General features: G+C 45.7%; 53 protein-coding genes, 1 pseudogene and 1 riboswitch. Of the genes and pseudogenes, 18 read left to right on the top strand and 36 right to left on the bottom strand.

The window, feature by feature from the left end; genetic code table 11:
• Positions 1-308 precede the first annotated feature (308 nt).
• Entirely contained in the window at positions 309-764 is a 456-nt protein-coding gene (locus BCT11_RS26130) for an RNA-binding protein (protein WP_038873069.1), read from the top strand.
• Here the strand turns inward: BCT11_RS26130 and murI are convergent.
• The 3 genes from murI to BCT11_RS26115 form a co-directional block, all read right to left on the bottom strand.
• Positions 727-1,533, bottom strand: coding sequence for a glutamate racemase (gene murI, locus BCT11_RS26125; RefSeq protein ID WP_038882251.1), 807 nt, complete (start codon positions 1,531-1,533; stop codon positions 727-729). The two genes, BCT11_RS26130 and murI, sit on opposite strands and share 38 nt — an antisense overlap.
• A 40-nt stretch (positions 1,534-1,573) precedes the next feature.
• Positions 1,574-2,257, bottom strand: coding sequence for an ATPase (locus BCT11_RS26120; protein ID WP_102389678.1), 684 nt, complete (start codon positions 2,255-2,257; stop codon positions 1,574-1,576).
• Between the two features lie 83 nt (positions 2,258-2,340).
• Complete coding sequence (locus tag BCT11_RS26115) at positions 2,341-4,215, bottom strand: TonB-dependent receptor (protein ID WP_102389676.1); 1,875 nt, start codon at positions 4,213-4,215, stop codon at positions 2,341-2,343.
• 57 nt (positions 4,216-4,272) lie between these two features.
• Positions 4,273-4,474: riboswitch (cobalamin riboswitch) on the bottom strand.
• Positions 4,475-4,658: 184 nt separating this feature from the next.
• Here BCT11_RS26115 and trmA point away from each other — a divergent pair.
• Positions 4,659-5,768: a tRNA (uridine(54)-C5)-methyltransferase TrmA gene (gene trmA / locus BCT11_RS26110; protein ID WP_038872585.1), complete on the top strand. Its 1,110-nt coding sequence runs from the start codon at positions 4,659-4,661 to the stop codon at positions 5,766-5,768.
• A 64-nt stretch (positions 5,769-5,832) separates the two neighbouring features.
• Here the strand turns inward: trmA and BCT11_RS26105 are convergent, their stop codons facing one another.
• Together BCT11_RS26105 and fabR are read right to left on the bottom strand one after the other, a co-directional pair.
• The gene (locus tag BCT11_RS26105) at positions 5,833-6,198 is read right to left on the bottom strand and encodes a YijD family membrane protein (protein ID WP_038872582.1); all 366 of its coding nucleotides are present in this window, start codon (positions 6,196-6,198) and stop codon (positions 5,833-5,835) included.
• Complete coding sequence (fabR, locus tag BCT11_RS26100; protein ID WP_010444457.1) at positions 6,198-6,839, bottom strand: HTH-type transcriptional repressor FabR; 642 nt, start codon at positions 6,837-6,839, stop codon at positions 6,198-6,200. The genes BCT11_RS26105 and fabR overlap by 1 nt, the downstream gene beginning before the upstream one ends.
• A gap of 261 nt (positions 6,840-7,100) precedes the next feature.
• Between fabR and sthA the strand changes: the two genes are divergently transcribed.
• A complete protein-coding gene (gene sthA / locus BCT11_RS26095) occupies positions 7,101-8,531 on the top strand; it encodes a Si-specific NAD(P)(+) transhydrogenase (RefSeq protein ID WP_080869724.1) in 1,431 nt (476 codons plus the stop codon).
• Between the two features lie 68 nt (positions 8,532-8,599).
• On the opposite strand, the gene dinF is transcribed toward sthA, so the two are convergent.
• The 3 genes from dinF to lexA form a co-directional block, all read right to left on the bottom strand.
• The gene (dinF, locus tag BCT11_RS26090) at positions 8,600-9,943 is read right to left on the bottom strand and encodes an MATE family efflux transporter DinF (protein ID WP_198594003.1); all 1,344 of its coding nucleotides are present in this window, start codon (positions 9,941-9,943) and stop codon (positions 8,600-8,602) included.
• Positions 9,944-9,998: 55 nt separating this feature from the next.
• Positions 9,999-10,793, bottom strand: a complete 795-nt coding sequence (locus BCT11_RS26085; protein WP_102389673.1) for a class I SAM-dependent methyltransferase — start codon at positions 10,791-10,793, stop codon at positions 9,999-10,001.
• 234 nt (positions 10,794-11,027) lie between these two features.
• Entirely contained in the window at positions 11,028-11,648 is a 621-nt protein-coding gene (gene lexA, locus BCT11_RS26080; RefSeq protein WP_102389671.1) for a transcriptional repressor LexA, read from the bottom strand.
• Between the two features lie 368 nt (positions 11,649-12,016).
• On the opposite strand from lexA, the gene plsB reads away from it, so the two are divergent.
• A complete protein-coding gene (plsB, locus tag BCT11_RS26070) occupies positions 12,017-14,443 on the top strand; it encodes a glycerol-3-phosphate 1-O-acyltransferase PlsB (RefSeq protein ID WP_102389670.1) in 2,427 nt (808 codons plus the stop codon).
• Positions 14,444-14,530: 87 nt separating this feature from the next.
• Here plsB and ubiA read toward each other — a convergent pair whose 3' ends face one another.
• On the bottom strand, positions 14,531-15,385 hold the full coding sequence (gene ubiA, locus BCT11_RS26065; protein WP_038872570.1) for a 4-hydroxybenzoate octaprenyltransferase: 855 nt from the start codon (positions 15,383-15,385) through the stop codon (positions 14,531-14,533).
• Positions 15,386-15,925, bottom strand: a complete 540-nt coding sequence (locus BCT11_RS26060; protein WP_171375192.1) for a chorismate lyase — start codon at positions 15,923-15,925, stop codon at positions 15,386-15,388.
• Between the two features lie 153 nt (positions 15,926-16,078).
• On the opposite strand from BCT11_RS26060, the gene BCT11_RS26055 reads away from it, so the two are divergent.
• Positions 16,079-16,489 carry a flagellar basal body-associated protein FliL gene (locus tag BCT11_RS26055; RefSeq protein ID WP_038872565.1) on the top strand — a complete coding sequence of 137 codons (411 nt, stop codon included), beginning with the start codon at positions 16,079-16,081 and terminating at the stop codon, positions 16,487-16,489.
• A gap of 97 nt (positions 16,490-16,586) precedes the next feature.
• On the opposite strand, the gene glpG is transcribed toward BCT11_RS26055, so the two are convergent.
• From glpG to ftsY, 6 genes are all read right to left on the bottom strand, one after another.
• A complete protein-coding gene (gene glpG, locus BCT11_RS26050) occupies positions 16,587-17,426 on the bottom strand; it encodes a rhomboid family intramembrane serine protease GlpG (protein ID WP_038872563.1) in 840 nt (279 codons plus the stop codon).
• Entirely contained in the window at positions 17,426-17,746 is a 321-nt protein-coding gene (glpE, locus tag BCT11_RS26045) for a thiosulfate sulfurtransferase GlpE (RefSeq protein ID WP_102389666.1), read from the bottom strand. The genes glpG and glpE overlap by 1 nt, the downstream gene beginning before the upstream one ends.
• Before the next feature lie 466 nt (positions 17,747-18,212).
• On the bottom strand, positions 18,213-19,070 hold the full coding sequence (gene rpoH / locus BCT11_RS26035; protein ID WP_038872559.1) for an RNA polymerase sigma factor RpoH: 858 nt from the start codon (positions 19,068-19,070) through the stop codon (positions 18,213-18,215).
• A gap of 175 nt (positions 19,071-19,245) precedes the next feature.
• Positions 19,246-20,214: a permease-like cell division protein FtsX gene (gene ftsX / locus BCT11_RS26030; RefSeq protein WP_038872556.1), complete on the bottom strand. Its 969-nt coding sequence runs from the start codon at positions 20,212-20,214 to the stop codon at positions 19,246-19,248.
• Positions 20,204-20,878 (bottom strand): cell division ATP-binding protein FtsE, encoded by a 675-nt coding sequence (ftsE, locus tag BCT11_RS26025; RefSeq protein ID WP_005535654.1) that lies wholly within the window; start codon positions 20,876-20,878, stop codon positions 20,204-20,206. Before ftsE ends, ftsX begins: the two co-directional genes overlap by 11 nt.
• A gap of 22 nt (positions 20,879-20,900) precedes the next feature.
• Positions 20,901-22,127, bottom strand: coding sequence for a signal recognition particle-docking protein FtsY (ftsY, locus tag BCT11_RS26020; protein ID WP_102389665.1), 1,227 nt, complete (start codon positions 22,125-22,127; stop codon positions 20,901-20,903).
• A gap of 223 nt (positions 22,128-22,350) precedes the next feature.
• Between ftsY and rsmD the strand changes: the two genes are divergently transcribed.
• Positions 22,351-22,950, top strand: a complete 600-nt coding sequence (rsmD, locus tag BCT11_RS26015) for a 16S rRNA (guanine(966)-N(2))-methyltransferase RsmD (protein ID WP_038872551.1) — start codon at positions 22,351-22,353, stop codon at positions 22,948-22,950.
• Between the two features lie 25 nt (positions 22,951-22,975).
• A complete protein-coding gene (locus BCT11_RS26010) occupies positions 22,976-23,242 on the top strand; it encodes a DUF1145 domain-containing protein (protein WP_038872549.1) in 267 nt (88 codons plus the stop codon).
• Between the two features lie 66 nt (positions 23,243-23,308).
• On the opposite strand, the gene BCT11_RS26005 is transcribed toward BCT11_RS26010, so the two are convergent.
• From BCT11_RS26005 to BCT11_RS25985, 4 genes are all read right to left on the bottom strand, one after another.
• Positions 23,309-23,893 (bottom strand): YhgN family NAAT transporter, encoded by a 585-nt coding sequence (locus tag BCT11_RS26005; protein ID WP_038872547.1) that lies wholly within the window; start codon positions 23,891-23,893, stop codon positions 23,309-23,311.
• A gap of 111 nt (positions 23,894-24,004) precedes the next feature.
• The gene (locus BCT11_RS26000) at positions 24,005-24,226 is read right to left on the bottom strand and encodes a YecH family metal-binding protein (protein ID WP_038872544.1); all 222 of its coding nucleotides are present in this window, start codon (positions 24,224-24,226) and stop codon (positions 24,005-24,007) included.
• Positions 24,227-24,295: 69 nt separating this feature from the next.
• A complete protein-coding gene (locus BCT11_RS25995; protein WP_038872542.1) occupies positions 24,296-24,916 on the bottom strand; it encodes a lysoplasmalogenase in 621 nt (206 codons plus the stop codon).
• Positions 24,917-25,936: 1,020 nt separating this feature from the next.
• Complete coding sequence (locus BCT11_RS25985) at positions 25,937-26,302, bottom strand: hypothetical protein (RefSeq protein WP_005430355.1); 366 nt, start codon at positions 26,300-26,302, stop codon at positions 25,937-25,939.
• 241 nt (positions 26,303-26,543) lie between these two features.
• On the opposite strand from BCT11_RS25985, the gene BCT11_RS25980 reads away from it, so the two are divergent.
• A complete protein-coding gene (locus tag BCT11_RS25980) occupies positions 26,544-26,873 on the top strand; it encodes a DUF2500 domain-containing protein (RefSeq protein WP_038872539.1) in 330 nt (109 codons plus the stop codon).
• A gap of 1 nt (position 26,874) precedes the next feature.
• Here BCT11_RS25980 and BCT11_RS25975 read toward each other — a convergent pair whose 3' ends face one another.
• Positions 26,875-27,888: an acyltransferase family protein gene (locus tag BCT11_RS25975; RefSeq protein ID WP_039977271.1), complete on the bottom strand. Its 1,014-nt coding sequence runs from the start codon at positions 27,886-27,888 to the stop codon at positions 26,875-26,877.
• Between the two features lie 250 nt (positions 27,889-28,138).
• On the opposite strand from BCT11_RS25975, the gene BCT11_RS25970 reads away from it, so the two are divergent.
• Positions 28,139-28,519, top strand: coding sequence for a cystatin domain-containing protein (locus BCT11_RS25970; protein WP_102389663.1), 381 nt, complete (start codon positions 28,139-28,141; stop codon positions 28,517-28,519).
• Positions 28,520-28,609: 90 nt separating this feature from the next.
• On the opposite strand, the gene arsJ is transcribed toward BCT11_RS25970, so the two are convergent.
• The 6 genes from arsJ to rhtB all read right to left on the bottom strand — a co-directional run bounded on the left by arsJ (position 28,610) and on the right by rhtB (position 33,925).
• Positions 28,610-29,827: an organoarsenical effux MFS transporter ArsJ gene (gene arsJ / locus BCT11_RS25965; protein WP_045420727.1), complete on the bottom strand. Its 1,218-nt coding sequence runs from the start codon at positions 29,825-29,827 to the stop codon at positions 28,610-28,612.
• A 258-nt stretch (positions 29,828-30,085) separates the two neighbouring features.
• The gene (locus BCT11_RS25960) at positions 30,086-30,580 is read right to left on the bottom strand and encodes a cyclin-dependent kinase inhibitor 3 family protein (RefSeq protein WP_102389661.1); all 495 of its coding nucleotides are present in this window, start codon (positions 30,578-30,580) and stop codon (positions 30,086-30,088) included.
• An 11-nt stretch (positions 30,581-30,591) separates the two neighbouring features.
• Entirely contained in the window at positions 30,592-31,593 is a 1,002-nt protein-coding gene (locus tag BCT11_RS25955; protein WP_039977274.1) for an ArsJ-associated glyceraldehyde-3-phosphate dehydrogenase, read from the bottom strand.
• Between the two features lie 27 nt (positions 31,594-31,620).
• Complete coding sequence (locus BCT11_RS25950) at positions 31,621-31,956, bottom strand: metalloregulator ArsR/SmtB family transcription factor (RefSeq protein WP_009705162.1); 336 nt, start codon at positions 31,954-31,956, stop codon at positions 31,621-31,623.
• Positions 31,957-32,058: 102 nt separating this feature from the next.
• Positions 32,059-33,282 (bottom strand): EAL and HDOD domain-containing protein, encoded by a 1,224-nt coding sequence (locus tag BCT11_RS25945; RefSeq protein ID WP_038872529.1) that lies wholly within the window; start codon positions 33,280-33,282, stop codon positions 32,059-32,061.
• A 28-nt stretch (positions 33,283-33,310) separates the two neighbouring features.
• Positions 33,311-33,925 (bottom strand): homoserine/homoserine lactone efflux protein, encoded by a 615-nt coding sequence (gene rhtB / locus BCT11_RS25940; protein ID WP_005452019.1) that lies wholly within the window; start codon positions 33,923-33,925, stop codon positions 33,311-33,313.
• 65 nt (positions 33,926-33,990) lie between these two features.
• Between rhtB and BCT11_RS25935 the strand changes: the two genes are divergently transcribed.
• Positions 33,991-34,980, top strand: coding sequence for an alpha/beta fold hydrolase (locus BCT11_RS25935; protein WP_042604090.1), 990 nt, complete (start codon positions 33,991-33,993; stop codon positions 34,978-34,980).
• A 171-nt stretch (positions 34,981-35,151) separates the two neighbouring features.
• Positions 35,152-35,976 (top strand): Cof-type HAD-IIB family hydrolase, encoded by an 825-nt coding sequence (locus BCT11_RS25930; RefSeq protein WP_005438534.1) that lies wholly within the window; start codon positions 35,152-35,154, stop codon positions 35,974-35,976.
• 70 nt (positions 35,977-36,046) lie between these two features.
• On the opposite strand, the gene BCT11_RS25925 is transcribed toward BCT11_RS25930, so the two are convergent.
• Entirely contained in the window at positions 36,047-36,517 is a 471-nt protein-coding gene (locus BCT11_RS25925; protein WP_039977277.1) for an EVE domain-containing protein, read from the bottom strand.
• A 41-nt stretch (positions 36,518-36,558) separates the two neighbouring features.
• Between BCT11_RS25925 and BCT11_RS25920 the strand changes: the two genes are divergently transcribed.
• Together BCT11_RS25920 and BCT11_RS25915 are read left to right on the top strand one after the other, a co-directional pair.
• A complete protein-coding gene (locus tag BCT11_RS25920) occupies positions 36,559-38,109 on the top strand; it encodes a hypothetical protein (protein ID WP_102389660.1) in 1,551 nt (516 codons plus the stop codon).
• Complete coding sequence (locus BCT11_RS25915) at positions 38,109-38,705, top strand: tRNA-uridine aminocarboxypropyltransferase (RefSeq protein WP_102389658.1); 597 nt, start codon at positions 38,109-38,111, stop codon at positions 38,703-38,705. The genes BCT11_RS25920 and BCT11_RS25915 overlap by 1 nt, the downstream gene beginning before the upstream one ends.
• Positions 38,706-38,815: 110 nt before the next feature.
• Here BCT11_RS25915 and BCT11_RS25910 read toward each other — a convergent pair whose 3' ends face one another.
• From BCT11_RS25910 to BCT11_RS25880, 7 genes and pseudogenes are all read right to left on the bottom strand, one after another.
• Positions 38,816-41,302, bottom strand: a complete 2,487-nt coding sequence (locus BCT11_RS25910; RefSeq protein ID WP_102389634.1) for an EAL domain-containing protein — start codon at positions 41,300-41,302, stop codon at positions 38,816-38,818.
• Between the two features lie 138 nt (positions 41,303-41,440).
• Positions 41,441-42,157, bottom strand: a complete 717-nt coding sequence (gene yigB, locus BCT11_RS25905) for a 5-amino-6-(5-phospho-D-ribitylamino)uracil phosphatase YigB (protein ID WP_102389632.1) — start codon at positions 42,155-42,157, stop codon at positions 41,441-41,443.
• A 12-nt stretch (positions 42,158-42,169) separates the two neighbouring features.
• Positions 42,170-43,111 carry a tyrosine recombinase XerC gene (gene xerC / locus BCT11_RS25900; protein WP_038881538.1) on the bottom strand — a complete coding sequence of 314 codons (942 nt, stop codon included), beginning with the start codon at positions 43,109-43,111 and terminating at the stop codon, positions 42,170-42,172.
• Entirely contained in the window at positions 43,077-43,808 is a 732-nt protein-coding gene (locus tag BCT11_RS25895; protein ID WP_039977283.1) for a DUF484 family protein, read from the bottom strand. Before BCT11_RS25895 ends, xerC begins: the two co-directional genes overlap by 35 nt.
• Positions 43,802-44,632, bottom strand: a complete 831-nt coding sequence (dapF, locus tag BCT11_RS25890; RefSeq protein WP_038872510.1) for a diaminopimelate epimerase — start codon at positions 44,630-44,632, stop codon at positions 43,802-43,804. The genes BCT11_RS25895 and dapF overlap by 7 nt, the downstream gene beginning before the upstream one ends.
• Before the next feature lie 10 nt (positions 44,633-44,642).
• Positions 44,643-45,896, bottom strand: coding sequence for a diaminopimelate decarboxylase (lysA, locus tag BCT11_RS25885; RefSeq protein WP_038881541.1), 1,254 nt, complete (start codon positions 45,894-45,896; stop codon positions 44,643-44,645).
• Between the two features lie 61 nt (positions 45,897-45,957).
• A pseudogene (locus BCT11_RS25880) lies at positions 45,958-46,169 on the bottom strand (lipoprotein).
• Between BCT11_RS25880 and cyaY the strand changes: the two are divergent.
• Positions 46,149-46,463, top strand: a complete 315-nt coding sequence (cyaY, locus tag BCT11_RS25875; protein WP_038872506.1) for an iron donor protein CyaY — start codon at positions 46,149-46,151, stop codon at positions 46,461-46,463. The pseudogene BCT11_RS25880 and the gene cyaY sit on opposite strands and share 21 nt — an antisense overlap.
• A gap of 75 nt (positions 46,464-46,538) precedes the next feature.
• On the opposite strand, the gene BCT11_RS25870 is transcribed toward cyaY, so the two are convergent.
• Positions 46,539-49,067, bottom strand: a complete 2,529-nt coding sequence (locus BCT11_RS25870) for a class I adenylate cyclase (protein WP_102389630.1) — start codon at positions 49,065-49,067, stop codon at positions 46,539-46,541.
• 347 nt (positions 49,068-49,414) lie between these two features.
• Between BCT11_RS25870 and hemC the strand changes: the two genes are divergently transcribed.
• Genes hemC through BCT11_RS25850 form a run of 4 tightly spaced genes read left to right on the top strand, consistent with a single transcriptional unit; the run spans position 49,415 to position 53,494 of the window.
• Positions 49,415-50,353 (top strand): hydroxymethylbilane synthase, encoded by a 939-nt coding sequence (gene hemC, locus BCT11_RS25865; protein WP_102389628.1) that lies wholly within the window; start codon positions 49,415-49,417, stop codon positions 50,351-50,353.
• Between the two features lie 2 nt (positions 50,354-50,355).
• Positions 50,356-51,084, top strand: coding sequence for a uroporphyrinogen-III synthase (locus BCT11_RS25860; protein ID WP_102389626.1), 729 nt, complete (start codon positions 50,356-50,358; stop codon positions 51,082-51,084).
• Positions 51,085-51,101: 17 nt separating this feature from the next.
• Positions 51,102-52,313 carry a uroporphyrinogen-III C-methyltransferase gene (locus BCT11_RS25855; RefSeq protein ID WP_038872495.1) on the top strand — a complete coding sequence of 404 codons (1,212 nt, stop codon included), beginning with the start codon at positions 51,102-51,104 and terminating at the stop codon, positions 52,311-52,313.
• Entirely contained in the window at positions 52,313-53,494 is a 1,182-nt protein-coding gene (locus BCT11_RS25850) for a heme biosynthesis HemY N-terminal domain-containing protein (protein WP_102389624.1), read from the top strand. Before BCT11_RS25855 ends, BCT11_RS25850 begins: the two co-directional genes overlap by 1 nt.
• The last annotated feature ends 59 nt before the right edge of the window (positions 53,495-53,553 follow it).

Genomic DNA, 53,553 nt, shown 5'->3' with positions numbered 1-53,553 from the left:
TGAGAGAGTCAAGCATTTTTTCAAATTCTTTTTTCTCTCTTCCCGACTCGCTGTGTGACTTTCGTCTCACTCCGTGTCGGTGGATGCGCAGTATAGGGAATTCAGAAATGAGCGCAACCCCTTTTTTTAAAAAAACGATTCAAGCGCTCACTTATCCATCAAATGCGTTATATCTGCATATTTCTTCGTCACATTTGAGACATATCACAGCAATTGGTTGGAAAAACACCAACCATATACGTAAGATCCATGTGTCTACTTTGTTAATAGACAGACAATTTCTTTATCATCTATATGTAGTAATCAAAATGACGTCTAAAAAAAATCTGACCTTGTGTGCTGGGTTAGCGGTTATCGGGGGAGTTATCTTCTCTCAATTACCGGTTCCACCAGCCTTGAGCTTTGTTATTGGTGTTGTCGCTACTGCTTTTCTGTTTTCACTTTCTAGCAAGACACCTGTTATTCAACCTTCTGATTCCGATCCTTCGACCAAAACGCTGTATGTCGGCAACTTGCCTTATAAAGCAAATGAGAGTCACGTTCGTGATTTGTTTGCGGAGTATGGGCAGGTTTATGCGGTGCGCTTAATGAAAGACAAACGCACCGGTAAAAGAAGAGGGTTTGGTTTTGTCGTGATGGCCGCGGCTGATGCCAAACCTGCTATCGCGAAACTCAATGAAAAGGAATATATGGAGCGAACTCTGAAAGTTCGAATTGCTAACGACCCTAAACATCCGGATGGCGGTAAACTTGAACAGGATTAAAACCTAGTTCTGCCAGACAGATATTCAGTGCATCTTCTTGCCAAGGAGGTGCACTGGCATAAATTTTCTTGCTCCCTTCCTCTTTACTCTCTTGCTTCATATCACTCATGAGTAACGCTTTTACTCGACGAGCAATCGCTTCGCCAGAATCAACTAGCGTGACTTCTCCACCTAACGCTTGATTGATTTCATCTTTAATCAAAGGAAAGTGAGTACAGCCAAGTACTGCAACATCCACTTTATTGCGTAGCGGTAGAAGAATGCTTTCGAGTTCTACTAAAGAGATACTTTCCCCGCGCAGCTTTTCTTCCGCCATATCCACTAAGCGAGTAGAACCTAACAATTCAACAGGTTTTCCTTGAGCAAAATCGCGAATCAGCTCATGAGTATACTGACGAGTGACGGTCGCTGGCGTAGCAATGAGCCCGACACCTAGAGAGGCAAGTAAAGAAGCAGGCTTTATTGCTGGGACCACTCCAACCACTGGAATGGATAGATTAGCGCGCAAGGAAGGCAGCACAATGGTACTTGCCGTATTGCACGCAATAACCACGATATCGGCTTGATGCTCTTCCACCAATGCCGCCACTAGCTGATTGACTCGAGTGATCAGTACATCTTGATCGAGCTCGCCATATGGATAAGCTTCGTTGTCGAATAGATACAAGTAATCCATGTGTGGAAGAAGTCGGTGGATTTCTTGAAAGACCGATAGCCCTCCAACACCGGAGTCAAACACTAGGACTTTTTTCTTACTTGATGCTCGCACGAGTCTTACCTGCAAATTAGAGACTCGGCGATCATACTGGTTAGATTTGTTTTGGCAATGCTTTGGCTTGGTATCTTTGATGGCTGAATCGCTCCCCTATTTCCACTTCAAGCTTAGTCAATTCTATATGTCCTTGAAATGATGGAGTTGATGTCACCAATGTATGGAATTCGCCATTTTCTCCGCAGGGATCAATATGACCGGGTAATGACTCAATCAGCGCTTTGTCATACCAACGTCCACACCACTCCGACGGCAATACTTCTCCATCGATGGTGATTAGCATGGTTTGAATACCGCGCTCGACAATTTCAAATGCCAATGCCTTGCTCTCTTCCCCCAGTAATGGGAATACACATTCCCAACCTGCAGGCTCAATATAGCTACGTCGATAATCAGCTATACCATTGCAGAACATATCACCAAACGCGACAGCTTCTACATTCAGCCCACTATTTTCCAATGCATGAACGATGGTCGATTGATAAATGTCGTTACTCGGGAAGACTTCGGGCAGCTCGATGGTAATGAGCGAAAGACCAAGTAAGTCCGCCTGCATTTGCACAACCTCAAGTGGCGTTGCTTGGAAAGGAACTTCTTTATCAACATAAGTTGTGTACAAGCCAACCACCTGATAATGCGGATTTTCGTTTAGACGCTCTAACGTTAACGTGGAGTCTTTACCACTCGACCAGCTAATCACAACACGTTTTGCCTTTGTCATTTACTTGCCTCGTTACCGATTTACACCAGCTTCTTTGTTCACAATAAGAAAGACCGCCGATGTGGCGGTCTTGTTGGATTCGATTAGAAGCGGTAGTCCGCCGAGACAAAGTACTGACGCCCCGGCGTCGCGTAACCTGAGTACATCTCGTAATCTTTATCGAAGGCATTACTTAGCTTCGCATTAACATCCCAGTTTTGGTTCACCGCGTAAGAAGCGGTGAAGTTCCATAGGCTGTAACTCGATAATCTTGTACTGCCATTAAAACGTTCACCTTGGTAGAGGTACTGTGAGCCCAATGTCCATTGGTCAAACGTCGCGTAAGCATTCCACTTGGCACCACGCTTGGCGCGGTATGCCAGTTGAGTATCTTCTGCACCAGATTTATCGACTGGATCTTTGTAATCTAAGTAAAACTCATGAGAAACGATATCTGTATCGAATTTCACCTCTAGTTCTACACCTTTGATTTCTGCTTCGCCGACATTTTGCATGCCCGCACCTTCCCAAATTAGCATGTTCTCAATTTGGTTGTAGTAACCCGTTACCGTCCAATCAAGGATCGATACAGCTCCCGATAGTGACAGCTCGGTATTTTCTGATTCTTCAGGTTTTAGATTTGGCATTTCGTAACCTGGATAATACAAATCAACAAAGCTCGGAGCTCGGAAAGCGGTACCGTGGCTTAGCGTTAATTCATAACCTTCGTAAAACGTCCAACCCGCAGCAGTTTGCCAAGTGGTGTTGCTGCCAAATTGGTTGTTTTCATCGTTACGTACGCTCGCTTCTAACGTCCATACGTCATACGCATATTGAGCAATTGCGCTAGCTCCAAAATTGGTTCTTGGGTTCTTTTCTGGGTCGTAATCTTTAGCAGGTCCCCAATCACTTGGGGCAATATAACCCTTGGTTAGCTTTTCTGTGCGGTAGTCCAAACCACCACCAACGCTCAGCTCTTCGTTTACGCTGTACGAGTTCAACCAAATCGCATTGAACTGCTCAATAGCAACGTGATCGCCGGTTGATTTGCTTTGACCTGATTTATGGTCATAGTTGTCTTGCTGGCCGTAAGCCAATTTCAACTCAGATGAGTACACGTCTTTGTTGTATTCCAACGACAGATCGGCGCCGACATACTCAACTTCACCGGTTTTCTTCTCGTGTTTATCAACGGTGCCCCATGCTGGGTTTCCATAACTACTGTTGTCGTAGTCATACTCATTATTGTAAGCACTCAGACCAACGTAGCCTGATAAGTTATCAGAGAAGTTTTGTTGGTAGCCTAGTTTTAGGTTGAGCGTTTCAAAGCCGTGCTCATCGCCATTATTCACACCTGGCAACGGCTTCACATTGAAACCATCGGTTTTCTCGTAGCCTAATACGCCCTTAAAGTGTTTACCTTCACCGACTGGCTTAGAGACAACAAACGTTCCTTTTTTATGATTGTCCGAACCATAACCAGCGGACACACGACTTGCATCACTATCAATGTTCGCACGAGTAATAATATTGATTACGCCAGAAATCGCTTCTGAGCCATAAATAGAAGCACGCGCACCACGAATGTAGTCGATACGTTCAATAGAATTGATTGGAAACTGATTAAAATCGACGCCGCCCATAATCGCACGAGGCATACGAACCCCATCGACTAAAACAAGAACTTGGGATGAGCTACCACCTCGTACATAAATAGAGGCGGATTGACCACGTCCACCGTACTGGGCAACTTCAACACTCGGTAATGTACGGAACACATCAAACAGACTGTTTGCTTGCAGGCGCTCAATATCTTCTTTAGTTACCGTAACGGTTTGTGCGAGAACCGCACCATCAATTTGCTGGAATCGGTTTGCGGTAACCACAACCGTTTCGTCTGCAGAGGCTTCTTGGGCCTGTAAATAAAAGGTAGGTGAAAGCAGCGATGCACACGTGATCGCAAGAAACGTTTTTCTCATTGTATTGTCCTAATTCGCGTAATTCCTACCGAGCCCTACTCGTCTTAAGTAGTCCAGTGCTGTGGCTCAGTTGCTGGCAGGTATTCGGACTCAAGAGCATGGCAGTACCACCTAATTGCTCGACTTCCCACATAAACTAATGCAGTGTCTTGATGAGCGTTCGTTCTCTTTTACCGCTGCGCGTCAGTTCTGGATTCTCACCAGATTCCCATTTCAGCCATCTAGATTGCTAGATAGCACCAGCTTGGGGCAAATACTATTAAGCTATTGATTATTTGTCCAGCCAATATTAGCCCTAACAATTGTAACGTTTTGGTTCATTTGCGTATCAACTGACACAGAACACACTATCTTTAAACCAAATAGAGTACAAAACTGGACATACTGTTGAGATTGAATAAAATCTGCGCTCTAAAATTGAATGCACCATAAAAGGTAAGATCATGGCTACTCTTGATGTAAATCCACAACGCTACCAAGAACAACTGGCTGAAAAAGTCGAACGTCTCACGGATATGTTCGCGCCATACAACGTGCCAGAGCTGGAAGTGTTTGAATCACCAGAGCAGCATTACCGTATGCGTGCTGAGTTTCGTGTTTGGCATGAAGGTGAAGACCTGTACTACATCATGTTCGATCAGGAAACTCGTGAGAAATATCGAGTAGACCAATTCCCAGCAGCTAGCCGTCTGATCAACGACCTAATGCCACTCTTAGTGGATGCGATGAAAGATAATGAATCCTTGCGTCGCAAGCTGTTCCAAGTGGATTTTCTATCGACCTTAAGTGGCGAGATTCTGGTTTCACTGCTTTACCATCGCCAACTTGATGAAGAGTGGATTGAAAACGCAAAAGCACTTAAGCAACGTTTAAATGATGAAGGCTTCAACCTAAACATCATTGGTCGTGCTCGTAAGATGAAGATTGTCTTAGACCGCGACTACGTGATCGAAAAGCTGGACGTAAACGGTCAAAGCTACATTTACCAGCAGGTTGAAAATAGCTTCACACAGCCAAACGGCAAAGTAGCAGAGAAGATGCTGGAATGGGCGGTCGACTGCACTCAAGAAAGCACTGGCGACTTACTAGAGCTTTACTGTGGTAACGGTAACTTCTCTCTGGCGCTGGCACAAAACTTCGACCGCGTTCTTGCAACTGAATTGGCGAAGCCATCTGTGGTTTCTGCGCAATACAACATCGCAGCAAATGAGATTGATAACGTACAAATCCTACGTCTATCAGCAGAAGAATTTACTCAAGCAATCGAAGGTAAACGTGAATTCCGCCGCCTACAAGATGCAGGAGTGGATCTAAAGAGCTACAACTGCAACACGATTTTTGTCGATCCACCACGCTCAGGTATGGATGTCGACACTTGTAAGATGGTGCAAGGTTACGAGCGCATCATGTACATCTCTTGTAATCCTGATACTTTGAAAGAGAACTTGGACATTCTATGTGAAACGCACAATGTGACTCGTTTTGCTCTGTTTGACCAGTTCCCTTACACACACCATATGGAAGCGGGCGTTTTACTAGAACGTAAAGCGTAATCCACCAGCGTCAAATACAAAAAAAGCGAGCTCATTGGCTCGCTTTTTATTGAATTTTTTTTGCTTATTCAGCAGAAGCTTTCTTCTCCATAAAGCCCAGCTTTTTACCAACCCAAGCCAACAGAATCATTGAAACCAGAATCGCGAAGAAGTTAGAGCCGGCTTCTGGGTATTGTGCTTTGATGAAAGCAGAGTGGCCAAATGCACCAACAAAGAAACACGCCAAACCAACTAGCGGGATATCTTCTGATACAGGGTTGTTAAGGTATTCTTGGTAAAGCGCCTGTACTGCTAGCACGAGTGCAATCAAAGGGAAGATTGAGAAAGATACTTCACTCATGGTCAACCATGACAATAAAGCATCACCACACATACCTGCAACCAGTGCCAAAATCAGCGTTTTCTTTTCAGATTTATTTCCATTCGACATTATTCTATCCCGCCTTTTAATCGGTTACGTTCACGTTCTTTGCGATACCAATAGGCCCCTTTGGCTATCATTCGCAATTGCATGATCAATCGCTCGGCGAGTTCATCGCGCTCGCGTCGATCTAAATCTAAAACTTCAGCACCAGAACTGAATACCAAAGTGACTGACGCTTCTGCTTGAGTAAACGCTTCTTCTTTGGTCATGCCAGTGCTTATTAAATACTCGGTTAATTCTGCCGCAAAATGCTGGATTTCTCGAGCGACGGCAGTACGAAATTCAGAAGAAGTGCCAGAGCGCTCACGCAACAATAAGCGGAATACGTTAGGACTACTTTCAATGAATTCCATGAAGGTTTCAACCGAAGTTCGAATCACACTGCCTTCTTTGACAATACGCTGACGCGCTTGGCGCATTAGTTGGCGTAACAACAAACCGCCTTCATCTACCATGGTTAAGCCAAGCTCATCCATGTCTTTGAAGTGACGATAAAAAGAAGTTGGCGCAATTCCAGCCTCTCGGGCGACTTCTCGCAAGCTGAGATTAGAAAAGCTGCGGTCCGCACTGAGTTGATTAAATGCCGCATCGATCAGTGATCGACGTGTTTTTTCTTTTTGCTGCGCGCGGATTCCCATCGATTTCATTCTTAAACTTGCTCTTTTTCTATCGGGTACAAGAACCTCAATATAACGCATATCGACCCCACGTATAAAGTAACGTTGTCTGCCAATAAGCGGCGAGCACGTTACTACTGGCATGCATCCAATTGCAATCCTCTCCATCCAAATAGTAGACATGCAACATACCAATTCGTTCTTTTGGTTGATTCTGCGTGATCACTTCCACTCTCTAGTCGGCATAACATGTTCCTCCTAGAGTAAATGAGTTAAAATCCCGCTACAGCAATGTTAAACAAATATAACAAGGAAGACATCATGGCGCATGCTAATCACTATGACGTGATCGTAATTGGTAGTGGCCCGGGCGGAGAAGGGGCGGCAATGGGGTTAACCAAAGCAGGCCTAAATGTTGCCATCGTAGAAAAGGAAAGCAGTGTTGGTGGCGGTTGTACGCACTGGGGAACCATACCATCTAAAGCATTGCGTCACGCTGTTAGCCGAATCATTGAATTCAATAGCAACCCGCTATTCTGTCGTAATAACACCAGCCTTCATGCAACATTTTCTGACATTTTAGGCCACGCAAAATCGGTCATCGACAAGCAAACGCGACTTCGTCAGGGCTTTTATGATCGCAACTCATGCTCGTTATTATTCGGCACTGCGCGTTTTATCGATAATTACTCCATTGCCGTGATGCAAAGTGACGGGACAGAAGAAATCTATTCGGCAGATAAGTTCGTCATCGCCACGGGCTCCCGCCCTTACCAACCGAACGACGTCGACTTCTTGCACGAACGCATCTACGACAGCGACTCCATCCTGAGTCTGAAACACGACCCTCGCCACATCATTATTTACGGTGCGGGCGTGATTGGCTGTGAATACGCATCTATTTTCCGCGGTTTAGGCGTGAAGACCGACTTGATTAACACTCGCGACCGTCTGCTCTCTTTCTTAGATAACGAAGTCTCAGATGCATTGTCTTACCACTTCTGGAACAGTGGTGTGGTAATTCGTAACGATGAAACATTCGAGAAAATTGAAGGCACCGAAGATGGCGTTATCGTACATCTTCAATCTGGTAAGAAGATGAAAGCCGATTGCCTACTGTATGCTAACGGTCGAACGGGTAACACAGACAAACTCAACTTACCTGCGGTTGGACTTGAAGGTGATTCACGCGGACAACTCAAAGTAGATGGTAACTACCGTACAGAAGTGGAACACATCTACGCAGTCGGTGATGTGATTGGCTACCCTAGCCTAGCGAGTGCAGCGTATGACCAAGGTCGTTTCGTGGCACAAGCCATCACTAAAGGACAAGCTGACGGCAATCTGATTGATGACATCCCAACGGGTATCTACACCATTCCAGAAATTAGCTCTGTGGGCAAAACCGAACAAGAGCTGACTGCGGCGAAAGTGCCTTACGAAGTGGGACGCTCTTCATTCAAACATCTCGCTCGTGCACAGATTGCAGGTAAAGACATCGGCAGTTTGAAAATCCTCTTCCATCGCGAAACCAAAGAGATTCTTGGTATTCACTGCTTTGGTGAGCGCGCTGCAGAAATCATCCACATCGGTCAGGCCATCATGGAACAAAAAGGTGAAGCCAATACGATTGAATACTTCGTCAATACCACCTTTAACTACCCGACGATGGCAGAAGCCTATCGCGTAGCAGCACTGAACGGTTTGAACCGATTATTCTAATTCAATTGGGTTGCCATGATCCAAAAGCTAAAACAGCAGGTCTCGACCTGCTGTTTTTTTATGTGTAACTAGACAAGAAAGCGTCCCTTGCGCCATTGATAGAAAAAGATAGCGCCGAGTCCAACCCCTCGCATTGCCATGAAACTGGTCATCGCAAACCATAGCGCATGGTTTTGCCAGCCAGAGAACAAAAAGAATATCGCGAAGAAACAGCAAGTCGCCACAAACATACTGTTTCGCATGTCTTTACCTTTGGTGGCACCAACAAAAATGCCATCAAACAGGAAGCACCACATCGATGCCAATGGCATGACCACCAGCCATGGTAAATATATCGACGCTTGCTGCTGCACCGCGTCAATCGAAGTGATCATGGCGATCAATTGCGATCCCGCCAAACCAAATACCGCTGTCAAACCTAAACAGATGATCAGACTCCAGAAGAACGTACCAATCAACGAAGCACTGAGTTGCGCTCGGTCTTTCGCGCCAATCGCTTTACCAACCATGGCTTCCATGGCATAAGCGAAACCGTCCATGCCATAGGAAATCATCATCAAGAAACTCATCAATACCGCATTAGCCGCAACCACATCATCACCAAAGCTCGCACCTTGGAAAGTCATAAAGCTAAACGTAGCTTGTAAACATAGCGAACGTAAGAAGATATCGCGATTGAGTTTTACGAAACGCCCTAGCCCATGTTGAGTATCGGTTAGCAGGCTCTTCGGAGATGGTAACTGACGTGCACGCCATGTTTTCCACACACACATCAAGCCAAACGCCATGCCTGAGTAATCAGCAATCACCGATGCCAGCGCTGCGCCTTCTACTTTCCAGCCCAAGCCAATCACAAACAGTAAATCGAGCGCGATGTTGGTCACGTTGGTGATGATCACCATCCACATTGGTGCTTTGGAATTTTGTGTTCCAAGCAGCCAACCCAACAAAACAAAGTTCATCAGTGCAGCAGGTGCACTCCATACGCGGATAGAGAAATATTGCATGCCATAGTGCTTCACTTCAGCACTGGCATCACTCCAACCAAAGATCAGGTCCGCGATTGGGTTATGAGCAATAAGAAAGACCAACGCAAACAGCAATGCCATTAGTGAGCCTTGCATAAGCACCAAAGCGAGTTGTTTTCGGTCTTCACCGCCATAAGACTGCGCCGCCAACCCTGTAGTCGACATACGTAAGAAACCAAGCAACCAAAACGTCACGCTGATCATGGTGCTACCAAGCGTAACACCGCCGAGATACCAAGCGTGTTCAAGGTGACCGATCACCGCAGCGTCAACCAAGCCCAATAGTGGAACAGTAATATTCGAAAGCACCATAGGGATAGCGAGCGCTAACACTTGGCGATGTACTTGAGGATTCGATAAAGGAGAGAAGATAGAGTTTGTCACAGGCACCTCGTTGTTTAGATCAGCGAGTGTACCTGAGTGTTCAATGCCTATTCAATTACCACTTGATGTGAACGAGGACTGGCGTGAGGCGATGCTTCAACATTGGGATTTTATTCAGCCAACGTTGCCATGCTTTCCAACGTGAACAGAATCGGTCGAATGGTGAGAAGGCTTTTACCCATTGTGCCCATGGTAACCAATGCAAGACTTGCTCTGCCGGAGCTTCAAAACCGTGAGCATACGTATCTGAGCCAAGTTTTTGGCCCCATTTACTTTCAGTTAGGTCGCCAGCAAGCACCATACACACTTCTGCCGAAACAAAATGACGACCCAATGTCTGAATAAAGGTCGCAACGCGTGATTCATCGCAATCGAGTAAAGCCATCTCACACAGGATCAGTACTGGTGCTTTTTCAGGAATGCGCACCTCGTCTAACCAGCTCATGTCTTCTACGCTGCCGCAACAATGCTCGTAACGTTCGTTTTTGTGGAACAATCGCTGACGCCAAACCAGATTCTCGGTGACATCCAGTTCAATCCAATGACAACGACCATTGTCCAAACGGTAGAAGCGCGTATCTAAGCCCGCACCTACGTTGATGATCCAAGCGTCTGAGTGTTGTTGAAGAAAGTGACTGACCTGCTGATCGCACAACTGAGTTAAAGTCACGTGCAGCAGCTGCTTCTGATCGACGTCGCCACTGATGCAATCTGGTGCCATCTTGCAGCTCAAGCACGCTTTTGCAGCGATCGGATCGTACACCAAGCCGTTATCGACCAAGCTTTCGCGGCTACGCAAAAACAACGGTTTCAACAGATGATTAGGTACGTGATGTTGAGGCTTGGACATGGGCATTTCCTTGCGCCGAAAAGAAAATGGTTAAATGGAATTAGATGATAATAAATCTCAATATCACTTGCAAGTTTTAACGCAACAGCCAAACGCTCTGAATCAGTGCGAGCGTAACTATGCTTTGAAGAAAAGAAATATGCTTTGAAGAAAATAAAAATGGGAATAGAAACCGCAGAAAACACAAAGCCCAGCAGAGAGCTGGGCTTTATTAGAATGCTTGAGGTAAGAAACCTACATCCAGTCAGTGTTACGGATGATACCCACTGCTAGACCTTCGATCGTCAAGTGTTGCGATGTTAGATCAACTTGGATTGGTGAAAACTCTTCGTTCTCTGCGTGCAGAAGTACTGTAGAGCCTTTACGCTCTAGACGCTTCACTGTCACATCATCATCAACACGCGCAACCACAACTTGACCGTCGCGTACGTCTTGAGTTTTATGCACAGCCAGCAAATCGCCGTCCATGATACCGATGTCTCTCATACTTTCGCCGTTTACGCGAAGTAAGAAGTCTGCTTTTGGTTTGAACATAGCAGGATCCACTTGGTAGTGAGACTCCACATGCTCTTGAGCCAAAATCGGCTCACCAGCAGCAACTTGACCAATCAAAGGCAGACCTTGATCGTCGTTTGCCGGATCTTCAAGTAGGATTCGAATCCCGCGAGATGCGCCTGGGATAATTTCAATCGCTTGTTTACGAGCAAGCGCTTTTAGGTGTTCTTCCGCGGCATTCGCAGAACGGAAGCCAAGCTCACGCGCAATCTCTGCACGAGTTGGTGGCATTCCGGTGTCTTCGATTTTGCTTTTAATCAAATCGAAGACTTGTTGTTGGCGTGGCGTTAACGGCTTCATATGTCACCTGTCTTTTTATACAGTTAACTGTGAGTATATCCAGTAAATGAACAAATGAAAACCCAATTGGTTGTTTTTTAATTTATTTCCGACGCTTTATGAACGCCACCACAAACCTCAAGTTAACTAGCGTTTTAAACAGCAAAGATTTCCTTAGTCTAAAGAAAGCAACAACCTATGGGTTCGACTAATTTCCACTCAATAAAATTAAAAGGTTTGACCAGTTTCTGTTATCCTTGCAGCGCTTAAAATTTATCGCCTAGGCTTATTTCTATAGCCGTACCTATTTCTTTTCCTGTTGATGGAAAGGAAGCGGACACTGAAATAAGGTTAGGCTTGTTTGAATACCTATTGAGGCTGTGAACTTTATGTCTTCTGGACAATCATTTTCACGTTCATTACTAAAACTACCTTTATCGGTAATGGTAAAGGGCACCACAATTCCATCGAACCCGATTGATGATCTCAACATCGATCTAACGAAGCCAATTGTTTATGCCTTACCATTTCGTTCGAACGTGGATTTGCTGACATTACAAAAACAAGCGATGAGTCTTGGTCTACCTGACCCACTCAGTCCGCTAGAAATTAATGGCAAAACCCTTACTCGCTACGTATTTATTGCTTCACGTCCAACAGTGATGAGCAATGATAATGATGTACCGAGCGAATCAGTCTCTCTATTTACTGAACTACTTGAGCTGCACCAGCTCGATAGTGAATTAGACGTACAAATGATCCCTGCCACCGTACTTTGGGGTCGTAAGCCTGGTAAAGAAGAAAACCACAAACCGTACCTTCAACCAATGAATGGGCCACAAAAAGCGAAAGCGGTAATGGGTGCTGGTCGTGACTGTTTGGTGCGTTTTAGCCCCGTAGTATCACTGCGCTACATGGCGGACTCTCACGGTACAGACAGCGCCATTGCGCATAAGCTGGCGCGCGTGGCTCGTATTCACTTCTCTCGTCAAAAGCTTGCCGCCTCGGGGCCGAACTTGCCACAACGCCAAGTGTTGTTCGCACGTCTAATGAAATCCCCTGCGATTGAAAAAGCGATTGAAGACGAAGCACAAAGCAAAGACATCTCGATTGAAAAAGCGCGCAAAGAAGCGCACAACATCATGGATGAAATTGCAGCGGACTTCTCTTATGGTTTGGTGAAAAACGGCGATCGTATTCTTGGCTGGTTGTGGACGAAGCTGTACCAAGGTTTGCACATCAACAACGCTTCGACCGTTCGTCGCCTAGCGCAAGATGGTCATGAGATCGTGTATGTACCATGTCACCGTAGTCACATGGACTACCTACTGCTTTCTTACGTTCTGTACCATGAAGGTATGGTGCCACCGCATATTGCTGCGGGTATCAACCTGAACTTCTTCCCTGCGGGTCCAATCTTCCGTCGTGGTGGTGCGTTCTTTATTCGTCGTAGCTTTAAAGGCAACAAGCTGTACTCCACGATTTTCCGTGAGTACCTATCAGAGCTGTTTGCTAAAGGCTACTCGGTTGAGTACTTCAGTGAAGGTGGTCGTTCACGTACTGGTCGTCTGCTGCAAGCAAAAACCGGTATGTTGGCAATGACGATTCAAGCCATGCTACGCGGTCTAAACCGTCCAGTAACGTTAGTGCCTGTGTACATCGGTTACGAACACGTAATGGAAGTGGGTACTTACGCCAAAGAGCTGCGTGGTTCGCGTAAAGAGAAAGAGAACGCAGGCCTTGTGTTGCGTACTCTACGTAAGCTGCGCAACTTTGGTCTTGGTTACGTGAACTTCGGCGAGCCGATTCAGCTAAACCAATACCTGAATGAACACGCTCCTGAGTGGACGAAAGACATCGATCGTATGGGCGGCAGTAAACCACAATGGATGAACCCAGTGGTGAACGGTCTAGCAAACAAGATGATGACGCACATTAACGATGCGGCTGCGACTAACGCTCTAACTCTATGTGCTACCGCGCTGTTGGCTTCTCGTCAGCGTGCATTATCTCGTGACTCTCTGATCAACCAGATTGAATGCTACCTGAAGTTACTTAAGAACAACCCATATTCAAATACTTCAACAATTCCAACAGAAACGGCTGAAGAGTTGGTGGATCACGCTATCTTACTTGATAAGTTTGTGATTGAAACCGACACCATGGGTGACATCATTTCGCTGGATCGTAGCCAGTCGATTCTGATGACTTACTACCGCAACAACATCATTCACTTGTTCGCTCTACCTTCATTGATTGCTCAGATGATCATTCGTCAGCGCAACGTGACCGTAGAAAAGATTCAAGAGAACATTGCTCAAATCTACCCGTTCCTGAAGAAAGAGCTGTTCTTAAGCTATAAGGAAGAGGATTTGAATGAGCTTGTGGTTAAGACGTTGAACGAGTTCATTGAGCAGAAGATGGTTTGCCAAGACGGCGATAAACTGGAAATCAACCAGTCAAACAACCAATCCTTGGTATTGTTGGGCCGTACTATCACTGAAACACTGCAACGCTACTCAATTGCAATGAACCTGCTCGTTGCAGACCAAGAACTTGGTAAATCTGACCTTGAACAGAAGAGCCAAGACATTGCACAGCGTTTGGGTCGTTTACACGGTATTAACGCGCCAGAGTTCTTCGACAAAGGTGTTTTCACTGCAATGTTCAATACATTGAAAGAACAACAGTACTTAGATTGTGATGGTAACTGTGACCTCGAAAAGACGCAGCAATTTGCCAAACTGCTGTTTGTTCTACTTTATCCAGAAGTGAAGCTCACCATCGAAGAGAGCATCCACCAACTTCATGCATAAATAGCAGAACCTTGATACAAACAGAAAAGGCATCCAATTGGATGCCTTTTTCATATCAGGACTGATAACAGAGCGTTTTCTGAGCGCTTACCAAAATGCGATAAACAACCCAAGAGCGACCACCATTCCAACATAATTATTGTTGAGGAAAGCTTTAAAACATAAATCGCGATCGCGATGACGAATCAAATGCTGTTGGTAAACAAACAACGAAGCGGCCACCAAAATCATCCAATAGTAACTTTGACCAAGTTCATAGTGTTGGCCTAACAACACCAACATTGCCAGCGTAATGAGCTGTAAGATCCCAACCACCAACTTATCGTGACGACCAAACAAAATCGCCGTTGATTTGATGCCAATCTTCAAATCGTCATCGCGGTCAACCATTGCATATTGGGTATCATAAGCAATAGTCCACAGTGCGTTAATCGCAAAGACAAACCATACAATCCAAGGCAGTTCACCAGTTTGTGCTGCCCATGCCATCGGGATTGCCCAGCTAAATGCTAAGCCTAAAAATAGTTGTGGTAAGTGGGTATAACGCTTCATGAATGGGTAGATGAAGGCTAAGAAGATGCCCGCAAACGAAAGTTGAATCGTTAGTGGGTTCATGGTGAGGACGAGTAAGAAAGAACTCACACCTAATACTAAAAACAGGCCAATGGCTTCTTTTGATGTCACCTTACCTGAGGGTAATGGGCGTTGCTTGGTGCGCTTTACATGGCCGTCAACCTTACGGTCAGCAAAATCATTAATCACGCATCCTGCACTGCGCATCAGAAATACGCCCAACACAAAAACAATCAGAACGTTCCAACTAGGCATGCCTTGAGCGGCGATGACAAGCGCCCAGACTGTTGGCCACAAGAGCAATAGTGAGCCAATTGGACGATCCATTCGCATCAGTTGCCAATATGCTTTGGCTTTTTCTGCGGACATTTACACCTTCTCCTTAGCGTAAACTGGTGAATTAGGTAAGAAAACCTCGGCAACCAACATCGGCTTGTGATTCATCCACAATCGTGAGCGACGCGCCAAAAAACGGCCATGAGGTAGATGTACCCAGCCCATTTGTAATGCGTCACGCTCGACATTGTCAGCGCTAAATACTGTTAAGCCCAGCGGGATATCACCTTGCTGAGCCAAGTCATATTGCTGATCGACCAAAGTTGTACGTGGGATAAGCGTGCGTCCAATGACCCAATCCGTATTGTCTCCACATAAAATCACCTCTCTCAATAGGCAATCTTGCTCAGACAATAGCTGGCTCTCATCCTGTTTTAACGTCTTAGCAGTGACGATCTGATTATGCAGCAATTCCACCGTTAAACGTTGGCAGTGCTGACCTAAACGACGTGACAAAGAGCCCTGTTCTTCAAGCCAATGCTTGGCGAATTCGTTAGGGAATTCAAATTCTTCGGGGTTTTGCCACTCTACTTCCAATAAAGAAGTAAGATAGAGTGATATCGGCTGATTCATACTAGTATTCAATTGGTGGCTTTATGCGTACAATAAAGCAACAACTTACCGTCTTATTGAAACTGTAAGTTCCGTTATTTGTTTTAGACGGTCTATTGTACCAAGACTGAAGCGATTCGAATATCGCGATCCAGAGAAAGAAAAGTTATAAATATGTACAAACGTTATGTAGCCCAAATTATTGTCGCACTAAGCTTGCTTATTTCATCCCCTACATGGGCCGAAAAAGAAGAAACTGGACCACAGCTCGCGTACTTCACCTTAGAACCAGACTTAACCACCAACTTTTACACAAAAGGGAATAAACTGGGCTACGTGCAGGTACGTATCGATATTATGGTCATGAGCCAGCAAGACCTTGCCGTGGTAGAGCATCATCAACCATTAATCCGCGATGCAGTAATTGAACTGCTCGGTAAGCAAACCGAAGATACAATTAAGTCGTTGTCTGGTCGTGAGGACCTACGAAAAACGTTGGTCCAAGAACTCAACGAGACCTTGCTACCAGAAACAGGCAAAACCATCATTGCCGACTTACTGTTTACCAAATACCTTTACCAATAAGTCCGCTTTTCAAAATGCAAAAGACCGCCAATCGGCGGTCTTTTTTATTGTCAGCAAAGCATCTCTTTGTCAGTAACCTTAGAATGCTTTTACATACCTAAGCTTGTTGGTATTTCTGCTTACCAGAATCGAATACCGCGATGGCCATTCCAGAAATTAGCCCCACTAAATGCGCCGTATTGGCAATGGCCATAAATGGTTGTACAAAACCTAATACCAGCCACACCAACATAAAACCAATAATCGGTTTTGGTAACGTTAATCCAAGGTGAGGTAAGCGGTAACCAAGAATCCATAAGTACCCCAGCAAAGCGTACACCACGCCAGATAAGCCGCCAAAGTTTGCACCTTCGACATAAAACTGACCCGCGCCAGATAGGGCAGCTGAGATAACAAAGAGCTGTAAGAGCTTACCGGAACCTAAGCGACGTTCAATATCCCCACCAAATTGCCACCACCAAAGCAGGTTAAAAACAATGTGTGTTATCGAAAAGTGCAACAGTGCATGACTTATCCAACGCCACAATTGCCATTGCTGTCCTTCAAATGCAGGAAAGTGCAGCCAATCAAATACACCTCGTCCAAAACCGAGTAGTTGAAGCAAATAAATAGCAGCACAAGTGATCATTATCGCGAGCGTAACCGGACCTGCTTTCGCTTTGATCATGCCCATGATGCTTGGACTCGCATAATGAAACTTACTTTTTCGCGTATCGGCAACGTTCCACGAAGCGGCACTGTACTTAGGATCAGAAGGGTTGGCTAAGAACTGTTTAAGCTCTGCTTCAACTTCAACTTCGTGCTGCGCATCAGTCAACCAAAGCGCAAACTGCCCTTCACCTTCCGGCATGATTTGGATATCAACCTGGCGTGATGCCATGTAATCGATGAAGGCTTGCGCCATACGTGGGTTATTTAACGTTACCAATCTTTTCATTAACTTCTCACTATCGGTAGTTCTGCTCGTTGCCAGGCTTCAAAGCCACCATCAACACTGTACACCTGTTCGAAGCCTTGGTTAATCAAATATTGTGCTGCACCTTGGCTACTAATGCCGTGATAGCACATTACTAGAACAGGCTGTTCAAACTCGACTTCGTCCATAAACGACACGATCGAATCGTTAGTAAGGTGAAATGCCGATTCTGCATGAGCGACTGCGAAGGATTGAGGATCGCGGATATCAACAAGCCGAGCTTCACTTTGCTCAAGTAATGTTTGCGCGCCTTGTACATCGATATGTTGAAACTGGTCCATTTGCTTTCTCATTGTCTTATTAATATACCCAAGCAACCTCATGGCACTGAAATTTAGGCGCTTAAAGTCACTTGCGTATAGTGACGCCATTGTAACCTATCCAAAGCCAAACTTAGACACAGAGATAGTCCGGTCATTCTAAACTGTTCACATTCCAACCATTTGTGGATAAAGCTGTGAATTGCGTTGATAAAGTATATTCTGAACTTTTGATCCACAAGATGTAGTGATGATCTTGATCTAACTGTGTGTATATTTAGAACTATCCCCAGCAGTAAAACCACGACAAAGCCTTATTTTGTCCGGCTTTCGAACAGTTGATGAATAATTACTTCACAGAGTTATGCACAGGTAGCACAGATAAAATAGATCGCAAACGCTATCGATTTTGGATCGGAAATAAAAAAGCCGAGATCACATGATCTCGGCTTTCTATGAAAATCTTACTTTATATTAGAAGCAGAAGTTAGAACTCACCAACAGCAAGTTTCAGTTTCTTCATTGCGTTCTTTTCTAGCTGGCGAATACGCTCAGCAGAAACACCAAACTCATCAGCAAGGTCTTGCAGTGTTGCTTTCTCATCGTCTAACCAACGAGAACGAACAATACGTTGACTGCGCTCATCCAGACTTGCAAGCGCATGGCCTAGACGGTTATTGGTGTGTGTTTCCCAGTTTGCTGCTTCAATGTTATCGGCAACATCAGATGATTTGTCTTCTAGGTACACCATTGGTGCTGTGTACGAATTTGAACTGTCGTCATCATCCATTGGCATATCGAACGTTGAGTCCACTGCCGCTAGACGGGATTCCATTTCTCGTACTTCTGAAGGCTCAACACCTAGCTCACGTGCTACTGTTTCTACTTCACCGTTGTTAAACCAGCCTAAGCGCTTCTTAGACTTACGTAGGTTGAAGAACAGTTTACGCTGTGCTTTGGTTGTCGCAATCTTCACGATACGCCAGTTACGTAGCACGTATTCATGGATTTCTGCTTTGATCCAGTGAACAGCGAAAGACACCAAACGCACACCCACTTCTGGGTTGAAACGCTTGACCGCTTTCATAAGACCGATGTTGCCCTCTTGAACTAGGTCTGCCATTGGCAAGCCGTAGCCTGAGTAGCCACGAGCAACGTGAACAACGAATCGTAGGTGTGACAAAATCAGGCCTTTCGCCGCATCTATCTCACCGTTGTAGTGTAATCGTTCTGCCAGCCCACGCTCTTCGTCTGGTGTCAGCATTGGGTAGCTGTTTACAGAACGAATATAGCTATCAAGGCTATCTTGCGTGACTAGAGCCATCGGATACGCTTCTTTTGTCATTCAATTCCTCATCAATCTCTGATCTGGAGCATTACATTGCAATTTAGCTTGGCCATCTTGAACTCAAAATGAACAAGTTTCAAGAAGGGCGAGTAATTATCCATAAACAAATGGTCTATACAAGGGGTAAAAATTAGCTTGTGCTAATAAATTCCAAGTATAAGACCCTTATCACCTAAACTGGTTCAATTTCTTTCAAGTGACGCTGCGCTGAAAAGCGCGCGGCGATACAACCTAGCAAGCTACCAGTGATGATCAACAGTAGAGATTCATCCCAATTCAAGCCAATCAAACGAAATTGGCTATCATATAACGATGCCAATTGCTCAACTGCGTTATTCATGACAACCGTAATCAATGCCGTCACTAACCATGCAATGGTCGCCCCAAGCACACCAAACCACATGCCAGTGTATAAGTAAGGACGAAGAATGAAACTGTCGGTCGCACCAATCAGCTTCATTGTCTGAATCTCTTCTTTGTTTGCCAACACATTAAAGCGCAATGTATTGCCGACGATTAAAAATACAGCACCCAACATCAGCACTGTCAGGGTAATGACAATAATGCCAGCAAGGGTTTTTATCGCATCAAGCCGTGCCAACCAATCTTCATCTAGTCGAACGTCTGTCACGTCTTGTTGCTCACGAACTTGTTTAGCAAGCGACTGAATTGCGCTTTTTTGTTCTGAATCAGGCGTAATCACCAACACGCCAGGCAAGGCATAACCACTTAATAGGCTTAGCGCTTGGTCAAACCCTGCGTACTGGCTTAAATCAGATAGACCTTGTTGCGGAGAAATATATTCCACCTCTTTTACAGAAGGCCATGTTTCAATCTGATCTTTGAGCACCATAACACGCGCGTCAGGCATCCCTTCGACTAAGTAGGCACTCACTTGCGATGGTGATGCAACATCTTGTGCTGCACCAGCCACATTCTTACCTAACAAATACAAACAAGCTGGCATTGCTAACGCCATGGAGATAACAGCCAAGGTCAGAATGTTACCTAAAGGACGACGCCATAATGCGCCGAAAGAAGATTTAGCTTGTTTGATATGAACAGAGAAAAAACCATCGGTATTAGCACGCTTGGCACTGCGACCTTTCCCTTTCTTTTGGGTGCGCTTGTTACCTACCATAGTCTTCTACCTCACTTAGGAAGCCTTGGTTCAATTCGAAATGACGATATTGTGGGCGAGTGTTTACTAACCCGATATCGTGCGTCGCTAGGAGAATCGTCACGCCAGCACGATTAAATTCTTCGAACAATCGCAACACACGGTTGGACAGTTCTGGATCAAGGTTACCGGTTGGTTCATCCGCCACTAGCAGCGTTGGTCGATTAACGACAGCGCGTGCAATACCTACACGTTGTTGCTCACCACCTGATAGTTGACTTGGCAAGCAACGGGCTTTATCGAGCAAGCCCGTTTTATCTAGCGCCGCAGAAACACGACGTTTGATTTCATTTTCAGAAATCGATTCAATGCGCATCGGCAGCGCGACATTATCGAACACGCTGCGATCCATCAATAAGCGATGATCTTGGAAAACAATCCCGATATTGCGGCGCAAAAACGGAATGTCTTTGTTAGAAATACGTGTGATGTCATGACCATTAAAATGGATTTTGCCATCAGTAGGACGTTCTATCGCACATATCAGTTTCAGCAAGGTACTTTTACCTGCACCGGAATGCCCGCCTAAAAAAGCCATTTCTCCGCGTCGAAGGTGAAAGTCGACTTTTTGTAATGCCTGTCGCCCACCTCGGTAAGCTTTACTTACCTGCTGAAATTTGATCACCGTTGATTTCCTCTAACTCTAATTACTCTTCACGACTAAACAGAGCGTCAATGAACTCTTGAGTTTCAAATGGACGCAAGTCTTCGATACCTTCACCAACACCAATGTAGCGAATTGGAATTTCGAACTGATCAGCAAGAGCGAAGATAACGCCACCTTTCGCTGTTCCATCCAGCTTAGTCAATGTAATCCCGGTTAGAGGGGCAACATCACTGAAAAGTTTCGCTTGGCTAATGGCATTTTGCCCAGTGCCTGCGTCTAGCGTCAGCATGATCTCATGTGGTGCAGAGTCATCAATCTTCTTCATGACACGAACAATCTTACGCAGCTCTTCCATCAGGTTAGCTTTATTTTGTAGACGACCTGCAGTATCGGCAATCACCACATCGACGCCACGCGCTTTTGCCGCTTCAATCGCATCATAGATAACCGAAGCACTGTCTGCGCCAGTGTGCTGAGCAATCACAGGAACGTTGTTACGCTCGCCCCATACTTGTAGCTGTTCAACCGCTGCAGCACGGAAGGTGTCACCCGCCGCCAGCATGACTTTCTTACCTTGGCTTTGGAACTGCTTCGCCAGCTTACCGATTGTGGTTGTTTTACCGACGCCGTTAACGCCAACCATCAAGATAACGTAAGGGGTTTTGCTGCTATCAATTTCAAGTGGCTGTTCTACTTTCGCTAGAATTTCTGCCATCTCTTCTTTTAACAGGCCGTAGAGTGCTTCGCCGTCCTTCAAATCACCGCGTGACGCTTTTTCGGTCAAGTTATTGATAATTTTCGTCGTGGTGTTCATACCCACGTCAGCGATAAGCAGCTGTTCTTCTAATTCTTCGAAAAGGTCTTCATCGATTTTTTTACCGCTGAACAAACCGAAGAAACCCGCACCAATGTTTGCCTTCGTGCGACTTAGGCTGCGCTTAAGGCGAGCAAAGAAGCTTTCGGTTGGCTTTTCTTGTTCTTGGACACGAGGCGCAACCGGTACTTGTGGCTCTTCTGTTTCTGTTTCTGTTTCTGTTTCTGTTTCTGTTTCTGTTAGGACAGGTTCAACCTTCTCCGGCTCTTCTTCAAGTGTGGTTTTCTCTTCTGCTTGTTCGGCAGCCTCTTCCACCGGCAGTTTCTCACCAGCTGGCGCTTCTACTGCTTCTGCTTCTTCTTTTACTGATTCATCTGTTGTCGGTTTTTGGGTCTGTTCTTCATCACCAAAACCTAGCCACGAAAGTAATCCGCGCTTCTTTTTTTCCGTCATCTGGGGCTATCCTAGATTGTGCTCTTATCTATTAATGACTCTTTTCTGACAAGATTATTATCTTTACAGAAAAGGCTAATGACAAAGTTGTGAAAACTTTCCAATTAGGTGAATCTAATCTTATTAGTGTTACACTCTGTCATCTTGAATATTCTGGGCTATATCCAAGCTCAAAGCTTGGGCGATTGGGTATAGTATCACTTTATTAGCGGTCAAAAAATCTATGGTAAGACGTCGCCAGCAAAACTCATCACAAAAAAAGCCAACAACGGGCTTTGTTCGCATTATTAGTGGTTTATGGAGAGGTCGAAAACTCCCTGTTCATGATGCAGAAGGATTACGCCCAACCACGGATCGTGTGAAAGAAACCCTATTTAACTGGTTAGCTCAAGATGTGCCGCAAGCGAAATGTCTCGACCTATTCGCAGGTTCTGGTGGTTTAGGCTTTGAGTCAGCTTCTCGCCAAGCAGACCAAGTGACGATGGTGGAACTGAACCCACAAGCGTTTCAGCAATTGCAGAAAAATGTTGCCTCGTTGAATACTAGCAACATTAAAGTCGTCAACACCGACGCACTGAGCTTTTTAAAGCAACCAGGTACACCGCATCACGTAGTATTCATTGATCCGCCGTTTCGCAAAGGCTTATTGGATGAAACCGTGACCTTGCTAGAGCAAAACGGCTGGCTTGCAGAAGATGCGATGATTTATATTGAAACTGAAAAAGAGCTAAGTATTGCTGGGCTTCCTGACAACTGGCGACTGCACCGAGAGAAAACCGCAGGCCAGGTCAGTTACCGTCTGTATGAACGCACATCAGCTTAAAGCCCCAATTTAAAAGGATAGTTAAATGAAAGCATTATTGATACTGGCTAAAGCAGCCATCGCCTTCGTCTGGTTCATATTGATCCTCAACTTCTTTATGCCCTTCCCTGGCAAAGCGGCCATTGCGTTGTACATCATGACGGCTTTTCTGTTCATCATGCATGGATTGCAAATGGCAATCTTCATTGGCGCATTTGGCGACAAGATTAAGATGAGCAGTTGGGAAAAGTACTCCATTTTGATATTCGGCATCTTTGCTCTTCTCGATATTCGTCGGAAGCACATGATGTAAAAAGACAAATAAACGAAAGCCGCTCACATGAGCGGCTTTTTTTGTATTCATCAAATTGACGGAGGTTTAGCCCATGTAGCTCTTCACGCCATCGAGGAACATCTGGGTTGAGATCATCACCAACAGTAAACCCATCAAACGCTCAATCGCTTTCAGACCGCGCTCACCAAGAATACGATGGAAGAAACTGTAGAACATCAAAATGAAGAAAGTTGCACCCCAAGCGATCAACACAGCAGCAGACAGCTCCATGATTTTGTCTGGATGCTGAGAAGACAATAAAAGCAACGCTGCGATCACTGAAGGGCCAGCAATCATAGGAATCGCCATCGGCACAATAAACGGCTCTTCACCTGCAGCAAGGCCAGTAATGCTACCTGCGCTTGGAAAAATCATCTTAATCGCGATGATGAAAAGAATGATCCCGCCAGAAATACTCAGCGTTTCCGGTTGAACATGGAGGAAGCTCATAATGCTTTGTCCCGCAAAAAGGAACAGCATCAGAATCATCAAGGCAAACAGTAATTCACGGATCAGCACCTTACGGCGGCGTTTTGCATCAAGGTGTTTGAGAATGGATAACACAATCGGAAGATTTCCGAGTGGGTCCATAATAAGAAACAGCATGGTCGCTGCTGAAAGAATATCCATGTTCTGGCCTCGACTGAAAATTTGGCGGCCAGTATAACAAAGTGATTCAGTGAAGATATGATAGAAGACGAAATGAATACTTCGCCTCCATCAACAATTTTTAGCCGCAGCTTAGTGGTTACAAACGCGTGCCATATTCACGACAAACTTACCTTCCAGTTCGCGTACTTTTTCGCGCTTTAGCAAGAATTCTAGCAATGCATCTAAGTCTAGATCATTCAGCTTACAGGTATGGAAACGCACATCTGTACCAAAGTGAGCTGCCAGCTCATCACGATCCATTGGCGTTTCTCGAAGTAGGTTAAGTAAGTTGTGAGCATGAATCTCGGTCATCATCGACTCCAGTTATTAAGTTGAATCCGTCTAGTTTACGCAAAACCTGACCGCTTACTTTGACCTAAATTAGTAAATGATAGATGCAACGATTAATGCATGAGCCAAGAAATAACTGCCACTCACCCAAACATAGGCATGTTTCATCGGTTTACGATAACCATGTATCGCATACGCCAAGGCTGAATAGATCATAACTAAGGTGCCACTAAACCCAAGCGCATTAGCAAAACTTGGTACTTGCAACCAAACTTCCCCCGCCGCCCAAGCAAGCTGAACCAACATGATGCCCATGATAACAACAGGAAAAACCATGGAATCGAGCTGTGGTAGCAATAAGAAGAACGCCACAACACTAGCAGCAAGCAGCAATGCGAGTAACCACCAAACAATTTCCCCATTGAGCTGAACCCAAAATGATTTGCTATAAAGGATTTGAGCGAGTAAGTAGCCCGCAAAGTAGAGTGGCTTGCGAGATTTAAAGGAATGCAGTGTATCGGCAAATACAGAGACCAACAGTCCACCAGCGATCCAGTAGGTAGGTACTGCAGATGCACCTTCAGTCAACGCTAAGATCAAAAGCAACAACAGAGTAAAGATTTTAAATGCCAGAGACTGCGTTGGATTGGCTTGTCTCGCCCCCAACACGGAATATAACCCTGATAGCCCTATCGCTAACCAACTCCACATGCCGTATACACCTTTCACGTAATCTCGCCGCTAGTCTAGGTAGACCAATCTTGATGTAAAGGCATTATCAGCGAAAGTTGGATCTCGCTAGCGAATCACAACATTTTGTAAACGTAACTGGCTCAATTACTGATTATCGTTTTTCTCACAATCATTGAACTGAGCTATCTGAATCTGTTTGTTATCGATAATTTCATCAGAACTCTAACCTTCAGAAATTGAAAAACAAACCATCAATTTGTTCGCTATACAACCGTTACGGGCAAATAACCAACACAAAAGTCAGATCCACCACCTCTGACCACTCAGAAAGGCAAAAATGCCTCCTCCCAACAATACAAACCGTGATTAGCCCAATAATCTGAGAGTATAAAAGTTCAATCAAAAACACATAAGTAACTGATATAAATAAGCATAGACAAGAAAAACCATCAAAACCTAACCTTAACTAGCATGGATTATAGCTACCCCCTTATCGCATTGATATTTTCTCATCAGATAGGAAAAGTTGAGCACAATAGACGTCTACAAGAGTGACTCTCGTTAACACAAAACATAATTTTCTCAACTTTTGAGAAATTCAGCAAAAATAGCCAACCAACATCCACACTGATACAAGAAACACTATTTCATCATAACATTACTCATATTTAACACTATAAAATCAGCAACTTAAAGACAAAAAGAAGACAAAAACAACAAGTCGAACATTTAAAGAGCAGCACAAAAAACACAGTTTTATTAGTCAATTTAGGGTAAAAACACCCTAGTTAAGTGCGATTTTTGAAAACTTTTCCGCTTTGAAGTTGATCAAAGCTCAAAAACAGTGCTATATTATTTACATCGAGTTCATCAATGATTTTAGGGGTAGTGTTATGATTTCTTCTTCTCAAAAACAAGGGCTGGTAATGATTGCAGTGGTTGTTGGTTTAATGACACTGCCAATGATGTACTAAGTTACTGTTTCCAATAAAAAAGGGACGCTTTCGCGTCCCTTTTTTATTATTCAAATTTTGCCGTCTACAGATGCTTAACTAGTATGTCCCAATGCATGTAGTAAAAACCGAGTGCAGCAAGCGTAATCAAGGCCATTAACAAAATCGCAGCTCGCCAAATAAAGCGTGAACTTCTCGGTGTGAGTTCCTTTTCACACGCATCGCATGCAGCAAGAAAACCCTTTCTGTCATCCAGTTTATAATCCTCTTCGTGGACAACTTTGTTACGGACCGTCGCAATAAAGCGCAGTTTTGCAACGACATCATGCGGTAAGCGTTCTTCACAACTGGTAATCAGTTGATGCAACCCTTTCCCTTCCGCGTGGTATTGAGTACGCAGAAGTTTTTCGATCGTTCGGGTACGCATGACTACTTTCTCAATATCTGACATCGTAACCCTCCTTACTTGACCCTTCCTGTGTCTGTCATTTCATTCTTCTACAAATTCAGAGTTTTTTCGAGTCGTTAAGTGCAAATTTCCTTTTAAATTGTGCTCTTGCACGCATATAAAATGTGAAGTGTGCCGAATAAAACCTACATCCCTTTTACTAGATCACGAATAATTTATCTCAACTCATAGTTTAATCAGGGAGTTCTGTAAAATAGATGCCAATGAAACATTGGAGGTTATCATGCCAATCTCACTTATTTTGGCTCTATTCACCCTGATTGCTCTCGGAGCTTGGGTATTCTTTCGCTTCTACAGCAAGCACTACTTTGGCGAAGACGCGCCTGAACAAAGCGCTCAAGTCACCATACTCGATAAACAAGCGATAGAAGTACCAGAAGCAGAACCTGGACAAGACGATCAGGAATATTGGATTTACGTTCAGCGCGGCTCAATTGGCCCGAAACGCGAGTTTCAAATCGGTGTGCACTATTACCACGCCTTAAACCCTGGTGATAAAGGCACACTGACTTACTGTGGCGATAAATTCCTTCACTTCGCCTTAAAACGCTAATCTAAGGTAATAGCCAACGGGTCTTGGCTGATTTAGAGAACAAGTAACTCATCGCCAAGGCCCCAGCTCCACTCAAAGCGATCCAAACTGGAATTACCCAAGCTGGGTGTCCCTGATACCAACCAAACGCTTTCATTGGCCACAAGAAGATTGGATGCAACAAATAAATTCCTAAGCTGTGCTGACTAATAAAGCTCACCACTTTTTGCACTTTAGGTGTTAGACCTTCACCAAAGTAGCGGCACAGCATAAAGATCATAGACGCTGCGAGAATCACATTCAGTGTTTTGTATGAAAACCAACGACCTACGGTATATTTATCAGCTTCTAAACTGTTGGCCACCACCATGGTAAACGTCACCGCCAACGCCACGAGCCCAAGCCCAGTAAAAATGCTGACAGTGGTGCGATTAAGAGGCACTTTCTTAAACAGCACATAGCCGAGCGGCAAATATCCCATGTAAAGCCAGTATTGATTGCTCCAAGGGCCATCAATCTTAAATAGGAACAAAGTGCTGGTCAGCAGCCAAACAGCAAGATACGCATAGAGAACGTTATCATCGCAATTACGCACCACCCATTGGAATAACGGAATAACAAAATAGAGCGGAATAAAGTAATAGAAGAATCCGAGGTGATAGTAAGTCGCGTGATGTGGACTGTTACTCACCACTTCTTTAACCGTTTCAAAATCGAAGCCTTGTGCTGTCCAACCCGACAAGTAGGCATAAAATATCGACCAAATAAGAAAAGGCACTAATACTTTGCCTAAACGCCGTTTAACGTAGTACTTGGCATCAAAAGGTCGTGTATCACTGAGCATTAGAGCGCCAGTAATCAAAATGAATACAGGTACTGCCCAGCGAGTTACGCTGTTTACCCCGACAGCCGTCAACCATTGGTCAAACGGAATCACTCCCAACTCATTACGATATGGCGCTAGCACATGAATCGCGATCACTGCGATGGCAGCGACACAACGTAATAAGTCGAAAAATAGAACCCTTTCTCTCATACCCTTACCTACTTTGAGTGACTTCACGTTTATAGCATAGGGTAATTTTCATCCAGTTAAATAGTTAACAATCTGTTTTTGCTTATTTTTAACTCAGCGATGACGCGCCAATATCATTGATTTGCAAAATAGGTAGTCACAAATCTCATTGTACAAATGAGATCAGCAGCCCTAAGCTTTCTCGGATATGAAACAGATTTAACCGATTTATTCCATTAGGATGCTGAACAGATTATTAAGAGAGGTCTTTATGAAGAAAACATTATTAGCATCACTGGTTTGTGTAGTGGCTTTAGCTGGATGTAATCAAAAGGAAGAGACCGTGGCACCAACACAATCGCAATCGGAAGCGAACCCTATCTGCAGCGCTGAAAACCTTGCTGGCGGCTGGTCACAAGGTGAAGTAACACCTGAAGCTCAGCAAGCACTCGACTTTGTACTTGGTCAGATGAACACCGCAGCTAAGCTAAAAGAGATCTTAAGCGTACGAACTCAAGTGATGAATGGTCTTAACTACGCCATTGAATTCGAAATGGACAATGGTGAGGTATGGAACACCATCGTTTACCGCTCACTGAAAGGTGATATGGAAATGACGCAACCTGCACAACAAGGTCGTCTTTGCCCATAAACATAACTTGCTAATTTGCGATACTGAATCGTAAAAACAAAAATGGCTCCCAATATGGAGCCATTTTTTATTTCTAAGTCGTAAGCCGATTTAAGCCGTAACCACTTTGGCCTTTGGTAGCTTGATAGAAATTAGCGTTGTTAGCGCTAAGAAAGCAAATGACACCCACAAACATGCCGCTAGACCCGCTTCTTGGTAAATCCAACCGGATAGAACCGTACCAATCAAACGTCCCATCGCATTCGCCATATAGTAGAAGCCGACATCCAATGAAACACCATCGCCTTTCGCATAACTAACGATCAGGTAAGAGTGCAGAGATGAGTTCACCGCAAACACAGCACCGAAAATCATCAAGCCCACCACAATAACAAGCTCTGGTTGCCAACCGATTTGCACGCCATAAGCAATCGCACCAGTGATGACGGCAAGGATTCCTGCCCAAATCAGAGCCGCGCTGCCATCTGGCACTCGACCTTGCGCTTTGCCAGTAATACGAGGCGCAAAACCTTGAACGAATCCGTAAGCAATCACCCAAGCCGCAAGGAAGCCGCCTACCATCAGGTGATCCCAACCAAACACGCTGCCAAGATAAATCGGGAGTGCAACAACAAACCACACATCACGAGCACCAAATAGGAACATACGTGCAGCGGAAAGAATGTTCACCGATTCTGACTTAGAGAAAATTTGACGGAACTTAGGTTTGCTCTTCGCCTTACCCATATCCGATTCTAGCCAGATCAAGCTGCATACAAACACAACAGCCAGCACACTTGCCATGATGACCATCGAAGTTTGGAAACCAAACGCCGACAACAACAAACCACCAACAAAGAAACCCGCACCTTTCAGCGCATTCTTTGAGCCCGTTAAGATCGCAACCCACTTATAAAGTGCACCTTGCTGCTCGTCTGGCACCAAAGTTTTGATCGCGCTCTTGGCACTCATCTTATTTAAGTCTTTAGCAATCCCCGAAATTGCCTGCGCCGCCATTACCCAAGGAATGGTCAACCAAGCATTGGGCACAGCCAACATCAGCAAGGCAAAAATCTGCATCCCTAAGCCGACGTTCATGGTTTTGTTCAAACCAAGTCGAGCACCTAGCCAGCCACCAACCAAGTTGGTCACTACGCCAAAAAATTCATAGAAAAGGAACAGCGAAGCAATGGCTAAGCTTGAGTAGCCTAAGTCATGGAAGTAAAGCACCACCAACATACGGAGTGCACCATCCGTCACGGTGAAGTTCCAATAGTTGAACGTCACCAGCATATACTGACGGATACTTTTGCTTAGTTTTGAAATCATAACGACCTCAGATGTACAGCGTTTAGAGCATTTAGATCATGATGTACCAAATGCTCTATGACCTGAACACCAGCATTGAGTCACCTCAATACTGGCGCTAAATTGTGAAACAAGAACTGATGAGAAATCTAAATTTTATTTATTAATAAACAATGACTTAAACACAGCATCAGTAAACAAGAATCACATAAATTGGTAAGCCATTACGGCATAAAGAGAGCTTTTAGATCATGATGTTCCAAAAGCTCTATAAGCTGATCAAGCGTTTTGAGCCACACGCTCGATGTACTCAACTTGTACTGGCTTTGTGAAAGCACCAGGACGCAGCGCTTGCACTTCACGCACGATGTCTTCTAGCTCCCAATTTTTCTCTAGCAGTAGGTGCGCAGCGAACAAACCTGTGCGACCAGAGCCACCCATACAATGCATGGCAACCTTGCCACCTTGAGCAAGAATCGCGTGCAGCTCAGGACTCGCTTGTGACCATTTTGCAGCGAACTCTTCGTCCGGAGCACAATCATCTTCAATCTCAATTTGGAACCATTTCATGCCCAACTGTTGGGTTAATTCGCCCAACGCAGACACGTCTTTTGCTGCTAATTCAGCATTATCAAGGGCAGTAACAATCGCTTCTACGCCTTGCGCTTTTAGCTGCTCTAGCGAAGCTTGCAGTTCAACACCTTTGGTACCAGGACATGGAGTCAGTACCAAAGCGCCCGTTTCTAAATCTAATTGCCATGTAGGATGAGACATCTTATAACTCCTTATGCCATACCAACGTTACGAACCAATTCTGCAGTACGCGTCGCATAACCCATTTCGTTATCATACCAAGCGTAAATCTTCACCATACGAGAACCCACAACCATGGTTGATTGTGCATCAACGACCGTTGAACGTTGGTCGCCTTTGTAATCGATAGAGACCAATGGGCGCTCTTCAAAACCAAGGATGCCTTTTAGCTCGCCTTCAGAAGCTTCTTTCAGCAGTGCATTAACCTCTTCTGCCGTGGTATCACGTTTCACATCAAAAATGATGTCAGTAAGTGAGGCGTTTGCTAGAGGAACACGAACCGCGTGACCGTTAATCTTGTCTTTCAACTCTGGGAAGATTTCAACAATCGCTTTTGCACTGCCCGTAGTGGTTGGGATCAGACTCATGCCACATGCACGTGCACGACGTAGGTCTTTGTGCGGCGCATCCAGAATCGTTTGTGTGTTAGTTAAATCGTGAATCGTTGTGAATGACGATTGTTCAATGCCCAGTTTCTCGTGAATCACTTTCACGACAGGTGCAATACAGTTCGTTGTACAAGACGCTGCGGTTACGATGCGGTGCTGCGCAGGGTCGAAGATGTGGTCGTTCACACCCACGACGATGTTAGCTACGCCGTCTTCTTTTACTGGTGCGCTAACAACAACACGTTTTACGCCTTGTTCTAGGTATTTGTTTAGGAATGAGGTTTTGCGATGAACGCCCGTTGCTTCAATCACAACATCACATTGACCCCAGTTCACAGCATCGATATCACGCTCTTGTGAAGTCGTAATGCGCTTACCGTTGATCACCATATCTGTGCCTTCAACTTGCACTGCATGGTTCCAACGACCTTGAACTGAATCGAACTCAAGTAAGTGGCCAAGAGTCGCTGCATCACCCGCTACATCGTTGATGTGTACGAACTCTAGCTCTGGCCAATCAAACGCTGCGCGTAATGCCAAACGACCGATTCGACCGAAACCGTTAATACCTACTTTAATCGTCATAATCTTCTACCTTTAAGCTTTCGCTGGTTAACAGCACGCTGCACGAGCTTTGTCTTGCAAACGTGAAATATCGTCTTGGTACTCTTGCTTTAAGCAGTTCGAGGCCACCAAGTCATCAATCAATTTTTGCATCCATCCCGGTAATTGATCTGACAGCTCGTAGTACACCCATTGCCCCTGGCGTTTATCAACTAAAATACCATTTGATCTTAGCTGAGCCAGATGGCGAGAAATCTTTGGTTGGCTTTCTTGCAGCGCATGGGCTAAATCACCAACACAGGTTTCCCCTTCACGAACCACCAGCATTAAGCAACGCACACGAGTCTCGTCGGAAAGAAGTTTGAAGAACTGATGTGGAAGCATACTTACATACCTATATATGGATATGCGCATATATTTATTTAAAAATAGGATGCCGTCAAGCGATCGTGCTCGACTGTAATAAAAGTTTAATATTTGATCAGATTAGGCGCCAGAAAAGGTCTGACTCCAGCGAACGGCTTCGCCAAGTTCAGACTTCACATCATCGACAGAAAGACCGAGTTGCTGGGAGAATTGCTCCACGCCTGCCCAGTCTGCACGCTCGTAACACTCTTCAATTGCCAGTAACGCACCGTATTCACCTTGGCGATGCAACAAAGCTTGCTGCACGGAAGGACTTAACGGCAACTGCCCAACTAAAGATTCGACAGACAAATCGAGCATGGCATCGAGAATCGATAACAAGCCAACCATAAAACCCTGCTCGTTGAGATGCGAAAGAGGTCGATAACGCGACATGGCCTCGCAGAATTGTGCTCTTTGTAGAGACAAGTTATATAACTCGCGCGGTTTCGTGCTGGAGATATAAGACGCTACCACTAACGAGACAAACATTTTGAGTTTCTCTTGCCCCAAATAAATCAACGCTTGACGGAATGAAGTGATGGTCACTTCTAACGTGGTCGATTGCGTATTCACAAAACGCAGTAGCTTGTACGACAGCGTGACATCTTGGGTAATGATGTTTTCAATCCGGTCGAAGTCAGGATCGGGAACACACACTTCTCTAAATAACTTAAGCGCCAGAACTTGCTCGGGGCTCACGTATTTAGTCTGCATCACTTCTGGCTTACTGAAGAAGTAGCCTTGGAAGAATTTAAAGCCTGCCTCTTTGGTCGCTTCAAACTCAGCTTCGGTTTCTACTCGCTCAGCTAAGAAATGGTATTTGGTGCGCTTTTTAGTGTGCTTCTTAACTAAGTCGCATGCCTTTTTTAGCCCCATCGCCATGATATCGAGTTTCACGATATGGACATACGGTAAGAAACGACGCCATTCGTCAGTCAACGTGAAGTCATCAAGCGCAATCAAATAGCCTTCACGGTACAGTTCGCGAATGGCTTCAAGCAGCTCATCGGTTGGTTGGCAGGTTTCGAGTACCTCAACCACGATTTTGTTTTTCGGCAAGCTTCTTGGCAGCCGACGCAGCAAACTTTGGTGAGGAAAATTGATGAAGCATCGTGAAGATGCAATCAGAGGATTGGTTCCGACAGAGAGAAAGTTCTCTACTATCAATCGGTATGTCGCCCTGTTTGAATCGATGTGTGCAGGATAGGCATTACTTTCACCATCACGGAACAACAACTCATATCCCAGCGTCTGTCTTTTTCGATTAAAGATAGGCTGGCGGGCGACATACGCATTTTTCATTCGAAATTATTGTGCTTTTTATAACTTGTTACTTAGCTGCCGCTAATAATGCACCACATCCCATGAACATTGAACCGAATACTTTATTAATTTTGCCCATGATCTTATCTGAGCGAATAAAGCGTCCCATTTGTGCGGCTAAACTGGTGTAACCCAGCATCACAAACGCATCAATGGTCACTGTGGTCACACCCAAAACCAACAGCTGAGTCAGTTGGTCTTTCGCTGGGTCAATAAATTGTGGAAACAGTGCCACCAAGAATACGATCGATTTCGGGTTAGTCAGGTTGATAAGAATGGCTTTGTACAACAGAGAAGTACCTGACATGGTTTGGTGACTTTCGGTCGCAACCAAGCCGGATGTATCACGCCACTTTTGAATGCCAAGCCACACAAGGTAAGCTGCACCAACCCATTTGATCACAGTAAATGCCGTTGCCGATTGCGCGACTAAAGCACCAATGCCAGCGCCAACCAAAGCAATATGAATTGCCAAACCAATCTGTAAACCAACGATAGCACCCAATGACTTACGCGTGCCGTAACTCAGACCATTACTGATCGAGTTGACGGTACCAGATCCCGGAGCCAGACTAAAAACAATTGCTGTTACCACATAGGCTAACCAAACATGGGTATCCATTGCATTTCCTCAATAATTCTTCGATGATACGTCGCGGTAACAACGTATCTTTAGGTAATCGACTAATGGCTATTAACCATTCACCTTTGACTTATACTCAAGAGACTTTATTTGAGCAAGCAATAGGTGGTCCAATCGCAGCACTTTGGCAAGAACGCCAAGAAGGCTTTGTAAAAGGGACAGAGAAAAAGAAAATCTACTGGTGCAAACTCACCAATCCTGAGCACACAAAAGCCGTGCTGATCGTTAACGGTCGCATTGAAGCTTCCTGGAAATACCAAGAACTGTTCTACGACCTGTACCGACAAGGTTATGACGTTTATTCGTTTGACCACCGAGGACAAGGTTTATCAGATCGCCTAATTTCAGACTCAGACATGGGTCACGTCTATGACTTTAATGATTACATTGAAGATATGGAATTAGTGCTGCAGCAGCTTGATTTAAGCGGATACCAGCAACGCTTTATCATTGCTCACTCAATGGGCGGTGCAATTGCCACGCGCTACCTGCAAACACATCCAGAACACAACTTTGATGGTTTGATTCTGAGTTCTCCAATGTTTGGTATCAACCTACCTTGGTATCTCAGCCCTATCGCGATTCCGGTCAGTCAAATCTTAGCGGCAGTTTCGACAAAGCCTAGCTATGCTCCGGGACATAAAGCGTATTACACAAAACCGTTTGAAGATAACCCCCTTAGCCAAAGCTACGATCGCTATCATTGGTTCCGTGGTTTATACAACGACAAGCCCGAACTGCAAGTCGGGGGGCCAAGCACTCGCTGGGTTTGGCAAGGGTTAATGGCTGCCAAGCAATGTATTTTGCTGACACGCCAAATTAAAGTTCCGGTTTTATTGGTTCAGTCAGGTAGCGATCGCATCGTGAGTAACGCCGCGCAGCAACGCTTTATCGATAAGCTAAGTAAGACCAACCCCAATGCCAGCCTAGTTTCGATTGCTGGTGCAGAGCACGAAATTTTGTTCGAAAAAGACCAGTATCGTAACCAAGCTCTGGACGCTGTCTTTTCCTTTATGCGTGCTCAAAGCGCATAAAATGAATTAAAGAGGAAATACGAGGTCTGCGATTTACCCTCTTTTTCCTCCTTATTTTGGCGTAAACTTCATCACGTTCCCCGCACTCGGAGCAGTACGACCTAGTCAATCTACTGCGCTCCGTGTGCAATCAACCTGTTCTACTCTATCCGAACCGTTTACGAGGGCTTCATGAGCACATCGCTACCTTGCAAAGAGATCACTAAAATCGTTGCCTCAGATCTGGATGGCACTTTACTCGCACCAAACCACCAGCTAAGCGCTTACTCGAAAGAGACGCTCAAAGCGCTGCATGAACAAGGCTACACATTTGTCTTTGCAACGGGTCGCCACCACGTAGACGTCGCAAGCATTCGTCGCACGGTAGGTATTCCGGCTTACATGATCACTTCAAACGGCGCTCGTGTGCACGACCAGAATGATCAAGAGATGTACAGCCAGAACGTACCGGAAGATTTGGTGCAGCCAGTGATCGACACGATCAAAACGGATCCTGAAATACTTATCCACATGTACCAAAATGACGACTGGTTGCTGAACAAAGACGACGAACAACTGCGTGATTTCCACGAAGAGTTCACTTACAAGTTGTACGACCAAGACAATGCGCCAACAGACGGCATTGCAAAAGTGTTCTTCACCCACCCAGCGCAAGACCATGAACACCTTGTTACCTTCGAAACGAAGCTGCGTGAACAGTTTGGCGATCGACTAAACATCGCATTCTCAACACCTTGGTGTCTGGAAGTAATGAGTGCGGGTGTTTCTAAAGGTGACGCTCTAAAAGCAGTGGCAGAATCAATTGGTTTGACACTAGAAAACACCATTGCGTTTGGTGACGGCATGAACGACGTAGAAATGCTATCGATGGCGGGTAAAGGTTTGGTGATGGGCACCTCTCACGAGAAAGTGATGAAAGCACTACCAAACAATGAAGTGATCGGCAGCAACGCCGACGATGCGGTTGCACACTACCTGCAAGATCATCTGCTATAACCTGTATTGGCTACCAACAGCAGGTTATCGGCAAAATCACAAAGGGCTGTACTATGCAGCCCTTTTTCTTTTATCGCTGACTCGGCAACTTCTCTTTACCGAGGATTGCTTGCCACTCTTCTTCGCTCACCGGCATGATCGATAAGCGATTGCCGCGTTTCACTAATGGCATGTTTTCTAGCTCTGGCATCGCCTTCATGACCGACAACGGAATCAAGCGTTCAGTCTTACGCACAAACTCAATATCCACCATTATCCAACGCGGATTTTCTGGGTCGGATTTTGGATCGTAATAATCGCTCTCAAGGTCAAACTGGAAATGATCGGGATACGCTTCACGGGTCACTTTGGCAATACCTGCCACACCCACGTTCTTACAAGAGGAATGGTAAATCAGCACCAAGTCGTCCAATTTAACTTGGTCACGCATCATATTACGCGCCTGATAATTACGAACTCCCTCCCAACATGAAACCTTTTGGGTTCGAAGCGTGTCAATAGAAAAGGTATCTGGTTCTGTTTTAAATAACCAATATGCCATAATGCCATCCGATGCAGATTGAGTAATGAGGAAGATATAACATGAAGGCTTTGAAAAACCCAGTGGCATTAGCCACACTGCTGGTGCTGCAAGCATGTAGCATGCAACCACAGCAGTCCGATGCAGACGCACCAACCACTCCGCCTGCGTCCTTAGATAAGCCTGAAACCATCTTACCTCAAACCTTTATGCTGCGTGGTGAAGTCGTGATTGGGCATGAAAGCCAGTACATCACACCTTGTGGTAGCGACAAACAATATTGGTTGCAATTGTCACCACAACAGGTGCAACGAGCCATCGCATTAACCAATGAACCTTATCAAACCATGTATGGAGAGGTGATTGGTCATCTCAATCCTCCTGGTGTTGATGGTTTCTCTGCAGACTTCGACGCGAACTTCGTAGTAGAGCAAGTAAACTTCCTCACCACAGAAAACCCACAACGCTGCAAACAAACCAGTAAACCAACACGAGTCTTTGGTAACGAGCCATCGTGGTCAGCCAGCTTTGAAAGCAACACACTCAAGTTCCAGCAAATGGGCAAGTCGACACAAACGCTAAAAATCGACAGCAGTAAATTGCAACCTCGTCAGCGTACTTACCAACTGGATGACGGCGAACTGCGCATGACCGAGAACTTGTGTTCAGACACCATGAGCAACTCTCTCTACGGCTGGAAAGCGACACTAGCGCATGACGATAAAACCTACCAAGGCTGCGGTATGGCGGCCAACGTAGATTCAACACTCGAGTGGGTGAACACTTACGTCGCGACGTCGACCCAGTCACAAGGCTTCGAAGTGCAAATGACACTCAACAGCGACCACAGTGCCATCACCAAATACAGCTATTCAGACGGACAACCGCCATTGATTGAACGCGGCTACTGGCAACAACTGAGCCCATCGCAAGTACAAGTATTGATGACTCACCACCAGCAACAACGCTTAATGACCGAGCGCCTATTTACTCGCGAAGGCAACCAGCTGAAAGCAGTCAAAGAGAAAGTGGGCAATTTGGTTTATCCCATTGCCGATGGCGGCTTAGTGCTATACCCAGCAACAGTGCGTAACTCAGGCATTGAGCAAGAAGCGCCTGAACGCGGTAGTGCGCCAATTGCAGCTGCGGACATTCCATCCAGTGCCGAATTTAATTCAAAAGTGGATGCGGCGGTACGTAACTACTTTTTCATTAATCAAACCAACCCAAGCAATAACCAATACCGTTGGCTGACCTACGATCTGAATGGCGATGGTGATGAAGAATTACTGGTGCAACTTGATTGGTGTGGCTCTGGCGGTTGTACTCTACTCGTCTTCGAAAACTACGAGAAAGAGTGGCGCTTCAACAGCCGTATGACGCTAGTGCAAAGCCCAATTATGCTTGGTCAACAAACCTCGCACGGCTGGCGTGACCTGATTTTCAATGTCAGCGGAGGCGGTGCAACACCGGGGCAATACGTGATGCTATACACAGGCGTAAGCTACCCAATCAACCCAAGCTTGGCGCCAAAAGCGAGCAAAGAACAAGTCAGCGGTGTGCGTCTGTTCTCAGATGGCATCAGCCCTGTTCGTGATGGAGTGCGCTTGTAATGGCGCAGCCTTGTCCACATTGTGGCTTCCAGTTCAACTGCATCTGTTCACTGCTGCCCAAGTTAAGCAGTGAACACTCGCTGATGCTGTTAATGCACCCTAATGAACTGACGCGCGATACCAACACTGGCAAACTGCTCGCCCAGTGCCAACTGAATGTCACTCAAGTCGTTTGGGACCGAAAAACACCACCAGCGGAGTTATTAGAAACGCTAGCGAATCCAAGCCTACTGCCAGTACTGCTATTCCCAAGTGAAGAGAGCCTGACACTTGAACAAGTGCAGCAACAAACTAACGAGCAAAGCAAACGACCGCTGTACATCATTCTTGATGCGACTTGGCAAGAGGCGCGCAAGATGATCAATAAAAGCCGTTGGCTAGAGGGCGTCGCTATGATGGGCTTAGCCACTCAAGCCGATTCCCAGTATCAACTGCGCCGCAACCAACAAGAAGGCAATTTATGTACCTTTGAAGTGGCTGCCCAATTGATCGGGCAACTTGGTGAAGAGCAAAACCAGAAACAGATGCTGAACTTCTTCGAGCAATACCTTCCTCGTTTCCAAGCCGAGAAAAGTGGTCACGAGTTCAAAGCCTAACATTCTTAAGAATCAAAAAAACGCAGCTCTAACGCTGCGTTTTTTATTGGATGCTGTTTCACGTGAAACAAAACTTTAGAGCTCTTAAGCTCAATTAGAGCAAAGCTACATTAAAACAAACGTGTCGGTTCACCCAAATAATAACCTTGCAGATAGTCCACCCCCATGTCCTGCGCAATGTCGCACACCTCTTTGTTGTGCACGAACTCAGCGACGGTCTTGGCGTTAAACACCTGACACAAACGCACCAACTGCGAGGCAATCTTGCGCTGCTTTTGGTCTTTGTCGATGTAGCGAATCAAACTGCCATCGAGCTTAATTACTTCTGGCTCTAATTTGAGGATCTCATCAATATTGGAATACCCCGAACCAAAGTCGTCAACAATGATGCGTGCGCCTAGGCTTCTAAAGTGGCTGCACACCTCAATCATCCTTCCGTAATCTTTGATTTGCTCTGATTCCAACACTTCTAAACCAATACGTCTTGGGTCATTGAGCTGGGTAATAGCATGTTCAAGCAACATCAAGGTTTTATCGCTGAGTAAATCCTGAGGTGACAAATTAATTGAGAAGTCACCATGCTGGTCTTGCATGTAGTTGAGCGTTGAACGAATCATGTGACGGCTCAAACGCGTGTACAAATGCGTATCAGAAATGATGGGTAAGAAACGCCCCGGCGCAATGATGCTACCATCCTCTTCCATGATGCGTACCAAACACTCTTGGCTCGCAGGACGATGGTTATAAGCGTGCACAATTGGCTGACTGTAGGTGATGATGTTCTGCTTGAGGATGGCGCGGCTCACACAGCTTAGCCAACCCAACTGCTCTTTTCGCACATCTTCATTGACCTCAATATCTTTGGCATTACAGATGTGCGTATTACTGCGCACCCCTGCTCTTCGTGCTTCAATGCCTTTGAGGAGCAATTCATCCGGCGATGCCGTTGGGAAATCACGACGGCTAACCAAGCCACCGCACAATGAAATCGAAAGGTAATCAATGTCTCGTAAGCCACTTGGTTCAAAGTTGGTTTGCTCGACCGCGTCAGCAAAGCGAGTAAAGTGTTGCTTGATCGCTTCACTGCTGGTGTCAGCTTTAAATAAGAACGCCCACTCACCAACACCAATGCTATAAAGTTGCAGCGCAGCTGGTTTACCAAGGCGCTTGCGTAGGCGATTGCTAAAGTGCATCGACAAGTCTTTCAACAGTTGATCGCCAACGCGATAGCCGTACTTTTCGTTAATGTGGCTAAAGTTAAGCAGTTTGAGCGTCAGTAAATGCTCATCGGTATCAATGCTGACCAAACGTTCTTGCAGCGCAACGCGGTTTTGTAATCCTGTACGACTATCTCGGCGGAAGCTCTGTTCTAGCTTTTTCGCTTGGCGGTCGAGTTGATAGCCCATGTGAGTATTCATGTTGTTTAGATCGCCAATCGCATTGCGAATCAGACTAAACAAGGGAGAGATAGAAGTGCTCACTTCTTGCTGTGGCATGTTAAGCGCGGTAACTTCATCCCCTTCACGCATCGCCAAGTAAGTCAGGCTATGGTGCAGAATTTCTTGTTGGTGATTCTCGCCGTACAACTCGCCCATGCAGTAACTGCCCGACGTGTGGGAAATGTCCGTGAAGGCGCGAACTTCATCGCTGCTATCAATAAAATCAAGTCGCGATGCGCAGTTATAAATCATCACTGCTTCAGGCTGATGCATGGAAAGCCCCACTACCCCATGGCGAACTTGCTCAAGCGTTAACGAAGGATGGTTGTAACAAAACTGCACTTCATCACCCAAACACCAAGGGCGATCAAAGCTCATGCTGCCGTCGGGATGGATTTCCGTCACGGCACACACCTCTTTGCGCCCAATGGATTCTCGATAAAGTGGGAAATTCAGCAGTTGATTAAGCGTCAGGTCGTGCCCATCAGCAAGGTAATGTTTGTACACTTCCAGCGCTTTACGCTCCCCCAAACGATACAAACGCGTCCCTTTGGCGTGAGTAACCTTGTGCGGCATGCCAATCGGGTTCCACTCAGAATACGCGCTCGTCCATGTTTTCAAGGTATCGCTGTGCAAGGCAACCGCGACAACCGCTTCGTCATAAACTTGGTCTTGATGCAGAACCCAACAACCGTCATCGATGGTTTGAGCCAAGCCGCCAGAAACCTTCGGACCGTCGGCATCAAATACGCGATACACCGGATAATCACGGCGTTCGATTTGGACAGAAAAGCTAATAATGGCTTTGGAGTTATCTTGTAGCTGTAAAGCTTGCTTGAGATCGTAGCCATCGATATCTGGCGAGAAGGAATAATGCTGAACCGCAGACGTTAGCGTGGTTTGCTCAAACTCCATCACACACACTAAGCAACCATGGTTAATGATTTCACCTTCCAAGATAACGTGACGAGTGCTGTGACCTATGATGTGCGTGTTGGGTAATCTTTCGAGTATTGCCCGTGCGAGCGAGACGGCGGAGTCGCGTGATTGGGTGGATAAGAGTTGCACCAGATAACGTTTATCTGCACAACACTGAGAAGTGACTAAAAAGTCATTAAGCTGATCCACATTTTGAACCAGTTGAGAGAATGCTCGCATTTACCCTACCACTGCCGTCATCAAGCCACACCACATGAAAGTGGTTTTATTATTTTACTTTGATGAGAGTAATTTACGTGGCTTTAGGCGGCTTTTCTAGGGTCAGAATTAAGATTGAATGGATTAATGCGAAAGCGATTACAAAAGCGCGAGTAACGACTGCAAGTTATTGATTTCAATGTCAGGTAACATTCGCGTTTTTGCCTGAGTAATGACATTTTTATTCATATCATTAAACCAGCATGCGGCAAAACCCGCGAGTTTCGCGCCTTGAATATCTGTTACTAAGTGGTCACCGACATGAAGAATATGTTCACTTGGCAAATCCAGAAACCGCTGTGCTTTACTGAACATATCCGGCGCCGGCTTCGCACGACCATCCGGCCCTGCTTTCAGTACTTGTTGGAAATAAGGCGTTAGACCAATTCGATCTAAATCCACATTGCCGTTGGTGATTGCTACCAGCGGGATTTCTTGCCCCAGTTCAGCAAGTACATCGAGGCTTTGCTGTGGTACTTCAAAACGGTTACGCCAATCTAAAGCAACCTCTACTGCGGCTTGCGCTGCGGCATGGGACGCTTCGTTATCGTAACCCACTTGGGAGAAGGCTTGCTTGAGCTGCCTTAAACGCCACAAAGTGACGTCACTCTTCAGCTCAGGTTGTAGCTGCACGACACGTTGCTTGAGTGCAAACCAATCGGCTTTATCCATATGAGCGACCGCCGGATGATAGTGTTGAAGCCAAGATAATAACTCACGCTCCATACGAACTATCACTGGGTAGTTGTCATAGAGAGTGTCATCAAGGTCAAACGTCATCGCCTTTACAGGCGCAATACGGCGGTAGAATTTCATGGGATTCCTTGATTAATCCGACTTGTCGTCGTTTCTCTTACGCGCTCTTGGATGCGCCTGATCATAAGCTTGCGCTAAATGTTGGAAATCCAAGTGGGTATAGATTTGGGTGGTGGAGATGTTTTCGTGCCCCAATAACTCTTGCACCGCACGTAAGTTATTGCTCGATTCCAACATGTGGGTCGCAAACGAGTGACGCAGTTTGTGCGGGCTGATGTGGCTCGCGACAGATTGCTTCTGCCCCCACTCCGCCATGCGCTTTTGCACGCTGCGATGCGAGATTCGCGTACCCAGCTTAGACACAAACAACGCTGGCTCACCCGGCGCAGCTAAATCACCACGCACACGCAACCACTTACCGACCCATTCTGTTGCCATACCAGAGAACGGGACTTTACGTTCTTTGTCGCCTTTACCAATCACACGCAACTCTCCACTGCGCAATTGAACATGACGAACATCAATGCTGACCAACTCGGCCAAACGCAGACCAGCGCCGTACATTAGCTCCATCATGGCGCGATCGCGCACCGCTAACGGGTCGTCCTCGTTAACTTCAAGCAATTGGTTTACTTCATCCACATCGAGGTTCTTTGGTAGTGGACGTTTCTTACGTGGCGCCGAAACCCCTTTGGCTGGGTTCGCTGACATTTCTCCACGTAGGATCAGGAAATCGAAAAAGCTGCGTAGAGAAGATAAGCGCGTCGCTAAGCTGCTGGCTTTCATGCCTTCACGCATGCCTTTACCTGCCAATTGACGCACCCAACCCGCATCGACTTGTGACCAATCTTTCAACCCCATCTCAGCCAAGTGGTGAGCCATGGTTTCCAATTGTTGTTTGTAGTTGCGTTGGGTGTGCAGGCTAAGCCCCTTTTCGCTTCGCAAGAATTCGTAGAAGCGTTCAAGAGGCTTTTGAAGACTATTTGGCAGAGGAGTGTTGGGAGTTGTCGTCATGGTGACTTTGCCATACCAATGTTTGAGCGAGATGTGCCACTACTAAGGATAGGTGACGCAAAAACAAGGTGTCCATATCTGGTTGGAAGTGACCGCCATCCTCGCTAGAAAATGCCAGTACGCCAAGCGTCTGCTTTTTCACGAGTGGCAACACCACATAGGAACCCATTTCTGGAACATCCATATTCCCAAACAACGCCTCGCGATCCACTTTACGTAAACGGCCTAAGTAAGCGTCTTTTCCGTTTAAGTGATTGGTAGCAAAACGTTGGTAGCTTTCCTTACTCAATTGAGTCGCAGCATCACACTGGCTCAATAGGCGCACATACGCCTTCAAACCAAGATCTTTGGCTTTGAGTTCAATGGCGTTGATGACCTGCTTGAAGTCACCGCACTTGAGGATTTGCCCTTGCAAATCCATGAATTCGTAGAAGGTGCGATCGTTATTTGCCGCCAACGACATCAGTGTCGTGATCTCTTCTTCCAGTTCTTCAATACGCTGACGCTGACGGTTCATTTGAATATGAACCAAAGAAACTGTGCCCAAATCAACATGCGGCATCGATAAACGGTCGATCAGTTCAGGACGCTGAACAAAGAAATCTGGATGGTCTTTTAAGTACTGCGCAACGACTTCCGCCGTCAGAGCATCCGCTTCAACTTCTGAGACTTGACTCTCCTGCTCTTCAACTAGCACGACAATTGACCATCAAATACGTGCGTTGCAGGACCGGTCATAAATAATGGTTTGCCTGGGCCTTGCCAAGAGATGCGTAGGTCACCACCCGGAAGGGAAACTTTCACGTTCTCGTCCAGAAGACCTTGCAAAATGCCAACCGCAACGGCACCACAAGCCCCACTACCACAAGCTTGGGTTTCACCCGCACCACGTTCATACACACGCAAACGGATGTTGTTGCGATCCACTACCTGCATAAAGCCTGCATTCACACGCTCAGGGAAGCGTTCATGTGACTCAAGCAATGGACCAAGCGCTTCCACCTCAGCCGTATCAACATCATCAACCACCGTCACAACATGAGGGTTGCCCATGCTTACGGCACCGCAGAACAAGGTTTTTTCACCTGCTCGCATGATGTAGGTTTTCTCTTTTTGCTTCGCTTTGAAAGGGATCTTGCTTGGTTCAAATTCAGGCACGCCCATATTTACCGTTACATCACCATCGTCTTCAACATCAAGAATCATCTTACCTTTCTTGGTACTAACACTAATGCTGTATCGATTGGTCAGTCCTTTCAAACGCACAAAACGCGCAAAACAACGAGCGCCATTACCACACTGCTCAACTTCACTACCATCGGCATTAAAAATGCGGTAGTGGAAGTCGGTTTCTGGATCATACGGCGCTTCAACCACGAGCAGTTGGTCAAAGCCAACGCCCGTGTGACGATCCGCCAAACGACGGATCAAGTCTTGGGAGAAAAACACGTTTTGGGTAATGCAGTCGACGACCATAAAGTCGTTGCCCAAACCGTGCATTTTGGAAAAGTGGAAATGCATTTGTTGTGTGTTACTCCGGTAGAATCTGTTCCAGCTGCCACAAACTGGTCAGCTCCTCACGCTGGCGAACAAGATGGCTTTGGTTACCATCCACCATTACTTCCGCCGCTCGGGTACGCGTATTGTAGTTCGAAGACATCACAAAACCATAGGCGCCTGCAGAGCGAACCGCGAGTAGATCACCTTCTTGCAGTACTAGTGCTCGATCTTTGCCCAAGAAATCGCCAGTTTCACAGATAGGCCCCACCAAATCGTAAGTTTGTGCTTCACCTGCTCGTGGTGAGACTGGCACGATATCTTGCCATGCTTGGTAAAGTGCTGGACGCATCAAATCGTTCATTGCCGCATCAATAATGGCAAAGTTTTTGTGCTCAGTGTGTTTTAGGAATTCCACGCGCGTTAACAAAATACCCGCATTCGCTGCAATCGCACGACCTGGTTCGAAGATCAGCTCTAGCTCTTGGTGGTTCTCTAATCGGCTTAGCAACGCTTTCGCGTAATCCGAAGGCTGTGGTGGCAATTCATCACGATATACCACGCCTAGACCACCACCAACGTCCAGATGACGAATGTTGATGCCTTGTGCTTTCAAGTCATCAATCAACGCTAATAGACGATCTGTTGCGTCGATGAAAGGTTCAATCTCAGTCAGCTGAGAACCAATGTGGCAGTCGATACCTTGCACATTGAGATTTGGTAAGCTCTGAGCAAATTTATATACTGCCGGAGCACGGTCAAAAGCGATGCCAAACTTGTTGTCACGCAGACCAGTCGAAATATAAGGGTGCGTTTTTGCGTCTACGTCAGGGTTAATTCGTAGAGAAATCGGTGCAACCACACCTAGCTCGCCCGCGACTTTGTTCAAACGCTCTAGCTCAGGTTCTGATTCCACGTTGAAGCATTTAATGCCCAGTTCCAGTGCGCGTTTCATTTCTGCCGGCGTTTTACCAACGCCTGAGAACACAACCTTCTTCGCATCACCGCCAGCCGCGATAACACGCTCAAGCTCACCACCCGATACAATATCAAAGCCTGAGCCTAAACGAGCCAGTGCATTCAATACGCCAAGGTTGGAGTTTGCTTTTACTGCATAACAAACAAGATGAGGATGCTGACCCACAGCGCTATCAAACGCATTCCAGTGACGCTCTAGCGTTGCACGTGAGTAAACATAAAGAGGAGTGCCATGCTGCTCGGCAAGATCGTGGAGTGAGACGTCTTCGGCCCAAAGCTGGCCATCATCCTGATAGTTGAAGTAATCCAAAATTCGCTTCCCTTAATTAATTCGACTGCTAAACCCTGTTTTCACCCTAAGGTGTGGCTGATTATTGTGACTGCTCGTTTTGTTGAGCGTCATCTGGGATGTAAAGTGAGCCTGATTGGCCGCAACCGGCCAGTGTCGCTGCAACCATCACAAACAACACAGTAAGTAATTTTTTCATTTTGCATATCGTGATTATTAAACCAATGCCCCCTATAATCGCACCACACTCAGGAAAAGCAATAGGATAGACGGATGAACGATACTGAATTTCATCAACTGGTGGACGCACAGATGCAAATCATCGAAGAATCCATCGATGAATCAGGCGCAGACATTGATTACGAAGTCACTGGCAACGTAATGACATTAGAATTTGAAGACCGCAGCCAAATCATCATTAACCGCCAAGAGCCAATGCATGAGATTTGGTTAGCGTCGAAATCTGGTGGCTTCCATTTCAAGCTACTCGAGAACAAATGGACTTGCTCAAAAACAGGTATGGAACTGTTTGAAATGGTGAAAGAAGAGTGTGAAAAGCACGCTGGCGAAACCATTGATTGGCCATAAGCCAAATGAGTATTTGTGACGACCAGTCACCTAAATGAAAAAAGAGCACCGAGGTGCTCTTTTTTATTATTCGTTTTACGCATTTACCGCTTTAGTTGGACGAGTTGGCGTACAGCCATCATTACGGTAAGGGATAATGTAGGTATTCCCTTCTTCCGGATGAATGATTTGGTAGTACTGCGGCAAATTAAAGTTAATAAACTTTGACGATACACGACTATCATCTTTCACCGAGGTGTAGAAGCTGTTCACTGACGCAATCATTTCATCTTTAGAACCACTGAATTGGTGGTAAACCTCAACTTGGTTTGACTCATCTAATACGTAAATATTGAAACCATCGTCAGTGTCTTCAAAGAAGAACTGCACTAAACCTTCACTCGCAAAGCCATCTACGACTTCTGGTAGCTGGTACTCTTGCTCACGATCCAGCATCAACAGCGGCGAACCTTTCAGCTTGTTAGTTGAAATGCTGCGGTAGAAATCAACTGAGTTCTCGAGCTTCTGAACCGATACGCCACGACGCTCAAAGAACAAACCATAAGTTTGGTTGGCAAGACGTATGGCTTTAAAGCGACGGCGTTTCTCTTGCTCAACAGGCTTCAAACGTAAGTCGATACACTCAGCTAACAGTTGGTAAACCATATTACGCATCACGCCACGCATGTTCTTCGCGTAACAGAATACATCCACCGATTCTGGCGGAATCGCATCTTGGTGCATTTTGCCAAGAATGGTCTTCAATGCATCCAACATCGCGGTTTCGCCTTTGAAGTGCAGGGTACGCACTTCGTGCCATGAGTTGCGATAAACCAAATCGACACTGCCGACCAAATTAATTTGCTCAGGACCAAAGCTGAAGATATCAGTGTTCTTCACATCCACTTTGAGTGAGCGACCAGACAGCTCTGCCGTTGGGTCATTTTCAAAGTTGATGAACATCGCCATCTGACTAATTTCGCACGGACTACCCAACGCTTGCATGGTTGGGCGACGCTTGCGTAACGAGAAGGTGTTACGTAGGTCACTCACCATTTGGTAGAACTTATCGATGTCTAACTGCGCCTCACGCACCACCGCGTGCAAACGCGTTGACTCGGTAATCAAACCGTTGAAGAACGCCCAAGAAACCAACTTACTCAAATACTCATGGTGCTCAAGGCAAGGCTGACCAAGAATACGGTGTGCAATCAAAGGCTGCTTGTATAAGTACCAACCTGACTTGTTCACTCCACCTTCTTTTACTTCGATGAAACTCAAGTCTGGCTCATGAAGATCTGGAGAGATCTGCGGGTTAAGTAAGGTAACTTTACCCGGCAGCACTTCGAATGCCGCGTACAGCTTACGAGCAAGAATACTGATGTCTTGCGGGCTGATCGCCGAAGTAATGTCGTTACGACGCGCAAACTGAATCAAGTTACGGTAGCTTTGCATCAAAGCATCCAACAATGCATGGTGCACCACTTTCACTTGTTCTACTTTCCAGTTACGGCGATCGTCGAGTTCTGCCAGTACCGCTTCATCCCAATCCCATTTCGCAATCATGTCGCTCAAGGCTTCACGACGCCAAGCTACAGAGCCTACATCAGGTTCACGAGACAGTTTTTCATGGGTTTTAAGGTAGAAACAGCGGCGAACTAAATCCAAACGTGTGTCGTCTTGGATTCGCTCTAGGTAACGCGTTACTTTCTCTAGCATCAAATAATATGCATCCATGCCGTACAAGTCAGGCTCATGGGCAAAGAAGCGACGTTTAGTGTCGATGCTAAGAAGCTGTGTGTGCGGGTATTCCCACGAGTAAGCTTCAAGCAAGATCGCTTTCAACACGGATTTGTAAGGAGAATCGATACTCTTATACAGTTGCCACAAGTTCGAGCCAAAGTACTCTTCAGCAGGAATGCGGTTAAGCTGACCAAAGTTGATCCACTCATCACAATTGATATAGCCATCTTTACAAAGCTGTGCAACGTACTCGTCGTAACACTCTTCCATTTCTGGTGGCACGATTTGCCACAACAAACGCTGTCCAGCCAGACGAACAGCAGAACGGTAGAATTCATCCAGCAATAATAAATGCTGAGAAGAACCACAGTTATCGCCAGTCATCTCTTCAGAATGGTTGCTACGAAAACGCTCTTCATCCATTAAGAAGAAGTTCGCTTCCACACCTTGGCTTTGAGCCCAGTCGGTGATCAGCAAGCATTTGTTGGTCAGCAGCTCGCGTTGGTCGTTATCCATCTCCGGTGAGATACACACCCAAATATCCAAATCACTTGAAGTACTTTGACCAATAGAAGAGGTACTGCCCATAGTGTACAAACCTAAGATCGCAGGTAGCTCTGCTGTCTTGAGCGCTTGCCCAATCGTCAGTTGAGTATCATCAAGGAATCGTTGTTGGAGTTCGTTCAGCTCTAGACCAAACACACCATAAGGTACGTCAGCATCGTAGTAGCCAGGAATAACAGGATGGTTGTAGTTCAACAAGGCAGGAATCAAGTGGAAGACTTGCTGGCTTTGCGAATCCATAAGCGCCAGCGCACGGTCGATCCGTTGCTGGTTCAGGTTATCTAGTCGCTGAATAAGTTTTTGGGTGTAAGCCTGCAAGGGAAGTTCCTTGGTTGAACAATCACGAAAATCTGCTGACGTTTTAAACCAAAAAGGTCTAAAAACGTGATCAATTTAACACTTTCATCAGAGTTGGTAAAGATTTCCACCCGCAAATAGTTGCGGTTTCAAAACCCCACACTAGTCGCAAAATTGATAGCGCAGTAGTGTCGCTCGTATTCGCCTCTAACTAATAATAGTCCTTAGTCTAAATGAGAATCCAGTCACACTATTTCCATAATGCAATGTAATTCCATTCATGACACCAAGAGAAGCCTAACTAACATTAAGATTTTCACGCGTTGAGTGTTACGATTAAGCAAAACTTAAACAGCATTGAGAAGACCATGACACAATCCACGCCAATTCGCATTGCAACTCGAAAAAGCCCTCTTGCTCTATGGCAAGCACACTTTGTAAAAGACGCACTTCAAGCCGCTCATCCAGGTCTTGAGGTAGAACTCGTCACTATGGTGACCAAAGGCGACATCATTTTGGATACGCCGCTAGCAAAAGTTGGTGGTAAAGGCTTGTTCGTTAAAGAGTTAGAAGTGGCGATGCTTGAAGGTCGTGCGGACCTTGCGGTGCACTCAATGAAAGATGTACCAGTAGACTTCCCTGAAGGTCTTGGTTTGGTGACGATTTGTGAACGTGAAGACCCACGTGATGCATTCGTTTCTAACACTTACAATAACATTGATGAGCTGCCACAAGGCGCAGTTGTAGGTACTTGTAGCCTGCGTCGTCAGTGTCAGCTAAAAGAATACCGCCCAGACCTAGTTATCAAAGAATTACGTGGCAACGTAGGCACTCGCCTAGGTAAGCTAGATGCAGGGGAATACGACGCCATCATTCTTGCCGCAGCAGGTCTGAAGCGCCTTGAGCTAGAAGAGCGCATTCGTAGCTTTATCGAGCCAGAGCAATCGCTGCCGGCGGTAGGCCAAGGTGCTGTAGGTATTGAGTGTCGTGTGGATGACGAACGTCTACTTAAACTACTTGAGCCACTAAACCACCAAGATACGGCAGATCGCGTACGTTGTGAGCGTGCGATGAACCTGACCCTTGAAGGCGGTTGTCAGGTGCCAATCGGCAGTTACTCACTGCTTGACGGTGACAACATTTGGCTACGCGCACTGGTTGGCGAGCCTGATGGTAGCTTAATTGTACGTGGTGAAATTCGTGGTCACCGCAACGATGCCGAAGCACTAGGCGTTCAATTGGCTAACGAGCTACTTGAAGGCGGTGCACGCGACATACTAACCAAGCTGTACGCAGAACACGAATAATCATGGCAGTGTTGGTCACTCGGCCGGGAGAGCAAGGCATCGCGCTTTGCTCTCTGCTCGAAAGGCACGGCATTACTGCAATCCATCATCCATTGATCGACATCGTTGCCGATCTTAGCAATACGCACCTCTCCAAATACATCGAAAATACGCAAATTATTATTGCAGTCAGCCAACATGCGGTGCGATGCGCAGAGAAAATCTTAGAGAACAACGCTAAATCATGGCCCAAGCAGGCTATATACCTTGCCGTTGGTCAAAAAACAGCACACTATTTGAGCAAATGCACTCAACAGAAAGTACACTATCCACAAGTCAGTGATAGTGAGCACTTGTTGCAGCTTCCCGAACTAAACAATGTAGAAAAACAAACAGTTCTAATCCTTCGTGGCAACGGAGGGCGGGAACTGATTAAAGATGCATTGGTGAGACGCGGAGCAAAAGTTAACTATAGTGAGACTTATAAGAGAGAATTTATCCCATTCGATCCAGTAAGCTGTGTCTCATTATGGAAAACCCAACAAATCGACCAGATAATCGTCACCAGTGGTGAACAACTGGATTATTTGTGCAACCAATTGACGTCAGAACAATTGGTTTGGCTTAATCAACAAGAGTTGTATATCCCCAGTCAGCGCATCGCTGACATCGCAATTCAAAGGGGCTTCTCTCAGGTCAGATGTACAGGAAGTGCATCCAACCAAGAATTACTGGCTGCTCTCCAGCCCTAGCTACACAGGATATAGGCATGACAAGTAAAAATAACGACCAAAAAAATAACGATAAAAACCTTTCCGAACAAACTGCATCGGCACCGCTAGCTGAAAAAGACACACCGCAACAAGAATCTGAGCCTAAAAAGGTAGACTCAAAGCCTGCTGAACCAACCAAACCAGCAGAACCAAACAAAGTTGAATTTGAAGAGAAGCAAGGCAAACGCGGCGTGAAGCTGGGTACTGTGGCTATCGTCTTATCACTTATTTTTGGTGGTGGTTTGACATACAAAATGCTCGAACAGCAATCAGAATACCAAACTCAGATCGCTCAGCTTCAGAGCCAACTAGAGCAGGCTCAATCAGCAATGAAACAAGAGCTAAACCAAGTAAAAGAAGAAACTATAGAAAAAGCGACGACAGCAACGCACAAAGCTGAAGTGGTTCTTGGTCAGCAACGAAAAAGTATTGAAAGCCTACAATTGGCAGTGGCCGATGTGAAAGGCCGTCGCCCAAACGATTGGCTGTTAGCAGAAGCTGACTATCTAGTAAAACTGGCTGGTCGTAAGCTGTTTTTAGAGCATGATGTAGAAAGTGCTACTCAATTGATGGAAAGCGCAGACCAGCGTATCGCAGCGCTAAACGATCCCAGCCTTGTAGGTTTGCGTAAAGCAATGGCAAACGACATCACTAAACTACGTGTTGTGCCACTAGTTGACCGTGATGGCCTAGTATTGCGTTTAACGGCACTACAACAGCAAGTAGACAAACTGCCTCTCGCAAATGCATTACTACCTGAAGCTGCAGCGGTTGAGAAGCAACAAGTATCAGAAGATATTGCAAACTGGCAAGATAACCTGATGACCTCACTAAAAGACTTCTCAGAGAACTTCATTACCTTCCGTACACGTGATGGCAATGTGATTCCGTTGCTCTCACCACAACAACACTTCTACTTGAAAGAGAACATCAAAGCCAAGATCGAAACAGCGATTAAATCGGTTTACCAAGAACAAGGGGAAATATACACCACCTCTTTGGAAACCGCGGACAAATGGGCAATGGCATTCTTCAACCAAGATGATAATTCAGTTAAAGAGTTCAACAAATCATTGAGCCAGTTGAGTAAACAAGACATCGAAGTTGAATACCCAGCGAAACTAGAAAGTCAAAACCAGCTATCAGATGTCATTCGCGAGCGCTTACGTCGTGAAGTAACCACAATGACAGGTACGGAGGATAAGTAATGGTTCGTCTTATTTTCCTATTTGTTGTTCTTGGTGCCGGTCTATTCGTTGGCACTCAATTCTCAGGCCAACAAGGCTATGTCCTGATCTCAATTGCCAATAAAACCATTGAGATGAGTGTCACTACCCTAGTGATTTTTGTGATTGCCGCACTGGCTGCATTGTTCCTATTGGAATATGTCGTCAAGAAACTGGTTTACGCAAGCTCAAGCACTTGGAACTACTTTAGCGTCCGTAAAATGCGTCGTTCTCGTCGTTACACCAACGAGGGCATCATCAAGCTACTTGAAGGGGACTGGAAAGGTGCCGAGAAGAAAGTGACACGCTGGGCAAACCATCACGACATGCCGTTGCTTTGCTACCTAGTAGCGTCAGAAGCTGCGCAGGGTCAAGGTGACAAAACAAAGCGTGACCAGTACCTAGAGCTAGCAAGCCAACAAGAGAATGCGCACTTAGCAGTAGAGTTGACTCGCGCGAAACAGTTCATTCGTGATAACGAGTTCGAGTCTGCATTCGATACGTTACAAGCACTAAAAGGCAAGTACGCGAATAACTCGATTGTTCTTAACCTGCAAAAAACTACTTACATGCAGCTTAAGCTATGGCAACCACTGATCGATCTAATGCCTCAACTAAGTAAAGCCAAACTGATCACAGAAGAAGAGCAAGCAGAGCTAATTCAGAAAGCTCAATGTGGTTTGCTACACGAAGTGGCTCAGCAACAAGGTAGCGAAGGTCTTATCTCACACTGGAACAGTCTGCCACGTAAGGTAAAACAAGACGCTCACCTGATCGGTTGTTTTGCTCACGAGCTCATCTCACGCAAAGCAGATGCCGAAGCCTTCACTGTGATCAAAGAAGCACTGAAGAAGAGCCCAACACCTGAACTATACCAATTGCTGCCAGAGCTAAACCTACCAGATAGCCACCCAGTGATTGTTTTCCTTGAAGGTGTCTTGAAACGTGAACCAGAAAATGCAGCAGCACAAAGTGCATTGGCACACTTCTTCTTCCGCCAAGAGAAATGGCAAGAAGCACAAGAACATTTCGAAGTTGCGCTAAAGCTTCGCTCAGACGTTTCTGACTATGCTTACCTAGCAGACACACTAGAGAAGCAAAACCTAACTAAAGCGGCTCACGAAGTCTCTCGTAAAGCTCTAACGCTAGTTCAAAACAACTAAGCGGCTCAGAAAGTAGAAAGCCGACAGTTTACTGTCGGCTTTTTTATGGTTCATCGCGG

The sequence above is a fragment of the Vibrio sp. 10N.222.52.B12 genome, from assembly GCF_002875385.1.
Taxonomy (GTDB): Bacteria; Pseudomonadota; Gammaproteobacteria; order Enterobacterales; family Vibrionaceae; genus Vibrio; species Vibrio jasicida.
This window is presented reverse-complemented; position numbering and strand designations above follow the sequence as displayed.

Bases quoted from the DNA above. Each gene is read 5' to 3' on its own strand.
- BCT11_RS26130 (WP_038873069.1), top strand. From the start codon at position 309: ATGACGTCTAAAAAAAATCTGACCTTGTGTGCTGGGTTAGCGGTTATC.
- BCT11_RS26120 (WP_102389678.1), bottom strand. From the start codon at position 2,257: ATGACAAAGGCAAAACGTGTTGTGATTAGCTGGTCGAGTGGTAAAGAC.
- BCT11_RS26115 (WP_102389676.1), bottom strand. From the start codon at position 4,215: ATGAGAAAAACGTTTCTTGCGATCACGTGTGCATCGCTGCTTTCACCT.
- trmA (WP_038872585.1), top strand. From the start codon at position 4,659: ATGGCTACTCTTGATGTAAATCCACAACGCTACCAAGAACAACTGGCT.
- BCT11_RS26105 (WP_038872582.1), bottom strand. From the start codon at position 6,198: ATGTCGAATGGAAATAAATCTGAAAAGAAAACGCTGATTTTGGCACTG.
- fabR (WP_010444457.1), bottom strand. From the start codon at position 6,839: ATGAAATCGATGGGAATCCGCGCGCAGCAAAAAGAAAAAACACGTCGA.
- sthA (WP_080869724.1), top strand. From the start codon at position 7,101: ATGTTAAACAAATATAACAAGGAAGACATCATGGCGCATGCTAATCAC.
- BCT11_RS26085 (WP_102389673.1), bottom strand. From the start codon at position 10,793: ATGTCCAAGCCTCAACATCACGTACCTAATCATCTGTTGAAACCGTTG.
- lexA (WP_102389671.1), bottom strand. From the start codon at position 11,648: ATGAAGCCGTTAACGCCACGCCAACAACAAGTCTTCGATTTGATTAAA.
- plsB (WP_102389670.1), top strand. From the start codon at position 12,017: ATGTCTTCTGGACAATCATTTTCACGTTCATTACTAAAACTACCTTTA.
- ubiA (WP_038872570.1), bottom strand. From the start codon at position 15,385: ATGTCCGCAGAAAAAGCCAAAGCATATTGGCAACTGATGCGAATGGAT.
- BCT11_RS26060 (WP_171375192.1), bottom strand. From the start codon at position 15,925: ATGAATCAGCCGATATCACTCTATCTTACTTCTTTATTGGAAGTAGAG.
- BCT11_RS26055 (WP_038872565.1), top strand. From the start codon at position 16,079: ATGTACAAACGTTATGTAGCCCAAATTATTGTCGCACTAAGCTTGCTT.
- glpG (WP_038872563.1), bottom strand. From the start codon at position 17,426: ATGAAAAGATTGGTAACGTTAAATAACCCACGTATGGCGCAAGCCTTC.
- glpE (WP_102389666.1), bottom strand. From the start codon at position 17,746: ATGGACCAGTTTCAACATATCGATGTACAAGGCGCGCAAACATTACTT.
- rpoH (WP_038872559.1), bottom strand. From the start codon at position 19,070: ATGACAAAAGAAGCGTATCCGATGGCTCTAGTCACGCAAGATAGCCTT.
- ftsX (WP_038872556.1), bottom strand. From the start codon at position 20,214: ATGGTAGGTAACAAGCGCACCCAAAAGAAAGGGAAAGGTCGCAGTGCC.
- ftsY (WP_102389665.1), bottom strand. From the start codon at position 22,127: ATGACGGAAAAAAAGAAGCGCGGATTACTTTCGTGGCTAGGTTTTGGT.
- rsmD (WP_038872551.1), top strand. From the start codon at position 22,351: ATGGTAAGACGTCGCCAGCAAAACTCATCACAAAAAAAGCCAACAACG.
- BCT11_RS26010 (WP_038872549.1), top strand. From the start codon at position 22,976: ATGAAAGCATTATTGATACTGGCTAAAGCAGCCATCGCCTTCGTCTGG.
- BCT11_RS26005 (WP_038872547.1), bottom strand. From the start codon at position 23,893: ATGGATATTCTTTCAGCAGCGACCATGCTGTTTCTTATTATGGACCCA.
- BCT11_RS26000 (WP_038872544.1), bottom strand. From the start codon at position 24,226: ATGACCGAGATTCATGCTCACAACTTACTTAACCTACTTCGAGAAACG.
- BCT11_RS25995 (WP_038872542.1), bottom strand. From the start codon at position 24,916: ATGTGGAGTTGGTTAGCGATAGGGCTATCAGGGTTATATTCCGTGTTG.
- BCT11_RS25985 (WP_005430355.1), bottom strand. From the start codon at position 26,302: ATGTCAGATATTGAGAAAGTAGTCATGCGTACCCGAACGATCGAAAAA.
- BCT11_RS25980 (WP_038872539.1), top strand. From the start codon at position 26,544: ATGCCAATCTCACTTATTTTGGCTCTATTCACCCTGATTGCTCTCGGA.
- BCT11_RS25975 (WP_039977271.1), bottom strand. From the start codon at position 27,888: ATGAGAGAAAGGGTTCTATTTTTCGACTTATTACGTTGTGTCGCTGCC.
- BCT11_RS25970 (WP_102389663.1), top strand. From the start codon at position 28,139: ATGAAGAAAACATTATTAGCATCACTGGTTTGTGTAGTGGCTTTAGCT.
- arsJ (WP_045420727.1), bottom strand. From the start codon at position 29,827: ATGATTTCAAAACTAAGCAAAAGTATCCGTCAGTATATGCTGGTGACG.
- BCT11_RS25960 (WP_102389661.1), bottom strand. From the start codon at position 30,580: ATGTCTCATCCTACATGGCAATTAGATTTAGAAACGGGCGCTTTGGTA.
- BCT11_RS25955 (WP_039977274.1), bottom strand. From the start codon at position 31,593: ATGACGATTAAAGTAGGTATTAACGGTTTCGGTCGAATCGGTCGTTTG.
- BCT11_RS25950 (WP_009705162.1), bottom strand. From the start codon at position 31,956: ATGCTTCCACATCAGTTCTTCAAACTTCTTTCCGACGAGACTCGTGTG.
- BCT11_RS25945 (WP_038872529.1), bottom strand. From the start codon at position 33,282: ATGAAAAATGCGTATGTCGCCCGCCAGCCTATCTTTAATCGAAAAAGA.
- rhtB (WP_005452019.1), bottom strand. From the start codon at position 33,925: ATGGATACCCATGTTTGGTTAGCCTATGTGGTAACAGCAATTGTTTTT.
- BCT11_RS25935 (WP_042604090.1), top strand. From the start codon at position 33,991: ATGGCTATTAACCATTCACCTTTGACTTATACTCAAGAGACTTTATTT.
- BCT11_RS25930 (WP_005438534.1), top strand. From the start codon at position 35,152: ATGAGCACATCGCTACCTTGCAAAGAGATCACTAAAATCGTTGCCTCA.
- BCT11_RS25925 (WP_039977277.1), bottom strand. From the start codon at position 36,517: ATGGCATATTGGTTATTTAAAACAGAACCAGATACCTTTTCTATTGAC.
- BCT11_RS25920 (WP_102389660.1), top strand. From the start codon at position 36,559: ATGAAGGCTTTGAAAAACCCAGTGGCATTAGCCACACTGCTGGTGCTG.
- BCT11_RS25915 (WP_102389658.1), top strand. From the start codon at position 38,109: ATGGCGCAGCCTTGTCCACATTGTGGCTTCCAGTTCAACTGCATCTGT.
- BCT11_RS25910 (WP_102389634.1), bottom strand. From the start codon at position 41,302: ATGCGAGCATTCTCTCAACTGGTTCAAAATGTGGATCAGCTTAATGAC.
- yigB (WP_102389632.1), bottom strand. From the start codon at position 42,157: ATGAAATTCTACCGCCGTATTGCGCCTGTAAAGGCGATGACGTTTGAC.
- xerC (WP_038881538.1), bottom strand. From the start codon at position 43,111: ATGACGACAACTCCCAACACTCCTCTGCCAAATAGTCTTCAAAAGCCT.
- dapF (WP_038872510.1), bottom strand. From the start codon at position 44,632: ATGCATTTCCACTTTTCCAAAATGCACGGTTTGGGCAACGACTTTATG.
- cyaY (WP_038872506.1), top strand. From the start codon at position 46,149: ATGAACGATACTGAATTTCATCAACTGGTGGACGCACAGATGCAAATC.
- hemC (WP_102389628.1), top strand. From the start codon at position 49,415: ATGACACAATCCACGCCAATTCGCATTGCAACTCGAAAAAGCCCTCTT.
- BCT11_RS25860 (WP_102389626.1), top strand. From the start codon at position 50,356: ATGGCAGTGTTGGTCACTCGGCCGGGAGAGCAAGGCATCGCGCTTTGC.
- BCT11_RS25855 (WP_038872495.1), top strand. From the start codon at position 51,102: ATGACAAGTAAAAATAACGACCAAAAAAATAACGATAAAAACCTTTCC.
- BCT11_RS25850 (WP_102389624.1), top strand. From the start codon at position 52,313: ATGGTTCGTCTTATTTTCCTATTTGTTGTTCTTGGTGCCGGTCTATTC.